The sequence below is a fragment of the Actinoplanes sp. TBRC 11911 genome, from assembly GCF_012933445.1.
Classification (GTDB): Bacteria; Actinomycetota; Actinomycetes; order Mycobacteriales; family Micromonosporaceae; genus Actinoplanes.
In genome coordinates, this window is record NZ_JABBNC010000020.1 from 113772 (window position 1) to 161210 (window position 47439).

Genomic DNA, 47439 nt, shown 5'->3' on the forward strand with positions numbered 1-47439 from the left:
GCCAGCCGTTGCGCCGGAACGCGCGGTAGAGCAGCACCGTCACCAGCAGGATGATCGTCCACCACGCCGGATAGCTGTAGAGCCAGTCGAGCTCCGGCATGTGCTTGAAGTTCATGCCCTCGATGCCGGCGCCGGCCGCCCACACGGTCGCGATGCCGGCCCACGCGGCGATCTTGCGCATGTCGTTGTTCTGATCGACGGTGACCTGGGCCAGCCGTGCCTGCAGGATCGAGTTCAGCAGATCGTCGTAGGAGGCGACCTGCTCGACCGTACGGGTGAGGTGGTCCTGGACGTCCCGGAAGTACCGGCCGATCTTCTTCGGCGTGATCGCGACGATGGTGGCGATCGGCCGCTGCAGCGGGCCCACCGCCCGGCGGAACTCCACCAGCTCCCGCTTCATCTGGTAGACCGCCTGGATCGGGCTCGCGTTCTTGCCGTTGCTGAAGACGCCCTCCTCGATCACCTCGAGATCGGCCTCGACCTGCTCGGCCACCGCGAGGTAGTGGTCCACCACCCGGTCGGTCACCGCGTACGCCACCGCCCAGGGACCCTGTTCGAGCAGGTTGGCCCGCTCGGTCTCCAGATTCGCCCGGACCGAACCGAGCTCGGAAGCGTCCCCGTGCCGCACCGTGATGACGAACTGCTCGCCCACGAAGATCATCATCTGGCCGGTCTCGACCACCTGGGACGTCTCCGTCAGCTCCCGGTGCGGCACGTACCGAGCGGTACGCATGACCAGGAAGTTCACCGACCCGAACTGCTCCAGCTTGGGTCGCTGCTCGGCCTTGACCGCGTCCTCCACGGCCAGCTCGTGCAGCCCGTAGATCTTGGCGACCTCGAACATCTCCTCCTCCGACGGCTCGAACAGGCCGAGCCAGACGAAGGCGTTCTCCTGCTCCGGCGAACAGGCGATCTGCAGCGCCTGGTCGGGGGTGAACGTGCCGGGCAGCCGCTGCCCGTTCGCGTACACGCCGCAGTCGACCACGGCGCTGCCGCCGACCGCCGGACGCACCGAGCCGTCCGGATTGACGCCGGGTGCACCCAGGAAGCGGTTCATCGCCCGCACGGGCGCGGAGAAGGCCCGTGACAAGGGCTTATGCCGGTTCCCGTTACCCGTTTCACGTTCGCTCATTGCAACCTCCCCACACCGGACGACGCGCCCGGTCGAGGCTACTTCACCGAGTGACGGGCCCCGGGTCGGCCGCGGAATCAGCCGCCCGGCGCCGGTCGGACGGTGCTCAGCCGCGAACGTCCGCGATCGCGTCCGCCAGGCGGCGGACACCCTCGTCGATCTGATCGTTGGTGACCGCCGAGTAGGCGAGGCGTACCGAGTGCTTGCCGCCGTCGAGCAGGAAGTCGCTGCCCTTGACGATCGCTACGCCCTTCTTCATCGCGGCCGGGAACAGCTTGTCCACATCCACGTCCGAGGGCAGGTCGACCCAGAGGAAGTACCCGCCGCTCGGCTCGGTGAACGTCGCGCCGGGGATGTGCTTGCGGAGCGACTCGGCGAGCAGCCTGACGCGTTCGGCCAGCGCGGTGCGGACCGTGGCGATCGAGCGGTCGATGTCGCCGGAGACGCAGAACTGGTGCACGATCGCCTCGGAGACCATGCCGGGCGAGATGTACAGGTTGGTGGCCTTTTTCGCGATCGCGTCGATCAGTGCGGCCGGGCCGACCAGGTAGCCCACGCGCACGCCGGGGCACACCGTCTTGGTGAAGCTGGAGGCGTGCACCACCACGTTGTCGGTGTCCATCGAGAGCATCGACGGCAGCGCCTCGCCGCTGAACCGGATGTCCGCGTACGGGTCGTCCTCGAAGATCACGAACTCGTGCTGAACGGCGAGCTCGAGCAGCGCGCGACGCTTCTCCAGCGACAGCCGGGTGCCGGCCGGGTTCTGGTAGTTCGGGATGATGTGCGCCAGCTTGGGGCGAATCCCCGACTCGAGCAGCGCGCGCAGCTCGTCGACGTCGATACCGTCCTCGCGCAGCGTGACCTGGTGCACCTTCGCACCGAGATTCTGCAGGCTCAGCAGCGTACGGTCGTACGTCGGCTTCTCCACGACCACGTCGTCGCCCGGCTTGACCAGGTGGTTGAACAGGAACGCATCCGCCTGGAGCGAGCCGTTGGTGACGATGACCTGGTCGGCGGAGACTTCGTGCTTGTCGGCGATCCACTTGCGCAGCGGGAGGTAGCCGACGGAGGTGCCGTATGCCGTCACGCCGGCGGGGTCGGCGTCGAACGCGCGCGCGGCGGCGGCCTTGAGGCCCTCGACGTCGATGATGTCGAGCGAGGGGGCGCCACGTGCGAAGGAGATGAGCTGCTCAGCGGTCATGCTCATCAGCTTACGAGCCGTCTCTATAGAATCTTCCGACGCCTCGGGTCGTCCGGCCTGTGGGACACACTCCGTTATGCTCGCCGGATCGATCCCCGACGTGCCCCTCGAACAGGAGATCTCTCCATGATCGGTTTGGTCCTCGCCGCCGGTGCCGGCCGTCGGCTGCGCCCCTACACGGACACGCTGCCCAAGGCCCTGGTCCCGGTGGACGGCGAGACCACGATCATGGATATCTCTATTCGTAACTTGGCGGCCGCCGGACTCACGGACGTCACCATCGTCGTGGGTTATTGCGCGAACGCTGTCGAGGAGCGCAAGGCGGCGTTCGAGGACAAGTACGGCGTCAAGATCAGCCTCGTCCATAACGACAAAGCCGAGGAGTGGAACAACGCCTACTCCCTCTGGCTCGCCCGTGACCACTTCGCTCAAGGAGCGTTGATGGTCAATGGCGACACCGTGCACCCGGTGAGCGTCGAGCAGACCCTCCTTGCCGATCGTGGTCCGAGCATTTTGTTGGCCATCGACAATCTGAAGAAGCTTGGTGACGAGGAGATGAAGACCGTCTTCAACGGAGATGGACAACTCACCAAGATTACGAAGCTGATGGAGCCGGCGGACGCCACCGGCGAGTACATCGGCGCCAACATCATCGAGGCCGCGGCCGCGTCCGCGCTGGCTGACGCGTTGAAGGCGACCTGGGAGCGCGATCCCTCCCGCTACTACGAGGACGGCTTCCAGGAGTACGCGAACCGCGGCGGCGAGGTGCGCCCCGCGATGATCGGCCAGGTCGATTGGGTCGAGGTCGACAACCACGAGGACTTGGCCAAGGCGCGGGAGATCGCATGCCGCTACTAGCCCGCACGGTCCAGGCGCCGCTGCACATCCTGGTGCGCCGCGGTGCCATCGCCGACCTCGGCCGCATCCTCGCCGACGGCCGCATCTCGGCCGGCGGTGACGTGGCGGTGGTGGTCGGCCCCGGGCTCGGCGAGCGGGTCGCCCGGCTGATCGGGCCGTCACTGGGCGCGGCCGACCTCTACACGACCAGCGGCGGCACCCTGGACGCCGCGATGGAGCTGGCCGGCAAGCTGCGCGCCCGCCCGTACGACGCGGTGGTCGGCATCGGCGGCGGCACCACTGTGGACACCGCCAAGTACGCGGCCGACCGCTGGGGCCTGCCGATGATCTCGGTGGCCACCAGCCTCGCGAACGACGGCATCGCCTCCCCGGTGGCCAGCCTGATCAACGACGGCATCAAGGGCTCGTACGGCGTGCACATCCCGTTCGGCGTGATCGTCGACCTGGACTTCGTCGAGATCGGGCCGGAACGCGTCAACCGCGGCGGCATCGGCGACGCGATCAGCAACATCAGCGCGCTCGCCGACTGGGAGCTGGCCCGCATGGTGCGCGACGAGCCGTTCGACGGACTCGCCGCGTCGCTGGCCCGGATGGGCGCCGAAGCGGTCCTCACGATGCCCGGTGACCTGAGCGACGACGCCTTCGCGACGGTGCTCGCCGAGGCGTTGATCTCCAGCGGCCTGGCGATGGCGGTGTGCGGCAGCAGCCGGCCGGCCAGCGGCGGCTGCCACGAGATCATGCACGCGATCGACTCGCTGTTCCCCGGCACCGCCTCGCACGGCGAGCTGGCCGGGCTCGGCGCGCTGTTCTGCACGTTCCTGCGCGGCGACGAGCGCCGTTTCGCCCAGATGGGCGAGTGCCTGCTGCGGCACCAGCTGCCCCGGCTGCCGGAGGACGTGGGACTGGACGCCGCGCAGTTCGTGGAGGCCGTCGGTTTCGCGCCGCGGACGCGTCCGGACCGGTACACGATCCTGGAGCACCTCGCGATGTCCCCGGACGACATCCACCGAAAGCTGGACGAGTATGCCGAAGCCCTCGCGAACCTCTGAACCCGATCCCGGTACCGGGTCCGTCTACGCGACCGGGCCGAGCCCGACGGCCGCCGAGTTCTACGCGGTCAACCGGGGTGGCGGGCTCTTCAGCGAGGCGATCAGCCAGCGCATCGGCGCCCGGATCGCGGTCGGCGCGCACAAGCGCCGGCTCGCGCCGTCCGTGCTGACGGTGTTCAACCTCGGTCTCGGCTGCCTGGTCTCGTGCGTGGTCATCGCGGCCGCCGGTCCGGTCGCCGAGGGCCGGGTGTGGGCCTGGCCGATCGGTTTGCTCGCGCTGATCGGGTGGCAGTTGGCGTACGCCTTCGACTGCTCGGATGGTCAGCTGGCGCGCGTCACCCGGCGGGCCAGCGCCGCGGGCGGGCGTCTGGACGTGCTCTGCGACGTGGCCGTGCAGATCTCTCTCGTGGCGGCGCTGGCGGCGACCGCGGCGGCGCAGGTGCCGGACACCCCGGCGTGGTTGCTGGCCGCGTTCGCGGGGACGTGGATGGTCAACCTGGTCACCTCGGTGATGCAGTCCGGCGACCAGGCGTCCAGCATGGTCAAGAGCCGGTCGACGCCGGTGCGGATGGTGAAGCTCGTCCGCGACTACGGTGCGGTGATCGCGCTCGCCGGGGTGGTGCTCACCATCGCGCCACAGTGGACGATCTGGTACATCGGTCTGTTCACTTTGGTCAACGCGGGTTTCCTGGCGGCCAGCGTGATGTTCTCCGCGCGCGAGGCGTTGCGTTAGCCGCCGGTGCGGCGCAGCCCCCGGTCGGCGAACGCGACCAGCCAGGCGAAGCTCTCCTCGGCGTCGTCGTCCCACTGGAAGCCGTTGGCCGCCTGCAGAGTGGCGAAGCCGTGCAGCAGGCTACGTAGCGTACGCAAGGCGTGGTTGAGGTCTTGGGGCGCGATGTCGTAGCCGTGCAGCACCGCGGCCATCGACGTGATCACCCGGGCGCCGGCGACGTCCAGCGGGTCGGCCTGGTCGCCGCCCGGCATGCCGACGGTCGCCGCGTACCGGCCCGGATGCTTGACCACGAAGTCGCGGATCGCCCGGGCCATAGCGCCCAGAGCGTCCGAACCCGACCGGCCCCCGATCGCGTCCCGGACCGCGTCGCCCAGCTCGTTGAGCGCCAGCACGGCGATCCGGCGGTTCAGGTCGGCGAGCCCGTCCACGTGCTTGTAGAGCGACGGGGTGCGGACGCCGAGCCGCTCGGCCACCAGGCCCATGCTCAGCTCGGCGAAGCCCACCTCGTCGGCCACCGCGGCGGCACAGGCCACCACGCTCGCGGCGTCCAGACCCGCCCTAGGCACGCTTGGCCTCCGCGGTCCGGCTCAGGAACGCCAGGATGAGCGCGGACGTCTCGTCCGGGTACTGCGTGTGCGGGTAGTGGCCGGCGCCCTCGATCAGCTCGAGCGTGGCGTCCGGCATCGCGGCGACGATCGCCTCGCCCTCGGCGCGCGGGTCGCCCCAGTCCGGGTCCTGCGAACCCTCGATGATCAAAGCCGGGCAGCGTACGCCGGTGAGATGCGCTCCCGCGTCGGCGGCCGAGGAGGTGCCCATCTTCTGCATGGCCTTCATCTTGGCGGGCTCGCTCATCTCGCGCCGGATGCGGTCCATCTGGGCGTCCCAGTCGGCCGGGCGGCGCCCCGGGTAGGCCACCTCCAGGTAGCTGAGCCAGGCCTTCACGCTGCCCAGCAGGCCGGTGATCAGCAGGCGGGTCATGCCCGCCCGGTAGCGCTTGACGCGCAGGTCGCTCAGCTTGATCGCCTGGTTCCGGGTGAAGGGCGCCAGTTCGACGATGCCGTTGACCAGCTCCGGCTCGGTCGCCGCGACGATAGTGGCGGCGCCACCGGAGATCGACTGCCCGACCAGCACGGCCGGCCCGCCGAGGTGGCGGATCACGGCGGCCAGGTCGCCGGCGATCGCGGTGCGGCTGTACGCCGGCCAGCCGGTGCTGGACTCGCCGCAGCCTCGCAGGTCGACGTTGGCGACCCGGTAGCCGGCCGTGACCAGCTGCGGGACCACGAAGCGGTACGACGCGCGGCTGTCACCCATGCCGTGCGCGAGCACCACGAGCGGCCCCTCGCCGGTCACCTCGTAGGCGATGGTGCCGCCGTCGACGCTCAGGAACTCGGTCATCTCTGCCTCCGTTAGCTAATCGCGTTAGCCAAAAGCTAATCCGATTAGCCAGCCGTGTCAACCGTGAGGCCGCGCCCGCTGGTGTGGCGGGGTGAGGGTGTGGGGAGTGCGGGTGCTCCGGGGGATGGAGGTCCCCACAGCTGGGGTGGCGGAGTCAGGGTGTGGGGAGTGCGGGCGCTTTGGGGGGTGGGGGTCCCCACAGCTGGGGTGGCGGAGTCAGGGTGTGGGGAGTGCGGGCGCTTTGGGGGGTGGGGGTCCCCACAGCTGGGGTGGCGGAGTCAGGGTGTGGGGAGTGCGGGCGCCCCGGGGGGTGGAGGTCCCCACAGCTGGGGTGGCGGAGTCAGGGTGTGGGGAGTGCGGGCGCTCCGGGGGGTGAAGATCCCCACGGCTCGGGTGGCGCGTGGCCGGTGTGGGGAGGGTGGGCGCTCTGGGCGTCGCGGGTTCCCACGGCTTGGGTGGCGGGGTGTGGGTGTGGGAAGCTGCGCCGTGTAGTGAGTGGGCGGGATCACCAGAGAATCGACGGAGCACAGTGGACGCTTGGAAAACGGGGTCGTTACGGCCTTTCGCGCACGAACGTGCCCCGGCCGTTTACCGCCACCACCAGGCCGCGGTCTTTTAGGACACCCAGCGCCTTTCGGGCCGTTCCCCGGGCCACACCGAACGCCGCGGCCAGCTCGTGTTCCGACGGGACGGGCCGGTTGGGGGCCAATTCACCCGAGCTGATCCGGGCCGCGATGAGATCCGCCACCTGGAGGTACAGCGGCGTCATTCCCTCGCGATCGATCACATTGGAAGGTTCCCACTTCGCCCGCCGCGCCACGGTCTCAGGTTGAGGTGTGGTGATGTGTATACAGGCGTGGTGAGGTTCGGTAGCGTGGCCCCTCGCAATGCGGTGACGTGCTGAGCGGCACGGTGCGTTGCTGAAGGGGCAGTTTCGGCCTGGGGCCCCGCGCGCTTCGGGCCGATTCTCCTGCTTACCGCTTGATCATCAAGGCCCGGACGGCAAACCCCCGGTGACTCGGAGATGAAGTCCCGGTGAGGTGCATCACCCGAGCGTGACGGCGTGAGTGTGCGGAGGGCGTGGGATTCGAACCCACGAAGAGTTTCCCCTTACCGGTTTTCAAGACCGGCGCCATCGGCCACTAGGCGAGCCCTCCCGATGTTGCCGTCCCAGTCTGCCAGACGCGCTCCCGGCCCACGCGCATGCCGGTGCGACGTCGGAATCCTCACTTCAGCAAACCGGCGGTTGCGCGTGCAAACTTGTGTCATGCACGCAATCGTTGTCGAAGACGAGAAGCTGGTCTGGCGGGATGTGCCGGACCCGACCGCCGGCCCGGGTGAAGTGGTCATCGAGGTCACCGCCGCCGCGGTCAACCGGGCCGACGTCAGCCAGCGGAAGGGCACGTACGCGCCGCCGCCCGGCGCACCGGAGTATCCGGGGCTGGAGTGCGCAGGCGTGATCAGCGCGGTCGGGGCCGGGGTCGCCGGGCACCACGTCGGCGAGCGGGTGTGCGCGCTGCTGGCCGGCGGCGGCTACGCGGAGCGCGTCGCGGTGCCGGCCGGGCAGCTGCTGCCGGTGCCCACCGGACTCTCCCTGGAGGAGTCGGCCGCGCTGCCCGAGGTCGCGTGCACGGTCTGGTCGAACGTCGTCGACAACGGCCGGCTCCGCAAGGGCGAGACGCTGCTGGTGCACGGCGGTGGCAGCGGCATCGGCACGTTCGCGATCCAGTACGGCAAGGCGCTCGGCGCCACCGTGGTCGCGACCGCTCGCAAGGAGAAGCACGACCGGCTGCACGAGCTCGGCGCGGACCTCGTCATCGATTACGCCACCGAGGATTTCGTCACGGCCACAAAGGACCACACCGGCGACGCCGGGGCGGATGTGGTGCTCGACATCATCGGCGCCAAGTACATGGCACGCAACGTCGACGTCCTCGCCCCGAACGGCCGGATCATGTCGATCGGCACGCTGGGCGGCCGGCATGCCGAGATCGATCTCGTACGCCTCCGGGACAAGCAGGGAGCGCTCTTCTCGACGTCGCTGCGGACGCGCCCGGACGCGGCCAAGGCGCGGATCGTCGAGGGCGTGCGCCGCGACGTGTGGCCGCTCGTGGCGGCCGGTGCGATCAAGCCGATCATCGACACCCGGATGCCCATGTCCGAGGCCGGCGAGGCACATCGGCTGATGGAGTCGAGCCGGCACCTGGGCAAGATCCTGCTGCTGCCCTAGCGCAAGGCCCTAGCAAGGCCGTAGCAAGGCGCTAGCAAGGCCTCAGCAAGCCGTAGCGACGCCGTAACAAGCCCCGGCGACCCGGGTGCCGTGCCGAACGTAGCACCATCGGGTGACACCCCGCCGGGTTTGCGCGAGATCGGTCCGGGGAAGACATTTCCCGGGCCGGGAAAGGCTCCCACCTGGTCATCCACCAACCAATTACGGAAATAGAAATACGCGGATCGACACCTCAAACTCGATTCTTTTCCACGATTGGTCATGGGTGAATGTCTGAAATCGCCCGCGGAACATTCCGGAAGTGTGTTGGCATGGTCGACGGAAATAACGAGTTGTCCGGGTTCCCATTGCCGCGCATTCTCTGGCGGTAGGGCGCGGCCTGCGGTTATGGGCCACGTCGGCGGGATTCGCGCGAGTGCCCCGGGCCGATATCGGAGGCAACACTGCATCGTCCGTCCCCGAGCCGGGCGCTCACCGCCGGTGCTATCGCGCTGGCCGCCATCGCGCCGGCGTTCGACGCTACCGAGCACGCCCAGGCCGTCCCGGCTCCCGATCCCGCCGAAAGAGGCACCAAGGCATCGGCGCTGCAAGCGCCGGCGCTTAGGAAAATCGACCAGAATGTCGCTTTCGGTGACCGCGCCACCATGGCGCAACGCGCCTCCCGGGCCTCCGCCCGGCGCGGCAACCATCTCCGGCGGGCGAGCGAGCTGCGCACCGCCGAGCGCAAGGCCGTACGAAGGGCGGCCCGCGAGGCGACCCGCGCCAGAGCCCGTGAGGCACGCTGGGCCCGCGAGGCCCGCGCCGCGCACCGCGGGGCCACCACCCCACGGCGGGCCACGCGGCACATCATCCGACGGACCCACGTCGTCCGCTCGGTCGTCACCAGACACGCCGTGGTCAAACGGGGCCATCAGGTGGTCCGTGTGGCCAACGGCATGACGGCCGTGATCGCGTACGCGAAATCGCAGGTCGGCCGGCGCTATGTGAGCGGCGGCGAGGGCCGGGGCGGTTTCGACTGCTCGGGTCTGACCAAGCGTGCCTACGCCCAGGCCGGGGTGCGGCTGCCGCATTCGTCACGCGCCCAGGCCGCCCGCGCACGGGTCATCTCGCGGTCCAAAGCACGGCCCGGCGACCTGGTCGTCGGCAGCGGCCACGTGGGCATTTACATGGGCCGCGGCATGATGATCGACGCGGGTAACCACCGGACCGGGGTGGTCTATCGCAAGCTCTACTCGGGGCTGCGAGTGGCGCGTTTCTAGGCCGTGAATGCGAAATCAGCGAACGGAACGGAACACGGCCCACCACGATCAGCAGCGCGGCAGGGTGAGCCGGACGGTCGTCCCCACGTCCGGCTCACTCGACACGTGGATGCTGCCGTGGTGCGCCTCGATGATCGACTTGACGATCGACAGGCCCAGTCCGGGGCCGGGCACCGCCATCACGTCGGCGGCGGCACAGCGGTAGAAGCGGTCGAAGACGTGCGGCAGGTCGTCCGAGTCGATGCCGACCCCGGTGTCCGAGATGATCAGCTCGGCTTCCGGCCCGGTGTCCGAGTCGACGGTGATCTCGCCGCCCGGCTGGGTGAACTTGATCGCGTTGACCACCAGGTGGTTCAGGGCCTGGGCCAGGCGTTTCGCGTCGCCGCGGGCGGGTGCCGGGCGGGCGGTACGGTCCCACAGCGCGACCTTTTTGTGCTCGGCCAGCGGCCGGCACGCCGCGATCACCTGATGGGTCAGGTCCGCGAGGTCCAGCTCGCCCAGGTCAAGCCGCACCACGTCGTCGTTCTGGCGGGCCACCTGGAGCAATTCCTCGATGAGCCGCAGCAGCCGCTCCGAATTGCGGTCCATCACCGACAGGAACCGCCGCGAGGTGTCGCCGTCGAACTCGCCCTCCAGCAGGATCTCCAGATAGCCGCGGATGGTGGACAGCGGCGTGCGCAATTCGTGGCTGACGTTCGCCAGGAACGAGTCCTTCATCCGGTCGAGCTGCCGCAGCCGGTCGGCGATCTCCCCGGCGTGCCGGGCGTAGCGGCGTAGTTCGAGCTGGACCGCCGCGTGCCGGGCCAGGCTGCGCAGCGAACGCCGTTGCGCGCCGCTCAGCTCCCGCGGCACATGATCGACCACGCAGACCGTGCCGACCGAGTGGGTGCCGTCCAGCACGACCGGAGCGCCCGCGTAGAACCGGATCCCGCCGTTCTCGGCGGTCACCACCGGGTTGTCCGCGAATCGGGCGTCCCGCGACGCATCCGGCACCTCGAGCAGGTCGTGGCCATGGATCGCGTACGCGCAGAACGAGAGGTCCCGGGAGGTCTGCGCGATGTCCAGCCCGACCCTTGCCTTGAACCACTGGCGGTCCTCCGCGACCAGGCTGACCAGGCCCATCGGCGTACCGCAGATCTCCGACGCCAGCAGCGCGATGTCGTCGAAATCCTCTTCCGGCGGGGTGTCCAGCACCTGTGTGTCGTGCAGTGCCGCCAGCCTGGCCGGCTCATCGACCGGCAGCGGGGCTCTCATGCCAAGATTTTCGCACCGGCTCCGGTGCCGCGAGGTGGTGTTCCGGGATTCACAGCAGTCGGCACCCGCTCCAAACGGGTGCCGACTTGCTGGGTGATCGCCACCAGGCACGGGGATCTCTGCCGCACGCACCCGGTCGGATGTCAGACAGAAGCATCGCCCCCGGCGGCCGGCCCGCTACGGACGTCATGTGCGTCGCCCCGATCGGGTGAGGCGGGCTCAACAGTTAGGCTCGCGTCGATGGGGGAATCCTCGCAACGTCGCGGAGGACACGATGAGTCTTGACCGTCCCGTAGCCCCGGATCCTTACGATCTTCTCCCGCCGGTTCCGGCCTTCAGCGTGGCCAGCACCGATGTGACCGACGGGCAGCCGCTCGACGATCTGCACGCGCATCCCAGCGTCGGCGGCAAGAATCTCTCGCCGCAGCTTTCCTGGTCGGGTTTCCCGGCGGAGACCCGCGGTTTCACGGTGACCTGCTACGACCCGGACGCTCCGACCGGCAGCGGCTTCTGGCACTGGGTCGTGGTGAACCTGCCGGTCGCCGTCACCGAGCTGGCGCGCGGCGCCGACCCGCTGCCTCTCGACGCGTTCACCGTGCGCACCGACTACGGCGAGCGTGGCTACGGCGGTTCGGCGCCACCGCCCGGCGATCGCCCGCATCGGTACTTCTTCGCGGTGCACGCGATCGACGTGGACCGGCTCGACGTGAGCCCGGAGGCGACTCCCGCCTACGTCGGGTTCAACCTCGCGTTCCACACGCTCGCCCGGGCGGTGATCACCCCGACCTACCAGGTCAGGGCCTGACGGGAAAAGGCCGCCGGGTGCGAACCTGGCGGCCTTTCGCGTACGCCTGTGCTCAGCGGGGCGTGCGAGCCACGACGAACACCGACTGACCGAACGGCGGCTTCACCATGCGCTCGGCGGCCTTGGTCACCGGCAGCACGAGCGAGTCGTACACCTTGACCATCGGGCCTTCCTTCGGCGTGAGCTTGAAGACGCTCGTCGCGCCGTAGTAGCCGATCAGGCCCAGCGCGTTGGCGTAGTGCAGCTTCTCCACGGTGAGGCCGGCCTCGGCCATCGCGGTGCGCATGGACTTCTTCGTGTAGCGCCGGATGTGGCCGGTGGCGATGTCGACCTGGCTCATCGCGAACATGAACGCCGGCACGATCAGGATGATCCGGCCGCCCGGCACGACCAGGTCGGCCATGCTGCGCAGGGCGCCGACGTGGTCCTCGATGTGCTCGAGCACGTTGTAGGAGACGACCGCGCTGAACTCGCCCTGCGCGTCGGCCGCGGGCAGCAGCATCTGACGCACGTCGATGTTCGGATGATCGGCCATGCGCTCCTTGAGCTGCACGAGCCGGTCAGGGTCGGCTTCCGTCGCCGTGAACCGCGGAAGGTGCTCAGCCCACTCGATCGCGTAGTCCCCGAGACCGCTTCCGATCTCGATCGGGTTCTTCCCCAGGTACGGGAGCGCGAGCTCGACGAACCAACGGCGATGGTTCACCGCGGTCGCCAAACCCTCGAGCACTTCGGACTGGATCCGCTGGTCTCCAGTGATGTCTGCCATAAGTAAGGTTCCCTCGTCTTGCCGATCCGAGCTGACAGCGGGACCGGACGAGCTAACCATCCGGGACGCCTAACCGAAAGTTGAGCCGTGGTCGGCCGCTCATTATTTGCCTGATTGAGACATTGGCTTGCTGGGTACACCACTTGGTTGGCCCCGCATGCCGACGCCCCCTAAAACGACGTAGATATCGGCTCGATCACGCATCGGCCGCTCGTCACAACAACGTTACCAACCTCGGTTAGGGTTGCCGCTGCTATGACGATTACGGGTATTGACTCGACTGGCAAGTCGACCGGCGGCAACGTTGTCCCGCCACGACCACAGAGCGACGCCGAAGACCTGGAAGCCCAGCTGCGGACGATCCGCGCGGACGCTGCGCCGAACACGGCCACCCCGGTCATACCCGAAGTCGAGGCGGCCCCTGAGCAGCAACGCGATACCCGGCGGTGGCTTCGCGCCCGGCGCCTGATCAGTTGGCGCGACCTGCTGGCGATCGCGACATTCGTCGCTGTGGCGATCTACATCACCGCACCGTTGTGGGCCAATCTTGATCACCAACTACGCGACGATCCGCAGGACCAAGCTTTCTTTGAGTGGATGTTGGCGCATGGTGCGCGGGTGCTCACGGATGGCGCATATCCGTTCTTCTCGGATCGCATGAATTACCCCGATGGGGTGAACATGATGGCCAACACCTCGGTGTTGGCCGTTTCACTGCCGTTGACGCCGGTGACTCTGCTCTTCGGTCCGCATGTGTCGTTCAACGTATTTCTTACTCTCGCGTTGGCGCTGACCGGCATCTCGTGGTATTTCGTGCTGTCTCGACAGTTCGTACGATCGCGCCTCGCGGCTTGGGTGGGCGCACTGTTCTGCGCGTTCGCGCCCAGCATGGTGGCGCACGCCGGCGGCCATCCGAACATCGTCTCGCAGTTCCTGATCCCCCTGATCATCTGGCGTACGCTGCGGCTTCGCGATGATCGGCGGCCGATGCGCAATGGGCTGATCCTGGCCGGCCTGCTGGTTTGGCAGGCATTCATCAACCTAGAGATCTTGTTCATGACCGCCGTTGGCCTCGGCGTCTTCTGCGTCGTCATGGGGTTGACCCGGCGCAAGCGCAACCCGGGCGAGATCCGAAACTTCCTGCGCGGCTTGGCGGTGGCCGCGGCGGCCGCGGTCACGTTGCTCGCATATCCGCTGTCGGTCCAGTTCTTCGGGCCGCAGTCGTATCACGGGCTGGCGCCGTTCGTGCGCAACTTCGGTGCCGATCTCGCATCGTTCACCGCCTATTCGAGTCGATCCATCGCGGGGAATTCCGTGGTGTCCGACCGGCTGGCGCAGAATCCCGCGGAACAGAACGCATTCTTCGGCTGGGGACTGGTGGTTCTGTTCTTCGGGCTGCTGGTGTGGATGCGGCGCCGGGTGGAGGTGCTGACCCTCGGCGGGGTGGCACTGCTGTTCGCGGCGATGTCGCTCGGACCGCGAATTTACGTCAATGGGATCAACACCGGGATTCCCGGCATCTGGGCCGTACTGCACAGCGTTCCGGTGCTGAACTCGGCGGTGCCGACCCGCTGGGCGATGGCGGTCACCCCGGTCGTCGGCATCCTGCTGGCGATGGGCTGCCAGCGCGCCCGGGAGGTCATGCGAACGTCGTCGTCGGCGCGCGGCCCGGTGCGGGTCGCCACGATCACGGCGGTGGCGATGGCTCTGGTGCCGCTCGTGCCGACCCAGCTCGAGACGTCGCGGATGATCCCGACGCCCGCGTTCGTCACCTTCGGCGACTGGAAGCAGTACGCGGCCGGCGATCACACGATCGTGCCGCTGCCGACGCCGGACTCCAGCTACCCGGACCCGCTGCGGTGGAGCGCGCAGACCGGACTGGACATGCGCATCGCCGGCGCGTACGCGCTGCTGCCGAACCAGAACCCGCTCGACCCGGACGACCGCACCGCCCAGTTCTCGCCGCCGTGGCGCCCGACCAGCGGTCTGATGGCCTCGATCCGGCAGGGCAACCCCACCCCCGAGATCAATAACGTACGGCGTGAGATGACGCTTGCCGACCTGCGCTACTGGCGGGCCGGGGCGATCATCCTGGCCCCGCAGATCCGGGACATCGAGATGATGCAGACGATGACCGAACTGCTCGGCTTCGCGCCGACGTGGAAGGGCGGCGTCTGGGTCTGGGACGTGCGGCACCTGGTCGACGACCCGAACGTGGTGCTGACCGGCCCGGACTACGACAACTGACGGTCGCCCTCGCGGCGCTCGGCCTTCTGCGGCGCCGGCTCGCTCGGCTGCGGCTCCGGCTCGCGGAGCCGGGGCTCGTTCTCCCGGATCGCCCGCCCGATTCGGCGGTCCGGGACGATCCAGAGGATCGCCAGCGCCGCGAAGAAGGCCAGGCCTAGGATCGACCCGAGGTGACCGTCGCGGTCGATCGTCAGCGCGCTGAGCAGCCCGGCGGCGAGGAGCACCACCGAGGCCTTCCCCTTGGCGTCCGAGCCGATGGCGTGCCGCAGCGGCGAATCCGGGCCCTCGCTCCAGATGATCACGCGCTGCAGGACGATGTACGCCACCGCGGCGCCGAGCAGGTTGATGCCGTAGACGGCGACCGGGGTCGGGGCGAGCTTCGACTCGTCCACCCACGCGGTCGTGAACGGGAACAGCGACAGGCTGAACAGCAGGGCGAGATTCGACCACAGGATGCCGCCGTTCACCCGGCGCACCAGGTGGAACAGGTGATGGTGGTTGCTCCAGTAGATGCCGACGTAGACGAAGCTGAGCAGATACGTCAGCAGCCCGACGCCGCTGGTGTGGATCAGCTCGGCGAACGCGTGGCCCGCCGGCACCCGCAGCTCCAGCACCATGATCGTGATGATGATCGCGAACACGCCGTCGCTGAATGCTTCCAGCCTGCTGGTCCTCATCGAACTCCCCTTCCGTCGCGGTCCTGGAGCTAAGGACCGGACGGGCGGGTGAGTTGTGACCGAAGTCTCCACACTGGACAGCCCGGCTGGCCGCGTGAGGAGAGTGAGTGGCGCCTGGCCGGGCGCCGGTGGACGGGACTTTTCGAAAATCCCGTACCGGATGATTATTTGATGCAGCAGCCCCGGCAGACCTTGGGCGTGGGCAGGGTGAAGGCCAGGCAGCAGGTCTTGCGCTGGACGTCGAGCTGGCCCTGGCGGTCGTGCACGAGCTCGGTGAGGTCCTCGACGCCCAGGGCGGCCTGCAGGTCGGCGATGGTCTCGGCGGACGGGCCGGGCAGCGTGTCGGCCGAGCGCAGGACGCCGTAGGCGATGGCGGAGGCGAGCGAGCCGAGCAACAGGCGCTTGCCCAGCCGGACCCGGTCGTGGATCGCGTCGAGCAGCGGGGTGACGGTCTCGTCGAGAAGCGTGCGCCGGAGCTCGTCGAGCAGTGCCGTCTCGTCGGCGACGACCCGGACCTGGGGCAGGCCGGCGATGGCGATCGGATCGCCGGGCAGGACCGCGACCGGGATGTCGTCGCGCAGGCCCAGCGTGAGCAGCGGGCGCGCGGTGCGGAAGTGGACCAGCACGTTCGACGGGCTGAGCAGCGGAACCCGGCGCGACGACGCGTAGGCCAGCACCGCGGGCAGCGCCAGCCAGTAAGTGAACGACTTCCAGGCGAGCGCGGCGGCGGCGTGCGGCTGCGCGTTCCAGCTGCGGCGGGCGGCGTCCAGCATGACGTCGAGATTGTCGGTCGCCAGCGTTGCCGCGGGGATCCAGCCGGTCGGGTCGGAGACCAGCAGATCGGGCGCGAGGCTCGGGATCTCGGTGGTGGTGCCGAACATCGCGCGCAAGGTCGCGATCACCGGGTCCAGAGGCTTGGCGGTCGTGTGCAGCCGGGGATGCTGGAGCGTAGTCACCGAGAGTTATCCCACCGTTGCGCGAGTCGAGTGGTGGATCACCGTGTTCACCTCGTCATACCTCGCCAGCGTCGGGGTCTCTCAAGACGACCCACCGTACAACGTTAAGGCTAGCCTAACCAATCCGGGTACTCGGACGGATACCCCAGGAGAGGGTTACCTAACCCACACCGGCGGCGTTGGGGCTTTCGTCAAGGTATCTGTCGGCTACGCGCTACTAGCACCTTGCGGACACCGGCGGCGGCGACACTTAAATTCTCGTCGCGAAGGGGACATCGATGATGACCACCTCGCCCGTCGAGCGGGCCGCTGACCAATTCGTGACCGCGTTGGCGCACTGGCGGGTCGAGCGCGGGATGAGCAAGAAGCAGCTCGCCGCGCGGATGGGATTCGATCCTTCCTACGTCAGCCACGTCGAAGGACGCCGGCACAAGCCCACCGAGGATTTCGCCCGCCGGGCCGAGGCGGTGCTGAGCGCGGGCGGGGCCATCTGGCAGCGCTTCCAGGAGTACGACGAGCTCCGCCACGCCCGCGGGACCAACGGCATGCACCGCGATCCGCCGGTCCCCGCCCAGTGGCTGCCGCCGGGCACCGGGCTGATCGTCGAGCGCGAGGTCGCCGAGCTGGTCTACGTCGACGGCCGGTACCGCTGTACGGTGCGCCGCTGGCTCTACAACGCGGGCGCCGAGCCGGTCACGCGGTACATGGCGAAGATCGCGGTGGACCGGTACCCGAACGACCCGTCCGGCTCGAATCGGCACCACCGCGAGCACCCGCTCACGTTCGAGGAGATGGACCTCTCGGCGCTGGCCGGCGACGGGGACGCGGTCGAGCGCATGCAATGGCGGGTGAAGCTGGACCGGGACGCCTCCAAGGAGGTGTGGCTGCTCTTCGCCAACGAGCGCGGGCAGTTCCCGCTGTACCCGGGGAAGCGGACCAAGATCGAGTACGCGTATACGGTCGGCGCGGAGAAGTGGGGCCAGTGGTTCCAGCGGGCCGTGCGGCTGCCCACCCGCACGCTGACCGTGCGGCTGAACTTCCCGGTCACCTTCGACCCGCAGGTCTGGGGGGTGGAGACGTCGCTGGCCGCCGAGGTGCCGGTGCGCACCCCACTGGAACGGCACGACGAGAACGACCGGGCGATCTTCGAGTGGACCACCGACGCGCCGCTGCTGAACGCCCGCTACCGCCTCGAGTGGCGGTTCCGCGGGCCGGGCGCGCCGTCGTACACGGAGTTCGCCCCGGTGGCGCGTCTCAACGGGCACGACCGGGCGTCGCGCCGGATGCGGGGCATCGGGATCGTGCAGCGCGGCTCGGATCTCCTGCGCCAGCGGGCGCGGCACTTCCAGCTCCCGCGCGAGGAGCTGGAGGCGCGGGACGCGGTGACGGCGCTGCTGACCTCGCTGGTGCGGTTGGAGGAGCTGCACGACTTCAGCAAGGGCGTGGGCCTGTCGGCCCCCCAGATCGGCCGGTCGGTCGCGGCCGCGGTGGTACGCCCCGCCGAGCGCGCCGCCGAGCCGTTGGTGCTGCTGAACCCCCGTGTCGTCGGGGAGTCCCTGGAACGCGACGAGCAGTACGAGGGGTGCTTGTCCTTCTTCGACTACCGCGGGATCGTGCTGCGGCCGTTGCGGATCGACGTGGAGCACGCCCGCTTCGACGGCACCCGGGTGATCACCTCGTTTGAGCGGGCGATGGCGCGGCTGGTCGGGCACGAGATCGATCACCTGGAGGGCCGGCTGTACGTGGACCGGATGAACGCCGAGTCGAACCTGGTGCCAGTGGCGGTTTACAACCAGACGGGACGGCCCTGGGACTACTGATCGAAGTCCGAAAACGAGTCATACTTTATGCGGATTGAGGGGACTTGGAGCTCGGCCAGCGTCTTAAGCGTGGCCTTGACCATCGGACCCGAACCCGAGACGAAGAAATCGTGCTCGTTCCACGGCCCGTAACGCGCCACCACGTCCGAGATCATGCCCTGCTCACCCGGATAGGTCGGGTCGTCGCTGCACGCGGTGACCACCGACAGCCAGGGATAGCGCGCCGCCAGCCGGTTCAGCTCGGCCAGGTCGTACAGGTCCTCGCGGTTCTTCGCCCCGAAAAAGACATGCACCCAGCGCGTCCGGTTGTAACGGGTCAGCTCCTCCAGCAGCGACTTGATCGGGGCCAGGCCGGTGCCGCCGGCGATGAAGACCGCGTCGCGCGTGGAACGGCGGTCCAGGTTCATGGTGCCCATCGGAGCGGCCAGCCGGATCATGTCGCCCACCTCCAACCGGCGTACCAGGGCGCCGGAGACGTAACCCGCTCCCACGGCGCGGACGTGGAACTCGAGCGTGTTGTCGCGGCGCGGGGCGTTGGCCACCGAATATGTGCGCCAGAGCCGTGGCTGGAACCGCGGGACTTCGAGGCTGAGGTACTGGCCCGCGCGGAACTCCAGCGGCTGCATCGGCTGCACGGTGAAGACCGCGAGGTCCTTGGCGCGGCGTTCGTGCGCCACCACCTCGGCATACCAGTACGGCGGGTTCGCGTCGGCCTCGGCGCCGGCGATCATGCGGGCGGCGATCACCGCGTACGCGTCCGCCCACGCCTGGTCGTACTCGACACTCCACTGCTCACCGGCGTGCGCCCGCATCGCCTCGATCAGCGCGCCGCCCACGACCTCGTAGTGTTCTGGTTCCACGTGGAACTTGCGGTGGTCGCGCCCGAGGCCCTTCAGGTACTCGTCGAACTTCTCCGGATCCTCGAGCGACTGGACCGCGGTGACGATGGCTCCGAGCAGCCGTGATCGCTGCACGTCCATGTGGACCGGGAAGAGATCGCGTAGATCCGGGTGGGACAGGAAGATACGCGCGTAGAAATAGCTGGCGACCTTGTCCTGCTGCTCCTCGACCAGGGTCCAGCTCTCCTTGAGCAAGCGTGCGAGGTCTCCCATGGGGTCAAGCCTTGTCACGGCGGTCGGATAGATGACGCACGAAACGTGCGACTCGTCTCATTCATGCCGTCACGTTTGCCGCTTTTCAACCGTTTACGATCAGCCCTTCGAGGGACTTCTACAGTGGTCGCGTGACACTTGATCGAGCGCCGGGCACCCGCCGGGTCCTCACCACAGAGATCGTCATCGTTCTGCTGTTATCGCTGGGCCAGAGCGCGATCTATGCGGTGGTCTCCCTGATCGCCAAGCTGACGGCCGGCAAACCCCTCTCGCAGCAGGCCGCCGTCCTGAACGCCTCGCAGTCGCCACGGCCGTACCTCGATCTGACCTACCAGCTGCTCGGCATCTTCTTCTCGCTGATCCCGGTGGCGCTGGCGCTCTATCTTCTGTCCCGCGACCGTCTCTCGCCGCGGCGAACACTCGGCCTGACGGCCACACGACCCGGCTTCGACTTGGGTTTCGGTGTGTTGCTGGCCGCCTGCATCGGGATTCCCGGGCTGGGGCTTGTGTACGTCGGGAGGTTGCTCGGCATCAGCGCGCAGATCGTGCCGTCCGCCCTGAATTCGCTGTGGTGGACGGTCCCGGTGCTGATCCTGTCGGCGATCGAGAACGCGATACTGGAAGAGGTGGTCGTCGTCGGCTACCTGATCACCCGGTTGCGGTCGATGAACGTGTCGCTGCCGTGGGTGATCGCGTGCTCGGCGGTGCTGCGCGGGTCCTACCACCTGTACCAGGGGTTCGGCGCGTTCGTGGGGAACGCCGTGCTGGGCGTGATCTTCGCGCTGTTCTTCCTCCGGTTCAAGCGGGTGATGCCGTTGATCGTGGCGCACAGCCTGATCGACACCGTCGCCTTTATCGGATATGACCTGCTAAAGGATCAGTCCTGGCTTTCTTTCCTGCGGTAGTAGGCGTCGGCGCGGGCCGCCGCGCTCGCGGCGGCGTTGGTGCCGGTCAGCAGGGCCGTCAGGAAGGCCGTGCCCGGGAACAGGCGGCCGGCGAGCTTGACCAGGGCCCAGCCGGCGGTCTGGGCGGCAGCGATCCGCACCAGGGTTGATTTGCTGCTGCCGTGCCCGGACCTGATGGCGTCGCGGGCCAGCTCGACCGTCGGGTGGACGCGCGCGATGACCAGGAGGTCGGCGGCCCGGTCCGGGTCGGTGGGGTCGAATCCGTACGCGGCCGCCACGTGCAGGGTCAGCTCGGCCTCGGTGATTCCGGCGCTCGCCAGGATAGCGGCGGGGGCGTAGGAGCCGGCCAGGGCGCTGATGGCGCTGCCGATCGTGCCGACGCGGGTGAATTGGCGTGCGGCCAGGTGAGACAGGGCTTGGTTGGTGGCGTTCGGGTAGGAAGCGCGGGTTTCGGTGGCCCAGTCGCTGGCTCGGTGGCCCAAGGTTTGGACCGCCGCCAGGGCCAGGAGTTCGGGCGCGCGGCCTGGGTTGGCGATGAGGCTCGCCCAGGGGTCGCTTGGGGTTTGTCCCTCGTGTGGGGTGATCTCGGCGAGGGTGGGGGTCAGGGCTTCCGATTTTTCGGTCGTGCGCTTGACGGGGATGTTTGCCTTCGCCGGCCGTTTCGGGGGCTCGGCCTTCTTGGCCGCTGTGGCTGTGTTTGGCGCGGCCTTCCTTGCGGGGGCGGCCTTCGCAGCCTTGGCTGGCGCCGTGGTTGCCGCTTTGGTCTTCCTGCCTACCGGGGTCGGCTGGTCGGCCGAGGTGTTGGCCGCGTTCGGTGCCGGGGTTGCCTTGTCCGCCGGGGTGGCCTTCCGCGCCGGGGTTGTCCCGTTGGCCGAGGCGGGCTGCTGCTTCGGGGCTGCCTTCTTGGCCGGGGGCTTGGTCGCCTTCGTGGCCGGGGGCTCGCTCGCGGTGGGCGCGGGTGCTGCGGTTGTGGGGCGCGGCCGACGCGTACGGGAAGGGGCCTTGGTCTCGTCGGGGTGATTTTCCGCACCCGGAGCCTGGAACGTCACCGCGGGAGCCACCTTCCGAGCCCGTCGGATGCCTCGCTCCGCGGGCTGGTCATCGGTACCAGCATCGGTGGGCGCACTGAACGCGGGCCGGGCAGTGCGCCGCCTTTCAGGCACGTTCTCGTCCATGCCGTGCGAGCCTAGCCGTTGTGGCGATATTTCACCTGTTGGAGCCCACTGCGCCACCTGCGCCGCGCGGCGGGTCGCAACCTCTTTGTGCGGCGCTCGGCAGGTCCGGTATCCTCAACCGTCGGTGGCCCGAGGTCACCGGGGAGACTTCGCCTAGTCTGGTCTATGGCGCCGCACTGCTAATGCGGTTGGGGTTTTAAAGCCCCTCCCGGGTTCGAATCCCGGAGTCTCCGCGTGTGAGGCCGGTGTGTATGCTGGCAAAGCACTGAGCGCCCGTAGCTCAATGGATAGAGCATCTGACTACGGATCAGAAGGTTAGGGGTTCGAGTCCCTTCGGGCGCACTGTAAGAAACCTGGATCCACCTGGAAAACCTGGAACCCGTGCCGACGGGGATCCAGGTTTTTTCGTATGTGGGTCATGTGTGGGTCACGTCTGTGACCCACACTCGGGGCTTCTTGCATCGGTGTTGACCTGGACTTATTGGGTTGATAGCGCCGGATTCGCAAACGGATGACGCGAATCCGGCCTTTTGTGTGCCCGAGTGCAGCCGTACGTCTGATGATCTTGCGTCGGCGTCGCTACTACGGTGTTGCGGTGTTTATGTCCACCATGGACGAATTTCATCGCGTTGGCCTGGCGCGCTGGCGGTCTCCTCGCCAATACACCGGAACGGGGCCACAGCTCCGGGCTTGTCGTAGCCGTCTCCGCCAGCAGGCCCCCGCCGGATGTGCTCGTTGGCAGAGGCATCTGGCTGGGCCATCGACGAGGGGTGCGGGGTACGCCGGCTGTGGGTAGGGCAAACGATGCCGGCCTGGTGTATCGGCGGTGTGCCTGCCGGGCTGAGCAGTCGAAACGCCAGCTCGGCGCGCGTTGCCCGCAGCTGGTAGATGAGCTCCACGGTCGGTGGTACTTCGCGCTCCAGATGCCAGGGCCGGACGAGCGTCGGGTTCGGGTTCGCCGTGGTGGCTTCTCCAGCCGTGCCGACGCGGAGCGTGCCTGCTGGGAGTTCCGGGAGACACCCGGGAACGAGGCGGCGGGGATGTGGACGGTCCGCCGCTGGCTGGAGTTCTGGCTCTCGGTGCAGAAGGATCGAGTGCGGCCCTCGACGATGGTCATGTACGGGGACGCCGTGCGTCTCTACTTGATCCCCGCGCTGGGGCATCACAAGATGCGTAGCCTTCGCCCCCGGGATGCCCAGCGGGCGATGGACAAGATCTCCCGTTCGTTCATCCGCGGCGGCAGGTTGATCTCTCCGGGGAGTCTGAACGGGATTCGAGCCGTGCTCCGCACGGCGCTGGCTGAGGCGCGTCGGCAGGGCGTGATCCATGCCAACCCGGCTCGAGGGTTGCGGCTGCCGTCCGGTGCCCAGCCGCTCGCTGTTGTCTGGGACGACGAGCGCGAGAAGGGGTGGAAGAACACCGGGGCTCGTCCTCGGGTCGCGGTGTGGGATCTCCACCACGTCGGGGGTTTTCTGAGCTCGGTCCAGACCGACCCGCTCTTCGCGTTGTGGTGGCTGGTCGCGTTGCGTGGCCCCCGCAGAGGCGAGGTCGTTGGGCTGCGGTGGGAGGACGTCGACCTCGCGGCGGGTGAGATCACGATCCGCGAGCAGGTCGTCCTCGTTCGTGGTGTGGAGATCGTGGGACCGCCGAAGTCGGCTGGCGGGGTCCGGGTGTTGACGCTCGACAGGTTCAGCGTGGCGCTGCTGTCGGCGTTGTGGCGCGAACAGAAACGACGGTTCGGCTGGGTCAGCCCGAAGGACAGGGTGTTCGTCCACGCGGACGGGCGCCGCCTGCGGCCTGACTGGGTGACGCGCCGGTTCACCAAACTGGTCGACGAACTCGGCCTACCACCGGTGCGGTTCCACGATCTACGGCACGGTGCTGCAGGCATTGGCTCGGCCGCCGGCATGGATCTCAAACAGATCCAGCAGGATCTGGGCCACTCCAACCCATGGACGACGGTCAAGACGTACGCGACCGTGTTCAAGCAGATCGCGACAGCGGCTGTGCAGAAGTCAGCCGATCTGCTTCTGAGCCACGTCAACCTGAGGGCGGATTTGGCGAGCGCCTACCAGGCGTGAATCTGCATGCGGTGGGTGACTATGCACACGGGGAAGCCGGCATGCTCGGTTCGCGTCGAGTCTCCAATAGCGTGATTGCGCGCGCGTCGTTTGGCCACACGGTCAGATGACCCTTCCCAGCCTCGCTCAACGATGCGGCTGCCTCGGTCACCATAAGTGACGACCCAAGGCTAGTGGCATCGCCCCGGACGACACGAATGCCCTTTTTATTGCGGCATGGCAAGTTCCTCCAGTGTCTTGGCGGTGTCGAGCCAAATGTCATTCGGGAGAATCCCGCCGCCGCTTGGCAGCCGGCTCCAACCAAGGTCCTCGCCCAGCCGGCCTCCAGCGACACTCACGGCTTCGACCGCGGCCTGGAGCGCGGTCGGGTCACGCGCTACCTTCGCGGCAATGAGAGGATGCGCGTCGGTCTCCGCTGCGATGTCCCTGGCCAAGCCTTCGGCCACAGGGCTTCGATGGAGTGGCATATGGTCGACGATAAGTATGTGCGGGCGACGAAGCCCGGCGATGTTGGCGAGGGAACCTAGAGCCCGTCCCTTGTCTTCTTCCGCCTCTCTCATTTCGTCGCGCTCCGCGGTGGTGTCGGCGCCGTTTTGCTCGGCCGCCTCGAACTTGGCCTGAGCGGCTGCAGATGCAGCGGTTGTTTCCTTGAGCCGACTCAGCCGGGCCTCGAATCCTGGATGACTGATTAGTGCCGATGCGAGGCGGAGGACCTCGAACGTTTGCCAGGCGTCCTCGATCGGTTCTTCGCCTAGGGCGAGCGCCTCGACGAGCAGGGGGCAAAGGAGTGTGTGGAGCCGGGCACTGCCAATTTCGCTTGTATACACTCTGTCAGCGTCCAACGCCTCGACCAAAGGTTCCTGCTCGTATCTGTAGCGATGAGGGCCTTGAGCTTTGAGTACTCGGGCGAGCAGGTCGTAGCGTTGCGCGGCGACCGCAGCGATTCCTGCTGCGTAGTACAGGAACGTGCCGGCTATTCGTTTGATCGACAGAAGGGCCGTGAGGCCGTTTCCTCGGACCGTTGTTGAAAAGCGTGTCAGCTCGTTGAGCCACCATTCGTCGGTGGTGGGGCTGCCCCAGTAGGCGAGCGTCGCAACAAGCGCGCTGCAGAGCTTGCTCGCCTCCTCGACTCGGCCGAGGATCGCCGCGTAGCCGCCGTACGCGGTGTCGCTCTGGTAGTCGGGTAGCCGGAAGTCGGGAAGGTCGTGCAGTCTGCTGAACTCTCGGTTGAGTCTGTCGTGGAGCCCGATCGCCACCTGCCGCCCCGCAAGCTCGCGCTTCGCCGTCTCGACCGCGACCGCGACAGTCATGGGATGGCGTGAATTGCGGGCCGTTAGGGCGTCGACCGCGTCCGCGAGCTCACCGAACGCCGTGTCGGCAGTCGCCGGCAGCAGCAGTCCACTCTTCCGTATGCGAAGCTCGGTAGCCTCCTGCGTCGGTTGACCCGGCTCGATCCATGTGAGGGTGAAGCGTGACGGGTAGTGTCTGGAGATCGCGTCACGCAGCGCCGGGTCGTACGTGGAGGACCAACCGGCGATGATGAGCCCGTAGTTCTCCAGGATGCGCTGAAGCAGCCGCTCGGTCTCCGGTTGGTAAGCGTTCAACTCGGCGGTCGTGTTCAGCATCGAGGTCGGATTCAGATAGTCCCCGTGCAGGTGAACGATGCAGCAGTCGAGCGTGTGCAACGGAGCCAAGCCTTCAACCTCCGCAGGCGTGGCTACGACCGTGGGCTCGATACCCTCCGCGCGTATCGCCGTTTCCATCAGACGGTCAAAGTTCATGGTCACGATGACCCTGACCGCACCCGTGCGCACCATCCGCGCGATCGCCAGATGCGCGGCTGTCGGGGCCTTTCTTCCCGCCTCGACATCCTCGCTCGTAGGCTCGAAATACGCGCGAAGGAGCCGTTGGCGCTCAAGCTGTGTCGGCGCGAGCCTTTCCAGCAGCGTCTCGTATCGCGGGGCCTGTTTGAATTGCTCCTCGTACCAGACGACCGGGTCGCTGGCATCCGCACCAGACAGTTCTGCGACACGTGAGGTCAGGTCGGTGAGCACGCCCCAGGCGGTGGGTATGCCACTGGGAGCGGAAACTCCCGCGCCGAGCAGGAGCGCGTAGGCCCCGGGCGTCGCCCGTAGCGAAAAGGCGAGAGTCAGAAGGGCATCCTCGTCGCGTATGGATTGTGTCACGACACCACGCTATCTGTGGATCACCTTGTGCCATGGTCGGGGTCGCATCGGAGGGAGGGCCGATAGACCGGCGAATACATTGCGTAATGTGCGATGTCTCCTTCGGCGGAGTCCCGGATCTTCCGCTGAGCGGGTATCCGATCAACGAGGTCTGCGGACCCGGCGAACGCCGACGTTGAGGGCGAGGAGCGGCGACTGGTTTCGCGGCAACACAGCGATCGGTCTCCTCGTCGAGGACCAGGTCAATTTGTGCCGGCGTCGCCGCGGAGGCGTTGCAACTCGCTCCACCCGATGACGCTCGTGTTGACCCATCGATCACGTCTGGCGCCGGTCGCGTGCTCCGCTCGAAGCAACGCGGCATTCTCGGCGTTGCCACTGACCTGTCCGACAGGCGCATCGCGCTCGCTTCGGACCGTGATCGGATCCGGCAACGGCCAATCAGGGTCCAAATCGGGATGCTCAGCAGATTGTGCGTCTGCGACTTCGACTTCGCCGGCGAGATCGGCCTCGTGGACCGAGACGACGATCCCTGACGCTGTATTTGGGTCGACTCTGACCCACCGGATCCGCCACCTCCCGCTTCTTTGCACTCGGCCCAAATACTGCTCGACGGGCGTCATCCAGGCCAAGGCCATCACCGCAGCGTCTGGACGGAGGTACCGCATCGAGCCAGTCTGAACGGCTGAGTTGCTAGCCACAACCGGCCCCTCGGTGTGCTGCTACCTACACTGGCCTGGTTCGACTCGACGACGCGTCTGTTCCAGTGGGATCGTTCCGCATCGTCCTCAATGGCGGCCGATGCGGCGCATGCGCTTCCGGGCAGCCCATTCGCCGGAGTGCGGCAGCGGGCCAGCTGAATGCCCCGTGGTTGGCCACCGTCGGGGTGGTTTCTGTTGTCGGCGTCGCGCCGCAGACTGTGAGCGGGAGGCGAAGCGATGTCAGGTGAGTACGACCCGCTGACTGCTGCTCTAAGCACGGCAGCCGACCAGGACCAGCTAACCGTTGAAATCGGCCTCGACGAGATCGCGAACCTAGTCGGGGTACTCCCGCCGTCCTGCTGGTCGCTGGCGACGTCCGCCGCCGTCATTATTGACGATCACGAACACCCGCCTGACCTGGCCACCAAGGCGGGTCGGCTGCTCGCCGAGAGCGCCGCCAATGTAGACGCCCGGATTAGCGGTGCCACGCGGATCGTGAATCTGGGATGAGCGACCCGATGATCCCGCAGCGGTTTGCGGCGCTGCTTGAGTCTCTCGACGCCTACCGGGTGGCGCGCCACGCGCTGCTGGCTGTTTTAGGTCTGCCGGCGTCGAACCGGGACCCGCTGGCCGAGCTGAGCGAGCACCTGGTGCACGCGCTGCTCGGCGGCGAGCTCGCAGTCAGCCGGGTGCAGGCACACTGGGACCTGACACTGCCTGATGGCGACACGGTGCAGGTGAAGTACCTCGCCAACCCGACCGGCATCTGGGTCAACGAGCACGCGATCCGACGGCATGCCAACGTCCAGCACTACGCGCTGGTGATATTCGAAGCGTTCGCCGTGGTTGGCGTTTTGGTTTTACCCACCGCCAGGCTGCCCGCCTTCCACGCCGCGCTGGGCAAACGACACCCGCGCGGAGAGGACGAACTCCAGTTTACCCAACGCAACTGGCAGACCGTTCGGGCCGATCCGGGTCGATTCCGGGCGCTTGGGATGACGGTCTGGCTGCCGTCACATTCTCCGTGAGCGCAATGCCGCATATGGTGCTAGAGGCCGGGGCGGCTCCTGATCGGCTCGGCGCGTAACGAGTGGACCAGTGGCGTCCGGGCGGCGGGTTCAAGGTCGTCGGCTGGCGTTGAGTACCAGCCGAGCGATTTTCTCGGCTGTTCGGCGTTGGGCAGCTGGCAGCACGTTTGTATAGATTTCGGCGGTGACCGCGATGTTGGCGTGGCCGAGAAGGTCCTGGATTGTCTTGAGGTCGGCGCCCGCGGTATGTGCGAGGCTGGCCGCGCCGTGGCGTAGGTCTTGGAGCCGGACTGGTGGTAGGCCGGTGCGGTCGATGAGCAGACGGAGCCGTTGGGTGTAGTAGCCCGGGTGGAACGGTGCTCCGTCGGGCCGGGTGAACACATAGCCACTGCAAAGGTATGGCTTGCCCGTGTTGTCACGCCGGACGTGGTGTCGCTGCTGGTGCCGCTGATGCTGGCGCAGCAATCGCACGGTGTGCATGTCGAGCGCGACGATTCGACGGCTGGTCGCCGATTTCGGTGGTCCTTCGTGGATGGTGTAGCCGGCGGTGGTGCGTTGCCGGGTGACGGCCAGTTGGGCGTTGTCGAGGTCGACGTCGGTCCACCGGAGTCCTGCGGCTTCACCGCGGCGCAGGCCGCGCAGGGCGAGGAGCCACCAGAAGGCGTAGAGCCCGTCGTGGCGTACGGCATGAAGGAACTCGGCGAGTTGTTCTGGGGTCCAGACCGCGACGACTGGGTGTTCGCCGGTGGCTCGCCATGCGGCGACGCGTGGTTCGGTCCAGACTTCGGCGTGGGGTCGTTCGCGGGCGGGTAGCTCGACTCGGGTGGCCGGGTTGGCCGCGATGACGCCTTCGCGGACGGCGGCGTTGAGTGCTGCTCGCAGTGTCGTGTGTACGTGTTGCAGGGTGCATACCGTGTGGGGCAGCCCGTACCGGTTGGTGGTGTTGCTGATCTCGGCGAACGCGGCGGTGAGCTGTCGGGCGTTGAGTTCCGTGAGGGTCAGGGCGCCGATTCTGGGGATCAGGAATCGTTCGATGTCGTGGGTGTAGTGCGCTTTGGTGGTGGGGCGTATTCGGGTGCGGGTGGATAGCCAGTACCGCAGCCATCGGGTGACGGTCCAGTTGCGCCCGGTGCTTTCCTCTCGTGACATCTCGAGTAGTTCGTCGCGGGCTTGCCGGGCGGCCTGCTCGGAGGTGAAACCACCACGGCGTACGCGTGCTGTCCTCCCCAGCAGGTCGCTGGTTGAGCAGGCGAAGTACCAGCTGCCGTGCCCGGACTCGCCAAGGCGCGGGCAGTGATCACCGGAGCGCCGTCTCGTCGTCTTGTCGATGCATCCGCATCGTTTGAAGATTCTTCCGGTGTCTGTCATGTCGTTTCCCCCGTGTCTGTCGTCCTTCCTCATACGGTTCGCGGCGCGATCGCGGTAGCGCAGGGGTCTAAAAGTGCTTCGCAGCGCGGCGATCGCTGTTTGCCGAGCATAACGCCAGTTCCGCATGCCTGTTCATGGTTCACCAGGGTTCCCCCTCAATCGTCATGGCTCTCCGGCCGGTGGGAGTGTCGGGTTGTGATCGACCATGACGGGCCGACCCCGCTGTACGTGCAGGTGGCAGCCGCCATCGAGGCACGCATCAAGGCGGGCGACCTTCAGCCGGACCGGCCGATCCCATCGGAGAACCAGCTCGTCCAGCAGTACGGAATAGCAAAGGGCACTGCCCGTAAAGTGATCCAACTGCTGCGTGATCGCGGACTCGTCGTGACTGTCGTCGGCCGTGGCACGTACGTCGTCAGTCCAGCTGACGGTCGTGCGCCTGCCGACTAGAGCGCAAGATGGGTCGCTGCCGTTCGCTGACTGTTCGCTGCGCTGGCAACGACGTGGTGATCTACCTGCTGACCGGCCGCCGCTTAACCGTTCGGCCATCGAATTCTGTCAGAGGGTGCCGGTACCCTCTGTCGCGTGGATGTCGCTGCAGGTGATGATTTTCCCGTTTTGGTAGGCGAGACCGGCGAATCGGGTGCGAGCCGACAGCTGGGAGCACCGGGCGCCGACGAAGGCCTTGGCCGTCGTCTCAAGGCGCTCGCCTGCACAGCGCCGCTACACGACCTCGATGGGCGCAAGTCACGTCTTGAGTGGGCAGACGCTGCGACCTATCAGATGGCCGAAGTCGGGTTGCAGGCCATCGATCAGGTGACCATCGCCATGGACTTTGATCACGGTGCGAGCCAGGATCAGGTCGTGCGGCGCCTGCTGCCGTTCATCAGCGCCCAAGCCCCTGGCCGTCAGCACGGAGAGTACGAACACGTGGCTCGCTGGGTCCTGGAGTGCCTGATCAATGTCGGCAGCCTCGACCGTGGATTTCGAGCCGTGTACGGCGTGTTCGGAGCCGACGGCAACTATTGGCGGCGGACGTTCGACTTCAAGCTGCTAATCGAGCTGGTATCACCTGAGGGAGAGGTGTACCTGCGGACTAGCGACGAAGCAATCAACGTACTGGTTGGCGCACTGGACACGGATGTGGAGTCGGCGCAAATCGCAGCGGAGGTGAAGCTGGAGAATCTGATCAAACGCGGCCGGTTGTCTGACGCGCAAGTCGCCGCAGAGCAGGCCCGCTACCGCACGGTGCAATACGCGGAGGTGCTTCGCCGCAAGCTGGAAGCGACCCGCCGAGACGTGCGGGCGGTCGACTGGCTCAACGAGGTGCCCGACTTGATCGCGGAGGCATTGGATCACATCGCGACCCGGTACAAGGCGGAGAACGCGATCCTGGCGACGATTACACAGACGCGTGACGAGGCGGAGGAGCCTGATCGCAAGCGCCGGGCGGCGCGCCTGGTGGAATTGGTCCGCGACTGCATCCGGCGCCATACCCAGCTGCAGGCTCGGTTGCAGACGGCGGGGCAGACATTCCGAGCCGAACAGGATCGCCAGCAGTTCGCCGGACCGCCGCAACGTGCCACCGTGGACCTGTTCGGGCAATTGCTGGTGCCCGTGCTGCGGCTCCCGGTCGCTTCGGCGGGCACTCCGACGGCGGTGTTCTTCCGCGCCGCGACGGGCACTGTCCAGCCCACCGCACCGCGGCTGACGAGCCTGGTCGACATGCTGCTCAGCCCTCCTCGCGAACGAGATCCGCTCGGTGAGCCAGTACCCGAGCCGGAACTGGCTCCGCCCGCCGATCCGGACCGTTTCAGCGGCGACCTGTGGGACCATGCCGATGAGCTGCTGGAGTTGATACGGGATGCCGCGCCGGTTGTCGGGTCTGCTGGCCGAAGCACGATCTATCGACCCCGACCTCCCGCACCTGGTCGCCTTGCGGTCGCTACATGCGGTCAGTCCCGAGATAGGGGTCGCTCTGCGGCAGGGAGATCCGGCCATACTGGTGGCGGTTGACGATGGCACCCCCCTGGATGACCCGAGCTTTGGGGGCGCTGATCTGCTGGTTGGCGTTGCCGCGCTATGCACTGCATCCCCACCAGAATCCATGCGTGAAACAAGTGGAGGATTCGACCACGCGGCACGAGCCGAGCCGGCATGAGCGAAACCATCCAAACCTCTGACGCGGGAGACGCCGCACGGTTGATCGCGCTGGGTCTACGGCCCAAGCAACGGCCTTCTCGTGACCTGATCTACGCCGATCTGGTGCGGCGCTACCGGCAGGATCCCGTTTTCGCCGATCTCGTGGAAGCGGTTGCTGCAGGGCTGGGGCTCGCTGTCCTCGCGGTGACCAACCAGAGCGGTGCGGTCCTGGCTGCGATGAGCGAGTCAGCGTTCGAGGTGAAAGTCGACGAGTATGCCCGGCGGGTCAGCCTGCGCGACCGAAATGTGGAGAAGGTTCTGCACGGCCTAATCCATCTTGCCGTCGCGGCCCTGTGTTTTCCGCGGCCGGACGACCTGGCAGATGACACATACGTTGGTCGCGTGTCGGTGGAGCAAGTCGATCAGGTGGTACGCGAGGCGTGTCGAATGCTTGACGAGGCCGCGGCCGCCACCGAGGAGAACGCTGATCCGCTGCACGAGGCACCTATGTTGGAGCAGGTGTGGCGGGTCTACGCGCGCCGCCCGTCGGCGGCCACGACCAAGGACGGCAGGCTGGCCTCGGACACAACCCGCGGCATGATCACCAAGGCACTGCGGTTCCTCGTCGACCAGGGTTTCCTGCAACCCGCAGGCGAGGAAGGCGGCGGCACCTTCCGCACCACGCCCCGCTACCAGGTCCAAGTCCGGGAACTCGCCGCCGAGCAGGCCTTCGACGAACTACTGGCATTGGGCGTTGTCGCCACCAGTAAGCCCACCGGATCCTTGCAACGTCGCGGACCGGAGGCCGCCGATGTATGAGTTGTCGCGCGTCCGACTGCACTCGATCGGCCCCAAGGGCGCCCGCTACCAAGACGTAACAATCGATCTGCGCGAGGTGGGCCCTGTGCTGGCACGCCCGGTCCAACAGGCCTTGTTTGACACAAGCGGTAGCGCGGGCGTTCTCCGGCGTCCCTCGCCGGCGAGCGTGCTGTTCCTAGAGAACGGCGGCGGCAAGACCGTTCTGATGAAGCTGATCTTCTCCGTCATGCTTCCTGGCCGGCGCAACGTGCTCGGCTCGACCAACACTCGTGTCCTCGAGGACTACGTCCTCGCCGCCGACCTTGCACAGGTCGCCTTGGAGTGGCAGCACACCCGCACTGGCGAAAGGGTTGTGACTGGTAAGGCTTCGGAATGGCGGGGACACACCGTCTCATCCGACCCAAACCGACTCACCGAGCTGTGGTACACGTTCCGTCCCAGCGCCTCGTTCAACCTCGACACCTTGCCGCTGACCGTCGACGGGCGGTTGGTCACCCTCGCCGGTTTCCGCGACCGACTGTCCCAGGCCGGCAAGGCCGAGCCCCGGCTCGGAGCCGCCTACGAGACCACTCAAGGCGAATGGGTCAAGAAGCTGAAAAACTTCGACTTGGACCCCGAGCTGTTCCGCTACCAGCGGGCGATGAACGCCGGGGAGGGCGAAGCCGCCGACGCGTTCACATTTAAGAGCGACGAGGCATTCGTCGACTTCCTGCTCCGGGCGGTCACCGACGAGGAAGACCCACGAGGCCTGGCCGACGTCCTCGCCGGGTATGCCACCAAACTGGCCCAACGCGGCAGCTTGATCGCCGAACGGGACTTCGTCGCAGGCGCCTTGGAACGCCTCACACCTTTGACGCGGGCTGCCGTGGACGCGCGTGCGGCGGCCGACTTGGCGCAAACCGCTCGCCGCGACGCCGAGGCGCTCGTGGCAACGCTGATCGGGCGCCAACGCAACGACGCGCATCACCTGGATCATGCCGGCGTGGAACTCGAGCAAATCAGCAAGACTGAGAACGCGGCGGACCAGGACGTACGCCGGCTCGGTGCGATCGCCCTGGAGCTGCGACGTCTGGTCGCCGGGCTGCGCCTGCAAGCCGCCGAACAAGTCAAAGCGGCACTCGAAGATGAACGTGATCGGATTAAAGATCTCCTGACGGCCTGGCAGGCTACCGGCGCTGCCACCACCTATCGGGAGGCGACGGCCGCCGCCGATACCATCCGCGACCTCGTGGAGGTCCGGCAGGAAGAGGCCCGCCCCGCATTGCGAGCTCGTGACCTCGCGGCTCGCGCATTGGCCAGGGCTTTGCTAGACGTGGCTGCAAACGCCGAGCAGAACCGCGTCGAAGACGAGAAACAAGCGACGACCATCGATGAGCAGGCCGCTGCCGCCGACCAGGCTGGCCAGGAGGCGGTCCGCAAGAACGAACAGGCCAATGCCCAACTGGCCGCCGCGCAGGAGCAGATTGACCAAGCACAGATTGCACTTCGAGCAGCCGCCGACAAAGGCCTATTGACCGCGATAGACCGAGTCGAGCAGGATGCCCGCACTGCACGGCGGCTTGCCGATGAAGCGCAAGCCATCCTTAGCCAGGGCTGGCAGCGGTTGCCGGAGCTGATCCGCGAACGCAAGAGCGCCGAGAAGGAGCTCAACAAGCTGCAGAACGCGCACCGCCACGCGGCCGCAGAGGCTGACCGTCGAGCCCAGAGAGTACAAGACGCGGTACAGCGGACCGATGAGTTGGCCGGCACGCCGCGCCTGGCCGACGTTCTCGGCGCCGACACCGTCGATCTAGACGCCGACGCCGCCACCGCGCTTGAACGGCTGACCGAAGCGATACAGATGACGGACGCTCAGCGGGCAGGTCTGCAGAACGAACAAGCCGCCGACGAACGCGTTCTGAGCGCGTTGGGGGACGGCGGGCTTCTGCCACCCAGCCAACCCGTGACAGCAGCCTTGGTGATTCTCGAAGCCGCCCGTATTACCGCCTGGGCCGGGTGGAGCTATTTGGCCCAGTTGCCCACCGCTGATCGGGACCACGTCCTGCACCGTTACCCGCATCTGATAGACGGGCTGGTCCTGAACAACTCCGACCACCTCGCCGAGGCCCAGCAGTTGCTGACAGAGGCGAGACTGCTGCCTGCCACGATCATCGCCGTCGGCACAACCGCCACGCTGCAACACAGCGATCTGCCGATGCCGACAGGGCTGGAATTCCTGGTGCCGCCTAACCCAGCGTTGTATGACGACGAGGCGGCGGCGCGTGAGCGCGAACATCTGACGACGGCGCACCGGGAACGAGCTGCGCGTATCAGCGAGTTGACGGCCCAGGCGGACGTCGACCGCCAACTGGCCCAACGAATAAGAACCTGGCGCCACGAATACCCAGAAGGCGAGCTGCGCAGACTGGCGCTCACCGATCAAGAGGCCGCCGCGGCGACGGATGCTGCCATGGCCGCGGTCGATACCGGTGAAAAGATCCGAGACATGGCGGCAGCTGCTGAAGAGGAGCTGCAGCAGCGCCTCCCAGCGCTCGACGCCGTAGCGAAGCAGGCTGCGGATGCCGCGGAACAGCTCGCCGACCTGGCGGAGCGGGCAGTGCGGATCCCCGGATGGAGCGACGAGGTTCGCGCCGCACGAGAAACCATGGCCTCGGCCGAGCGGGAACTCGGCGCGGCGACGAGGCAGGCGGGCGATCTGCGCCGCCAAGCCACGACCATTCGCGACCGTGCCGGCGACCACCGACGGATCCGCGACGCCAGCCGTGAGGAACTGGGCCGGCTGCCCGGCGCCGGATCCGTCGACGTCACCGACCCGTTACCGACCGAACTGGTGCCCGAGCTTCGAGAACGCCACCGAACCGCCACCGAGGCGTATCTCAGGGTTGAGGTCGGCGCTGACCTGCTCCGCGAGCTACGCGCCGTGGAGGATAAGGAGGCAGCCGCGCGCGCCGCATGGGAAGCCGTCCCGAGCAACGTACGCACCACCGCACTCGCCCTACTCGCCACGCCGGAGGGAACCGATACGGCCGCCCGCACGGCCGCGACAAGCCGAACCGACCGCGACCTTCAAGAAGTCGGAAGGCGGATCGACCAGGCCGCCACGCATGTCGGCAGTCTCCGCTCCGAGTACAGCAGCTTCATCCCCCAGGAGCGTTCGCTTGACCCGTACGGCAAACCTCACGACATCGAACATGGCGAGGACCTGATCAACCAGGCGAGCGCTGACTACACCGCAGCCCGGCGGACGTACGACAACATCAAAGGCAAACGCGAAGCCCTCGAGCAGAGGATCAACCAGACAAGGCAGGCCGTCGACGCCTTCTCCGCCGTTATCGAGTCCCTTTCCGACGTAGCGGCTCCAACCGTGTTCGACGAAGTGGCTGCCTTCGAGGGCGACGTCGACCTTGCCCGAACTCATCGCAACGAGGTGCGCCAGACCCTGACTGAGGCTGACGGGATGCTTGCGGAGGCCAGCCGGACCGTACGCATGGCAGCCGACGTCCTGGCACAGTACGCGGTCGACCCCGAGTTCGAACACGTAATCAGCCCAGTCCGACGGCAGATCATCGCCGTCGACCGGGAAACTCTGCCAAATCACTCAGCGGACTGGCAGACAGCCCTGGAACCCCGACTGCGTACCCTCGACGACGACCTCACCCAGATCAACGAACACCGTGCCGGCATCATCACCCGCCTGCACGGAATTGTCGACGCAGCGCTCCGCACGCTGCGCCTGGCTCAGCGGCTATCCAAACTGCCTTCCGGCATGGGGGACTGGTCCGGACAGGAGTTTCTACGGATCCGATTCACCGAACCAGACCCGAACGTCCTACGCGAATACCTCGGACACGTCGTCGACGACGCAGCCGACGCCAGCGCAGACAAACAGCGCCGATCCAAAGACGGACTGAGCCTGGTCTTGCAAGGAGTCCACGCGGCGATGCCAAAGGGCGTCGTCGTGGAGATGCTCAAACCCGACGCCGTGCTCCGCACGGAACGCGTCCGGGTCGCCAGCATCAGCGACGTCTTCTCCGGCGGACAACTACTCACCGCCGCGATCATCCTGTACTGCACGATGGCGGCCCTGCGCGCCAACGAACGAGGCGACACCAGCCGCCCCCACGCCGGAGTGCTGTTCCTCGATAACCCCATCGGCCGTGCCTCCGCCGGCTACCTGCTCGAACTGCAACTCGCCGTCGCCCAGACCCTCGGTGTGCAACTGATCTACACCACTGGGCTGTTCGACACCAACGCGTTGTCCGTCTTCCCGCTCGTCGTTCGCCTACGCAACGACGCCGACCTGCGCGCCGGGCTGAAGTACCTGTCCATCGACAGCGAGATGCGCCGACCACTCGAAGAGATCGGCGAACCCGACGGCTCAGGCCGTCTCACCGCAACCCGAGTCTTCCTGCGCCCGACCACGCCGACATGACCAGCGACCAGCGACCCGTCTTGTCCGACCGGGCGTCCCGCCTTCGAATGGCTCTTATCGAATGGCCACGGCGCCGCGTGCCACTCCAGGTCCTTTGGCAGATCCTCGACGGCATCGACCCTGCCACCCGAACCTTCCTGCACCGGCGCCAACTTCTCGCCGACACGCTGGCCGAACTGGCTGCTGCACACGCCATCGACCTACCTGCTCAGGCCTCCTACGACCGCACCGAACTCCCAGCGCTGCCCCGGTTCGTCACTCTCCCAGACCGCACAGCGCCGCTCCAGCAGCCGGCTGCTCCGATCGTCTGGCACCCCGCGCTGTCCTGGGCCGCTGACGCGGCAATCACGACAGCCCAACGGCGAACGCTCGAAAAGATCAACCGATGGCTGTTTACTAGCCGCGGCAATGTAGTGGCACCGCAACGAGAACGGTCGCTCGAGATTCTTGGTGACGAGAAGGCTCTCGACCGTCTCCAGACCACCGGGCTGTTCGGACCTGGTCGGCTCACGCTCGACCTTTTACGCGCTCGACGCGTCACCCCACCGCTCCATACCGCTCACACCGGCGATGGGCCTGTCCTTCTCGTCGTGGAAAACAGCGACACCTTCGACTCGCTACACCGTGTCCTGGACACCCAACCCACACGAGTCGGACTGGTTGCCTGGGGCGCGGGCGGCGCATTCGAGGCATCCGTCCTGTCGATCAGAACGCTCGGCCACTCCGTCAGCGAGATCGCCTACTTCGGCGACCTGGACTATAGAGGCCTTCAAATCCCCAGCAACGCCAATCGACTGTCCGCCGCATACGGTCAACCTTCAGTGCGTCCAGCAGTGGGCCTTTACTCGGCGCTCCAACGAGCCGGGACCTATCAGGACGGACAACCGCCGCTCACCGCCGCGATTGCAACCCAGCTATCGTCGTGGCTCGAACCCCAACACCGTGAATGGGCTGTCACCAGCCTTGTGGGTGGCACCCGAGTCGCGCAGGAGGCTGTAGGCCTGGCCTACATCACGGAAAACGACGACTGGCTGGTCGACCTGGTGTGAAGTGCCCACCGTAGGAACGGAAGATGATCCGGGTTGGCCCGCCCCGAACAGTTGACGTAGCTGTTCTCGGTGGTCGCGCGCGCCGACAGTGGTGAGCGGTTTAGGTGTATCAACCGTGATACGCCGTGCATGTTGAGGACGGGGCCGGCGGAGAGGTGCACTCTCGCCCGGATGACGGTTTAGCTTCGAGTCTGAACGTGCTCAACTGCGCCTGGAACGCGCCGGGCGCGGCAGGGAACGTGGCGGATCGGCGGAATCGATCAGTGCGATGGTTGGCTTGAAGCCCAGCCCGTCGACTCTCCTAGATTCAAGCACAAGGCTGATCCGCGAGAAGAGCGGAAGGCTGGTGATCGATCGACCGCGCCAGTCTCCCAAGAACCCGAATACCACCTCCACGCCGTTGCCGGCAAGCTTCGCGGTATGAACTTGGGCGATTTCAGCTGTCAGGCTGGATGACTCCGAGTTCTTACGCACCATCTCTTCCAGTACGCGTCGGGCAGCGACTGAGCGCCTCAGCAGCTCACAACTATTCGCCGCCTGCAGAAAAAGATGGCTTAAAGTGGAGGACTTGCCCTTCCTCTTCAGATGGATCAGTGCGCCCGACCGTGACACCAGGTCACTCGTTTCGATGCCGGCCTCGTTGTCGAGGCGAATCAGCTTCCTGTCGAGGATGACGAAGCGATCGCTGTCTTCGGACCGTATCTTTTCAATATATTCAGGTTCTGTCTCGCCGCGGTAGGCGGGAAACCTGATCGAAGACATTTCGAGTCGTGCCAACTCGCCGTCGATGCTTTGCACAAACGATTGGTTCACCCGATAGAAGTCACCGTCGTAGGCCAGGTACTGTTCGTCCCCGATGATCATGTCCGCACAGATACAGTCCACAAGCCGGACTCGACCCAATGACTCATGCGCGTCGTCCAGGAAGCGCAGTTCAGCGCTCAACAAGTCAGCCGCATCGTTGCTACGCCTGATCCGGTCAGAGATCATCTCAATCGTAAGATTGACGCGGCTGGCACTGCCCGCGTGCTCGCCCGGGAAGAGGATGAAGCGGATCGGCCGTTCATCCTCAACGTCGAGATCGTCGGGAAGAATGGCGTCCACGGAAGGAGGGACGGGCTGAGCTTGCAGTTGCCGGATCAAATGGTCTTTGACGATACCGGTCACGTCGTCGTTCTCGATGAGCTTGATGTTATCCACCCAAGGCAGCGACTCTACGTAGTCCGCCGCAGACGACAGGCCTAGGAGAGTCGCGGACAGATCGAGCAGCTCCGAGAGGCGGACCAAGTCGGCACCGAACCGGATGCTTCTGCCACCCGTTACGGAGCTCGTGAAGGACGGTGATGTGATGCGGCCCCCGATAGATGCGATCAGATCACTTCGGCGGTCTATGCGAAAACCGTCCAAAGGGATGTCGCGCGCCGCTCGATGTCCAGTCTGCTGAAACCATGGCGCTGTCGTACGATACCCAATATGCCGGAAATGGGGTGAGTCCTTGCCTCGACGCTGACGCGGGATAATCTGCTCCGGCGCCTTTGGTCCAGCGAGCATATTGAGAGCGATTGTCAAACCAAACCGTGGATCCTGCGCCGACCGTCGAATCATTCTGGAGCCGCTGCCGAAACACCACGCGAGCCAGCGCATTCCGTTCCCATTCGATTCATCCACGGTGCACAGCACGACAGCGCCGTAGCTCAAGGGCGGATCTTCGAACGCCAACGCCGTGACTTCTCGGGCCAGGAACTCCTGCCACCGAGGAGCAGATCTCCTGCGGGCAACCAGGACCACAAAAACGTCGCCTGCACGCGCGGCCGACATCACGTCCGCTTCTGCCCAGTTCAACGGGCACCACTCAGCGTCATCAAGGTAGGCGAGCGTTGGCTTCGGGTCTAGGTCAAGGTCGGTGAACGCATCCAGCGGCTCTATCGCACGCTTCAGCAAGAACGCATTGAGGGTCAGCAACGGCAAGCACCCCTAACTAACCGTTCCTCTGCGAGACAACCCAGATGAACGCTCACCGTAACCGCTCGAACACCCTGTGTCTGTCGGGGATTGGCGTTTGAGGCCGCCGACAAATGCTGCGTAAAGGCAGTACGGATGTTCGATGACAGGACTCTTTCCAGCTCGACGACCGGACTGGACGACCTCCCCGAAAGAACAGGATGACGACGGCGCGGCCCCTCAGGGAGTAGCGGCGCTGGCGGCCCGACGTGCGACGGCGAGGACTGTTCGTGCGTCCTCAAGCACCGTGCGGAACTTGTGCCGATCCCCCGTAGCGAGTGCGGTATAAATCTCGACACTTTCGGCTGCGGCGCGAGCCGCGCCGGCCGGGTGACCAACTGGCAGCAGTGCCACAGCAAGGGCGCGCAGTGCCTCAGCTAGGTCTCGTCGGTAGGCACCGGGTTCCTCACCGTCGAGCGCGCGAAGAACCGCGACCGCCTGCTGGGCTTGAGAGACCGCCGGCTCGAATCGGCTGGCCATCCGCAGCGACGCGGACAGGGTTCTCAGAGCAGACCCGAATTGCTGGCGGGCCAGCCGATCGCCGGTGGTTTCCTTCTGGCCGATCGCGACCGCGTTCGTGGCGGCGATGACCGTAGCGCCGTACTGCTGCGCGACGATGAACGTGGCGGCGAGCTTGGTCCCGGCCCGTACCACGAACGGCGCAGCGGCAGGGTCGAACCTGGCGATGAGGTTAAGCCGATATCCAACATGGACGTAGGTGCGCTGCGTCAGGACCGACGGTGCGCAGAGCCGTTTAGAGAGCAGCCCCGTAGTCGACGAGGGGCGGCCTCCGGGGCAAGTTGGAGCAAGCGCCGTGGGCCCAGGCCGGGTGTTGGCCATGAACGACGCTTTGGCCGGTTTCATGTTGCGGCAATGAACCCCTCGCCGCGCGTCAAGCGCTGAAGCGCGGGTACACGGCCTACACTCCCCCTCCGAGCGGCGGAACTGTTTCGCGTCACCTCGTGTCATGTCCCTCGTTGGTGAGGGTGTCCATGCGGCTGGCCGGCGCTGGATCGATGATGACTACCCGGTCCAGCGCTGGAGCACTGACCGGAGGGGGTCGGCATCTCCATCCTGGGAGATCTTGAGGCCGGTGTCGTCGAGCCGTTAATGGCCGTCGTGTATCGAGTAGTCGGTGTGCAGGTTCGGCGTCGTCCCGGCGCGTACTGGGAGCATCGGGCTGACCCTGACCTCGAGGCCGTTGTGACGCACGACTTCGTTGCCGCCCGCTGGCAACGGACCGTCGCAGCGGTCCTGGGGCAGGGCGGCGACGACGTGTCCGTTGAGCGCCTGCTGCACACAATTGTGGAGCGCTGGCTCATCGACAGATTCCGCGAGACCGAACGTGGATCAGTGAGCAGGACGCTGGTCAAGCACCTGAACGGCCACGACCAGTTCAGCAAGGTTCCCGCCGGTCACGCCGGCGCGGGCCGGTGGCGGCTGGCCGGCACGCAGCAGCCGCCCTGGGTCGGCAGCCTGGACGAGCTGGTGACCGCGGCATGGACGGTCCGCGCCGTAGCCGTGCGGTGGACGAGCGACACCCGCCGCGCGCCGATCGCCAGCGCCGCGAATCTGTCCGCGGTGTTGCGGGCGGTGATGGCGGCCGCCGCTGGCAGCGTAAGCGAGCAGCAGCTCGTCGAGGTCATCGTGCGGCGATTCCCCGCCACCTTGTCCACGCCGGTGTCTCCGCCGGGCGTGCTGGACGAGGCGACCGAGCAGGTCGCTGACTCTCAACCGTTGCCCGCCGACCTCTGGCAGGCACGGCAGGACGTTGCCGCGGCCGCGGAGGCTGCTGTCGCGGTGGTGCGGCAACTGACCGGGCATGATCGTCACGTGCTGCGGCTACTCGCGGATGTCGGGTCGGCGGAGGCGGTGCGGCAACTGCAGAAGGAGTTAGGCTGCGGCCGCAGCCGGGCTTACCAGCACCTGGAGCGGGTGCGCGGCCTCGTGCGAGAACTCGCCGGCGCGTTCGACGACGAAGAGCAGGTGGTGCTGGACGTGCTGGCTATGTGCCAGGCCGAGGGCGACGTGTCCGGGACGGTGGACGACGGCGGTGATGAGCCGTCGAATACCAGTGAGGGCCCGGCGAACGCGGAAGGGAGGACGTCGTGACGGACTTGCCTGAGTCTCTGCGGGTGCTGGCCGCTTCCTTGACTGTACCGCCGGCGCTGACTACCGACGGTCTCCGTCAGCGGTTCAGTGACCCGGACGCCCTCGACCCGGCGGCGGGGCAGGTGCGCCGCGCCCAGTGGGGGGAAATATCACTTCTGGTGTTGCTGCTCGGCACCGCGCAAGAGCGGTACTGGCAGGTCGTGCCAGTCTCGATCGACCCGACCGGAGAAGACGAGAGCAGTCTCGTGCTCGCAGCGCAGCGCACTACGTTCTCGGTGGAGGTGACGGTGTGGGCGGGGCTACCGACTCGTCTGCCGACTGGCGTGCTGGGCCGAGTGGTCGACGTCTGGGAAACCGACGTGACGACGTGGTGCGCCGACCCGGGACACTCGGCGCCGCCAGCTGCGCGGCGGGGCCGGTCCGCGATGCCGTACGGGCGCGACGCCGAAGTCCGCGCCGATCTGCAGGACATGCTCGAAACACTGGCCGAGGCTCCACTGGTCCCTGTCCGACGGGCGGCCCCGCTCGACGTGGCCGCCGCTGCGACCGGCGTTGGACTGAATGTGCTGGTCGAGGCGCTCGGGATGGCGGTACCAGCCGTGGTGAAGATCGTCAAAGGCAAGGCGGCGGTCACCGAGGACCAGGCGGAGATCCTGGCACGCCTGTTCGGTGCCGCCACCGGCGACGTGCTGGCGGCGGTGAACGGGCTGCCCGCTGAATTGGCCGTCGAGCTGGAACGGCCGCGGTGGCGGACCGTCTGGCAGACCTGGGCGGCGCAGCTACGCCGGGCGGAAGACACCGTCCGGTTGCAGGTCGGCGCCCGTGTGTTCGCACTCGGGTACCGGCAGACCGGCACGACCGGCTCCCCGGAGTGGGACAGCCGGATAGCGCATTGGCTCGCCGAGCACGACGTCAAGGACATCTCCGGTGGCGCGTAGCCGGTCGCCAGCTGTGGCCGTTCAGGTGCAGGCGATGCTTCGCGTCCTGGACCGGGAGCGCTCCGAGGTCCTTGAGCGGCTGCGCGTCGACGCGCTGACCGAGCTGTCAGGCTGGCCGGACGTCCAGGTCCGGCTCATCGACGAACAGGCTGGCAGCGGCGGTTGCTCGGTGGCGGGCAGCTACGACGACGAGGCACAACCACCGGCGCTGTGCGTGGCCCGGTCCGCATCGCTTCGGCGCCGGCAGTTCACGGCCCTGCACGAACTGGGCCACCATCTGCAGACCAACGACGTCGAATTGGCCACGAGGTTGCTCGGCCTCGACGACGACGGGGTGGACGCCGCCTGTGACGGCTTTGCCGCCCGAGTTCTGCTTCCGGATGACGTGGTGGACGACTGCTTCGCCGGCGGTTCCCCTTCGGCCGGCGATATCGTGCGGTTGTACGAAGCGTCGACTGCGTCGCGGGCAGCGTGCGTGGTACGGGCAGCCGAACACCTGCGCAGTTCAGGCGCGGTCGTGCTTTACGACGCGGCGGGGACCGTCTCGTTCGCGGCCGTCAACGGCGTTTACCCGCCTGCCCAGGGCAGCGACCAGGCGTACACGCCGCTCGTCGCCGCAGCCTTGCAGGACTCGGGGCGGCCCGACGGGGTGGCCGTTACCGTCGAGGCCACCACGATCCGGTACCGCACCCACGACAGCGGCCCGCTGTACGGGCAGGCCGCCTGGTGCGACGGGTACCTCGTCGCCGTGCTCGTCGAACACCACGCTCCGTGGCAGAAGTTCTCCCCGACCCGGACGGCGCGGACGACGAGGAGGCCGGCCTGGGCCGGCTGCGAACTATGCACCGACACGTTCGAAGTCACCGAGACCACCGAGGTCTGCCCGGCGTGCGGGCAACCGCGGTGCCCGGCGGGACATTGCCGGTGCACCCAGAACCGGGAGCGGCGCTGCGACCGTTGCCATCTCACTTGGGCGATCTCGCGGTTCCCCGGCGGCGGCACGACCTGCGCCGACTGTCTCTAACCACCTCGGTCACTGGCCGCGTGGACGATCTCGGCGATAGGACGTCAACCAGGAGTGGAGGATCACCGCGGTCCTCCGGGCACCCCCGGGTGCCGCGCCACCGCGCCGCAGAGCGCAAGGAAGAGGCCCTCCATGGGACACACCGATGATCAACTGGTGGCGGTTCGTGCGCAGATCGATGCCCACGACGCGCCGTTGAAGGAAGCCCGGTTCCGGCTGCAACTGGTCCGCGACATCGTCGAAGGCTTCACCGGAGCGTTGCGGACCTACCGCAGCGGCTCGCTGGCGCACCACACCATGAACCATCCGGTGACCGACGGCGACGGCGGCCTCGTCCTCGACCGCCGCTATTATCCCGGGCTCGGCCCGGAAGGCGGCGGCGAACCTCCGACCGAGGTCTGCGCGCAGCTGTGCGCGCTGCTGGGCCCGGAAGTGCGCCGGACCTACCCGCAGGCACGCTGCTCGACCTCTAAGCGCGGGCCAAAACTGACCTTCGGCGCTCCGATCGAGGACCAGGACCCGACCGTCGACATGGTCGTGGCACTCACCCGGCGCGACGGGGCCGGCCTCTGGATCCCGAACCTGCACACCGACCGGTGGGAAGCCTCGGACCCGGAGGGCCACGTCGAGCTGTTCAACGCCGGCCCCGCGTCGCTGCGCCAGACTCGGCGCAGCGTGATCCGCCTCGCGAAGGCGTGGAACAAGCAGTTCACCGAGCCCGGCATGGCGTCGTTCCACTTGTCCACGTTGGCGTTGGAGTTCGTGGAGCCCGGAGGGAGCGTGGCCCGCGCCCTGCATACCCTGTTCGAGCGTTCCGCTACCCGCCTCGAGCGCGGCCAGGCGACCCCCGACCCGGCCGGTGTGTCGGCCCCGCTGAAACTGCTGCTTGCTCGGGCCACGGTCGCCGCCCGGCTGCGCAAGGCCGCCGACGCCCTCGCCGACGCCCTCGCTCATGACGACGACCCGATTGCCGTCCAGGCGGCGCTGCACAGGGTCTTCTGGAAGTACGTCGAGGACCCGCACAACAACGGCCTGGCCCAGGCCGCCGCATTGCTGCGGTCCCGGCGGCCGGTGTCGACAGCAGCCCTCGGGATCGGCGGGCCGGCAGCAGTTGTCGCCACGACCCGCGCGTACGGCGGCCGGTGACCCGGCTGTCGTGGCGGGAGCCGGTCTGGTTCGCCCGGCCGGCTCACCGGCTGCCGTTCATCGCGGCGCTGACCGCCGCCGCGGTCGGGCCGCGGTGCGTCCGGGCGCCGCGCCCGTACCGCGGCGGCTTCGCGTTGCGATGCACGATCACGCCGCCGGGCATCGGCGCGTGCACCGTGACGATCGTCTTCGGCAAGGGCTCACCGGAGGTGCCCCGCGTGTTCGTCGACGGCCCCACCGACTCGCCGCACCGTTACGTCGACGGCTCGCTGTGCATGTGGTATCCGTACGACCCGCCCGAACGCCGGTGGCAGCGCTCTGACGGCCCCGTCGTGCTGCTCGGGCACATTGCGGCGCACCTAATCCGCGAACACTGGTGGCGCCGGACCGGCGAATGGGCAGGCGACGAAGCGGCGCACCGCACCCAAACGCCCCAGCAGGAGACCCGATGAGCATTCCCACGCCCACCTCGCCACCGATCCTGGAGCAGAGCCCCACTGCGGCGGCATCCGCCTCGACATCGCTGCCGTCGGGCAACGCGGCAACCTTCTCGACGACAGGGACGGCGACTCCACCGCCGGCGGCCGCAACGAGCACACCGCCCCCAGGGTGGCTGGGCCCGGTGCTGGCAGCGTTGGTCAGCGCCGCCGTAGCCCTCTGGCTCGCCGCCGCCACCGCCCGCCGCAAGAGCCGGGAGGACGAACGGTCCCGCCAGCGCGACCTGTTCACCGCTGCATTCCAGGCGTACGCCGACTACCGCGAGATGCCGTACGCCATCCGACGCCGCCGGAACGACGAAGCCGCTGCGGAACGGGTCCGCCTCTCCGAGATCCTCCGCGAGATCCAGGGCCGGCTCACCTACTACGAGACCTGGATCGCCGCCGAATCCGCCACGGTGGGGAGCGCGTACACAGCCCTAGTTTTGAAGGCGCGTGCAGTCGTTGGCGGCGCGATGCGCGAAGCGTGGAACACGCCAGCCATCGCCGAGGACAAGGCGATGAACATCCCCTCGGCCGTCGTGGACCTGTCCTCGCTGGCCGAGCTCCAAGGAGCGTACGTCACGGCTTTCCACGCTCGCCTTGAAATGCTGCTTCCCTGGTGGAAGCAACTCAGCACCCGGCTGATCACCAAGGTTCGGCAGACGTCGCCACCACCCAGCGACCCGGTCTCCGGTCCGCCGAAACCCTTATCTTCATGACCACCGATCGGTATTCCGCTTAGAGCTACCGGCCGCTGGTCAAGATCTGGGCGGGTCGTTGCCCCCGGGGTAGGGGCCGCAGGACCGGGATCTTCACCCGGCTCGAAGCCTACGGATCAGATGTTTTCGATCTTTGCGCCTACGGGCCAGGAGGTTAGGGGTTCGAGCGCCTATGGGCGCGCTTGATCATGAAGGGACCTGAGCTGTGGAACGCGGTTCATGCCTTGCCTATTGTCTGACCTATGTAGAGGCTGGGTGGCGGTCGCACCCGCGCAACGGCGCTGGGAGTGGGCAGCACGCTGGTATGGGGGTCGGCAGTGACCACGATGCTGGAGCACCTGAGCAGATCGTGAGGCATCTTCAGATCCGTGCCGGCGTCGTGGGCCAGGGAGGCGGTGCTGTGCTGGAGGTCGTGCAGCCGGACCGGCGGTAGGCGGCGCGGTTGGTGAGGATCCGGACGCGCCGGTTGCAGGAAATCAGTGGCCGCGCGCTGCGCAGGACTGCTGTAGTTGACGTCCTACCGGCGCAGCAGCACAGAACCCGGAGCTACCTTGCCTTCGCAGCCCCGTCCGATGTCAGCCAACCGCCGGGCAGCAATATCCGGCCAGGTGGCTGAACCCTACCTGGGATCATTGACGCCGCCCGGTGTGATGATCTCAGGTCACGGAGTACATCGTCTTCAAGACCCGACCGGCATTCGCGCGGCCGAGATAGAAGGTCGTCTCCGCGCCCAGATCGCCGACGCCCAGCAGCGGATTCCTGAGCTGCTGTCCGAGATAGCCGACATCACTGCGTCTGCGGATCCTCTCACGCTGTATTCCCAGAGCCAGGTTGTGGCCGATCTGATCAGGTCAGCCCATCCTGGTGCGGCTGGATTCGGTATTGAGGCGCTGACGGAGTTCTACGGCGGGTTGGTCACTGCCATGCCGGAACACGATGTCCTGGACCGGCTGGGTAGGGACTTCGCCCCCAAACTGCTGTACCTTGTCGCCGGTTTGCTGAGGGAGTACGGCACGGCCGAGCACCAGCTCCAGCAGAGCCGGATCATCATGGACCATCAAGAGGATTCGTTAACTCGCGCCCGGCGATTCCTCGAGTTCGAGCACCGGTTTGACCGAATGACAGGTTATCCGGTGCAGCTCCGGCAGATATTCAACGCCGTAGTCGGGTCGCTTGCCGGAAGGTCGATCAAGCAGCTGGGGTACGCGCTCAGCGATGCGCTGACCGCTGCTGACGCGTACCATGCTGTCCTCAAGCAACGAAGCGACGTGATCCGCAGCCAGCTTGGTGTCACCGGCGATGGACTGGTTCTTCCAGATAATCCTGGCGAACGGCTATTGACTCTGTTCGCCAGCCGGGCGCATGTCGCGGCTTCCGTCGCCGCCCCCTTGGAAGACGATCTGCCAGGCCTACTCGCGGAACGGACTGGTCTCCCGCGCGAACGTCTCACCGCGGTACTGAAAGCGTTGGCAACACCCCTAGGCAGCCAGCCCGAGCTACAAACACTCGGTGACACGAATGCGTTGCGGCGCCGCCCGGTCATCGGTCTACCCGATGGCCGATACCTGTGGCCGCGACCCGGAGACTTTTCGCAAGTCGCACTCGACTGGGCAGCGGACGTTTGCCAACTCGACGACGACTTG

Annotated in this window: 39 protein-coding genes and 3 tRNA genes (1 of these 42 cut by a window edge); 26 read left to right on the top strand and 16 right to left on the bottom strand. The window is 67.1% G+C overall.

What is annotated here, in order from left to right; translation table 11 throughout:
- Positions 1-1213 carry the 5' portion of a magnesium and cobalt transport protein CorA gene (locus tag HH310_RS25400; protein WP_396027542.1) on the bottom strand. The gene continues 5 nt to the left of window position 1, outside the view, so only the first 1213 of its 1218 coding nucleotides appear in the window; the start codon lies at positions 1211-1213; its stop codon lies beyond the left edge, outside the window.
- 25 nt (positions 1214-1238) lie between these two features.
- Complete coding sequence (locus HH310_RS25405; RefSeq protein ID WP_169178151.1) at positions 1239-2333, bottom strand: PLP-dependent aminotransferase family protein; 1095 nt, start codon at positions 2331-2333, stop codon at positions 1239-1241.
- 126 nt (positions 2334-2459) lie between these two features.
- Between HH310_RS25405 and HH310_RS25410 the strand changes: the two genes are divergently transcribed.
- From HH310_RS25410 to HH310_RS25420, 3 genes are read left to right on the top strand one after another with little or no spacing between them, the layout of a single operon-like run.
- Positions 2460-3191 (top strand): sugar phosphate nucleotidyltransferase, encoded by a 732-nt coding sequence (locus HH310_RS25410; protein ID WP_169178152.1) that lies wholly within the window; start codon positions 2460-2462, stop codon positions 3189-3191.
- Complete coding sequence (locus tag HH310_RS25415) at positions 3179-4240, top strand: iron-containing alcohol dehydrogenase family protein (RefSeq protein ID WP_169178153.1); 1062 nt, start codon at positions 3179-3181, stop codon at positions 4238-4240. Before HH310_RS25410 ends, HH310_RS25415 begins: the two co-directional genes overlap by 13 nt.
- Entirely contained in the window at positions 4215-4973 is a 759-nt protein-coding gene (locus HH310_RS25420; protein ID WP_169178154.1) for a CDP-alcohol phosphatidyltransferase family protein, read from the top strand. The genes HH310_RS25415 and HH310_RS25420 overlap by 26 nt, the downstream gene beginning before the upstream one ends.
- Here HH310_RS25420 and HH310_RS25425 read toward each other — a convergent pair.
- From HH310_RS25425 to HH310_RS25440, 4 genes are all read right to left on the bottom strand, one after another.
- Positions 4970-5539 (bottom strand): TetR-like C-terminal domain-containing protein, encoded by a 570-nt coding sequence (locus tag HH310_RS25425; RefSeq protein ID WP_312034308.1) that lies wholly within the window; start codon positions 5537-5539, stop codon positions 4970-4972. The two genes, HH310_RS25420 and HH310_RS25425, sit on opposite strands and share 4 nt — an antisense overlap.
- A complete protein-coding gene (locus tag HH310_RS25430) occupies positions 5532-6368 on the bottom strand; it encodes an alpha/beta fold hydrolase (protein ID WP_169178155.1) in 837 nt (278 codons plus the stop codon). Before HH310_RS25430 ends, HH310_RS25425 begins: the two co-directional genes overlap by 8 nt.
- A gap of 553 nt (positions 6369-6921) precedes the next feature.
- Complete coding sequence (locus HH310_RS25435) at positions 6922-7155, bottom strand: GntR family transcriptional regulator (protein ID WP_312034309.1); 234 nt, start codon at positions 7153-7155, stop codon at positions 6922-6924.
- 285 nt (positions 7156-7440) lie between these two features.
- Positions 7441-7525 (bottom strand) — tRNA-Ser (locus HH310_RS25440).
- 110 nt (positions 7526-7635) lie between these two features.
- Between HH310_RS25440 and HH310_RS25445 the strand changes: the two genes are divergently transcribed.
- The gene (locus tag HH310_RS25445; protein WP_169178156.1) at positions 7636-8598 is read left to right on the top strand and encodes an NAD(P)H-quinone oxidoreductase; all 963 of its coding nucleotides are present in this window, start codon (positions 7636-7638) and stop codon (positions 8596-8598) included.
- 644 nt (positions 8599-9242) lie between these two features.
- Positions 9243-9857 (top strand): C40 family peptidase, encoded by a 615-nt coding sequence (locus HH310_RS44075; RefSeq protein ID WP_248294390.1) that lies wholly within the window; start codon positions 9243-9245, stop codon positions 9855-9857.
- A gap of 48 nt (positions 9858-9905) precedes the next feature.
- On the opposite strand, the gene HH310_RS25455 is transcribed toward HH310_RS44075, so the two are convergent.
- The gene (locus tag HH310_RS25455; RefSeq protein WP_169178157.1) at positions 9906-11111 is read right to left on the bottom strand and encodes a cell wall metabolism sensor histidine kinase WalK; all 1206 of its coding nucleotides are present in this window, start codon (positions 11109-11111) and stop codon (positions 9906-9908) included.
- Positions 11112-11385: 274 nt separating this feature from the next.
- Between HH310_RS25455 and HH310_RS25460 the strand changes: the two genes are divergently transcribed.
- Positions 11386-11916: a YbhB/YbcL family Raf kinase inhibitor-like protein gene (locus tag HH310_RS25460; protein WP_169178158.1), complete on the top strand. Its 531-nt coding sequence runs from the start codon at positions 11386-11388 to the stop codon at positions 11914-11916.
- A gap of 52 nt (positions 11917-11968) precedes the next feature.
- Here the strand turns inward: HH310_RS25460 and HH310_RS25465 are convergent, their stop codons facing one another.
- A complete protein-coding gene (locus HH310_RS25465; protein WP_169178159.1) occupies positions 11969-12682 on the bottom strand; it encodes a bifunctional 2-polyprenyl-6-hydroxyphenol methylase/3-demethylubiquinol 3-O-methyltransferase UbiG in 714 nt (237 codons plus the stop codon).
- A 255-nt stretch (positions 12683-12937) separates the two neighbouring features.
- On the opposite strand from HH310_RS25465, the gene HH310_RS25470 reads away from it, so the two are divergent.
- Positions 12938-14929 (top strand): hypothetical protein, encoded by a 1992-nt coding sequence (locus HH310_RS25470; RefSeq protein WP_211192605.1) that lies wholly within the window; start codon positions 12938-12940, stop codon positions 14927-14929.
- Here HH310_RS25470 and HH310_RS25475 read toward each other — a convergent pair.
- Both HH310_RS25475 and HH310_RS25480 read right to left on the bottom strand, forming a co-directional pair.
- Positions 14917-15606, bottom strand: coding sequence for a TMEM175 family protein (locus HH310_RS25475; protein WP_169178160.1), 690 nt, complete (start codon positions 15604-15606; stop codon positions 14917-14919). The two genes, HH310_RS25470 and HH310_RS25475, sit on opposite strands and share 13 nt — an antisense overlap.
- A gap of 164 nt (positions 15607-15770) precedes the next feature.
- The gene (locus tag HH310_RS25480) at positions 15771-16487 is read right to left on the bottom strand and encodes an IucA/IucC family C-terminal-domain containing protein (RefSeq protein ID WP_169178195.1); all 717 of its coding nucleotides are present in this window, start codon (positions 16485-16487) and stop codon (positions 15771-15773) included.
- Positions 16488-16843: 356 nt separating this feature from the next.
- Between HH310_RS25480 and HH310_RS25485 the strand changes: the two genes are divergently transcribed.
- A complete protein-coding gene (locus HH310_RS25485) occupies positions 16844-18382 on the top strand; it encodes a peptide deformylase (RefSeq protein WP_169178196.1) in 1539 nt (512 codons plus the stop codon).
- Here the strand turns inward: HH310_RS25485 and HH310_RS25490 are convergent.
- Positions 18376-19494: a globin domain-containing protein gene (locus tag HH310_RS25490; protein WP_169178161.1), complete on the bottom strand. Its 1119-nt coding sequence runs from the start codon at positions 19492-19494 to the stop codon at positions 18376-18378. The two genes, HH310_RS25485 and HH310_RS25490, sit on opposite strands and share 7 nt — an antisense overlap.
- 131 nt (positions 19495-19625) lie before the next feature.
- Between HH310_RS25490 and HH310_RS25495 the strand changes: the two genes are divergently transcribed.
- A complete protein-coding gene (locus tag HH310_RS25495; protein ID WP_169178162.1) occupies positions 19626-20399 on the top strand; it encodes a CPBP family intramembrane glutamic endopeptidase in 774 nt (257 codons plus the stop codon).
- On the opposite strand, the gene HH310_RS25500 is transcribed toward HH310_RS25495, so the two are convergent.
- Positions 20372-21448, bottom strand: a complete 1077-nt coding sequence (locus HH310_RS25500; RefSeq protein ID WP_169178163.1) for a hypothetical protein — start codon at positions 21446-21448, stop codon at positions 20372-20374. The two genes, HH310_RS25495 and HH310_RS25500, sit on opposite strands and share 28 nt — an antisense overlap.
- A gap of 268 nt (positions 21449-21716) precedes the next feature.
- Between HH310_RS25500 and HH310_RS25505 the strand changes: the two genes are divergently transcribed.
- From HH310_RS25505 to xerC, 3 genes are all read left to right on the top strand, one after another.
- A tRNA-Ser gene (locus HH310_RS25505) sits at positions 21717-21807 on the top strand.
- 36 nt (positions 21808-21843) lie between these two features.
- A tRNA-Arg gene (locus HH310_RS25510) sits at positions 21844-21916 on the top strand.
- A 698-nt stretch (positions 21917-22614) separates the two neighbouring features.
- The gene (gene xerC / locus HH310_RS25515) at positions 22615-23655 is read left to right on the top strand and encodes a tyrosine recombinase XerC (RefSeq protein ID WP_248294391.1); all 1041 of its coding nucleotides are present in this window, start codon (positions 22615-22617) and stop codon (positions 23653-23655) included.
- A 206-nt stretch (positions 23656-23861) separates the two neighbouring features.
- On the opposite strand, the gene HH310_RS25520 is transcribed toward xerC, so the two are convergent.
- A complete protein-coding gene (locus HH310_RS25520; RefSeq protein WP_169178164.1) occupies positions 23862-25841 on the bottom strand; it encodes an SIR2 family protein in 1980 nt (659 codons plus the stop codon).
- A gap of 935 nt (positions 25842-26776) precedes the next feature.
- Between HH310_RS25520 and HH310_RS25525 the strand changes: the two genes are divergently transcribed.
- A complete protein-coding gene (locus tag HH310_RS25525; RefSeq protein WP_169178165.1) occupies positions 26777-27049 on the top strand; it encodes a hypothetical protein in 273 nt (90 codons plus the stop codon).
- A complete protein-coding gene (locus tag HH310_RS25530; RefSeq protein ID WP_169178166.1) occupies positions 27046-27567 on the top strand; it encodes a hypothetical protein in 522 nt (173 codons plus the stop codon). The genes HH310_RS25525 and HH310_RS25530 overlap by 4 nt, the downstream gene beginning before the upstream one ends.
- Positions 27568-27657: 90 nt before the next feature.
- On the opposite strand, the gene HH310_RS25535 is transcribed toward HH310_RS25530, so the two are convergent.
- Complete coding sequence (locus HH310_RS25535; RefSeq protein WP_248294392.1) at positions 27658-29061, bottom strand: tyrosine-type recombinase/integrase; 1404 nt, start codon at positions 29059-29061, stop codon at positions 27658-27660.
- Between the two features lie 69 nt (positions 29062-29130).
- On the opposite strand from HH310_RS25535, the gene HH310_RS25540 reads away from it, so the two are divergent.
- The 5 genes from HH310_RS25540 (at position 29131) to HH310_RS25560 (ending at position 37377) form a co-directional block, all read left to right on the top strand.
- Complete coding sequence (locus HH310_RS25540; RefSeq protein WP_169178167.1) at positions 29131-29385, top strand: GntR family transcriptional regulator; 255 nt, start codon at positions 29131-29133, stop codon at positions 29383-29385.
- A gap of 135 nt (positions 29386-29520) precedes the next feature.
- Complete coding sequence (locus HH310_RS25545; protein ID WP_211192606.1) at positions 29521-30951, top strand: hypothetical protein; 1431 nt, start codon at positions 29521-29523, stop codon at positions 30949-30951.
- Between the two features lie 141 nt (positions 30952-31092).
- On the top strand, positions 31093-31896 hold the full coding sequence (locus HH310_RS25550; protein WP_169178168.1) for a hypothetical protein: 804 nt from the start codon (positions 31093-31095) through the stop codon (positions 31894-31896).
- Positions 31889-36328 (top strand): hypothetical protein, encoded by a 4440-nt coding sequence (locus HH310_RS25555; RefSeq protein WP_169178169.1) that lies wholly within the window; start codon positions 31889-31891, stop codon positions 36326-36328. The genes HH310_RS25550 and HH310_RS25555 overlap by 8 nt, the downstream gene beginning before the upstream one ends.
- Complete coding sequence (locus HH310_RS25560) at positions 36325-37377, top strand: Wadjet anti-phage system protein JetD domain-containing protein (protein WP_169178170.1); 1053 nt, start codon at positions 36325-36327, stop codon at positions 37375-37377. The genes HH310_RS25555 and HH310_RS25560 overlap by 4 nt, the downstream gene beginning before the upstream one ends.
- A 201-nt stretch (positions 37378-37578) precedes the next feature.
- On the opposite strand, the gene HH310_RS25565 is transcribed toward HH310_RS25560, so the two are convergent.
- The gene (locus HH310_RS25565; RefSeq protein WP_169178171.1) at positions 37579-39339 is read right to left on the bottom strand and encodes a DUF6119 family protein; all 1761 of its coding nucleotides are present in this window, start codon (positions 39337-39339) and stop codon (positions 37579-37581) included.
- A gap of 219 nt (positions 39340-39558) precedes the next feature.
- Positions 39559-40218: a hypothetical protein gene (locus HH310_RS25570; protein WP_169178172.1), complete on the bottom strand. Its 660-nt coding sequence runs from the start codon at positions 40216-40218 to the stop codon at positions 39559-39561.
- Between the two features lie 297 nt (positions 40219-40515).
- On the opposite strand from HH310_RS25570, the gene HH310_RS25575 reads away from it, so the two are divergent.
- The 7 genes from HH310_RS25575 to HH310_RS25605 form a co-directional block, all read left to right on the top strand.
- Entirely contained in the window at positions 40516-41490 is a 975-nt protein-coding gene (locus HH310_RS25575; RefSeq protein ID WP_169178173.1) for a hypothetical protein, read from the top strand.
- Complete coding sequence (locus HH310_RS25580) at positions 41487-42428, top strand: hypothetical protein (RefSeq protein ID WP_169178174.1); 942 nt, start codon at positions 41487-41489, stop codon at positions 42426-42428. The genes HH310_RS25575 and HH310_RS25580 overlap by 4 nt, the downstream gene beginning before the upstream one ends.
- Before the next feature lie 34 nt (positions 42429-42462).
- Entirely contained in the window at positions 42463-43452 is a 990-nt protein-coding gene (locus HH310_RS25585; protein WP_169178175.1) for an ImmA/IrrE family metallo-endopeptidase, read from the top strand.
- Positions 43453-43584: 132 nt separating this feature from the next.
- Entirely contained in the window at positions 43585-44598 is a 1014-nt protein-coding gene (locus HH310_RS25590) for a hypothetical protein (RefSeq protein WP_169178176.1), read from the top strand.
- A complete protein-coding gene (locus HH310_RS25595) occupies positions 44595-45050 on the top strand; it encodes a hypothetical protein (RefSeq protein ID WP_169178177.1) in 456 nt (151 codons plus the stop codon). Before HH310_RS25590 ends, HH310_RS25595 begins: the two co-directional genes overlap by 4 nt.
- The gene (locus tag HH310_RS25600; RefSeq protein ID WP_169178178.1) at positions 45047-45796 is read left to right on the top strand and encodes a hypothetical protein; all 750 of its coding nucleotides are present in this window, start codon (positions 45047-45049) and stop codon (positions 45794-45796) included. Before HH310_RS25595 ends, HH310_RS25600 begins: the two co-directional genes overlap by 4 nt.
- Before the next feature lie 608 nt (positions 45797-46404).
- Positions 46405-47439: hypothetical protein (locus HH310_RS25605; protein WP_169178179.1), on the top strand; the 1035-nt coding region annotated here is incomplete at its 3' end.

Coding starts and splice junctions, on each gene's coding strand:
- HH310_RS25405 (WP_169178151.1), bottom strand. CDS start 2,333: ATGACCGCTGAGCAGCTCATCTCCTTCGCACGTGGCGCCCCCTCGCTC.
- HH310_RS25410 (WP_169178152.1), top strand. CDS start 2,460: ATGATCGGTTTGGTCCTCGCCGCCGGTGCCGGCCGTCGGCTGCGCCCC.
- HH310_RS25415 (WP_169178153.1), top strand. CDS start 3,179: ATGCCGCTACTAGCCCGCACGGTCCAGGCGCCGCTGCACATCCTGGTG.
- HH310_RS25420 (WP_169178154.1), top strand. CDS start 4,215: ATGCCGAAGCCCTCGCGAACCTCTGAACCCGATCCCGGTACCGGGTCC.
- HH310_RS25430 (WP_169178155.1), bottom strand. CDS start 6,368: ATGACCGAGTTCCTGAGCGTCGACGGCGGCACCATCGCCTACGAGGTG.
- HH310_RS25445 (WP_169178156.1), top strand. CDS start 7,636: ATGCACGCAATCGTTGTCGAAGACGAGAAGCTGGTCTGGCGGGATGTG.
- HH310_RS44075 (WP_248294390.1), top strand. CDS start 9,243: ATGGCGCAACGCGCCTCCCGGGCCTCCGCCCGGCGCGGCAACCATCTC.
- HH310_RS25455 (WP_169178157.1), bottom strand. CDS start 11,111: ATGAGAGCCCCGCTGCCGGTCGATGAGCCGGCCAGGCTGGCGGCACTG.
- HH310_RS25460 (WP_169178158.1), top strand. CDS start 11,386: ATGAGTCTTGACCGTCCCGTAGCCCCGGATCCTTACGATCTTCTCCCG.
- HH310_RS25465 (WP_169178159.1), bottom strand. CDS start 12,682: ATGGCAGACATCACTGGAGACCAGCGGATCCAGTCCGAAGTGCTCGAG.
- HH310_RS25470 (WP_211192605.1), top strand. CDS start 12,938: ATGACGATTACGGGTATTGACTCGACTGGCAAGTCGACCGGCGGCAAC.
- HH310_RS25475 (WP_169178160.1), bottom strand. CDS start 15,606: ATGAGGACCAGCAGGCTGGAAGCATTCAGCGACGGCGTGTTCGCGATC.
- HH310_RS25480 (WP_169178195.1), bottom strand. CDS start 16,487: ATGTTCGGCACCACCACCGAGATCCCGAGCCTCGCGCCCGATCTGCTG.
- HH310_RS25485 (WP_169178196.1), top strand. CDS start 16,844: ATGACCACCTCGCCCGTCGAGCGGGCCGCTGACCAATTCGTGACCGCG.
- HH310_RS25490 (WP_169178161.1), bottom strand. CDS start 19,494: ATGGGAGACCTCGCACGCTTGCTCAAGGAGAGCTGGACCCTGGTCGAG.
- xerC (WP_248294391.1), top strand. CDS start 22,615: ATGTGGACGGTCCGCCGCTGGCTGGAGTTCTGGCTCTCGGTGCAGAAG.
- HH310_RS25525 (WP_169178165.1), top strand. CDS start 26,777: ATGTCAGGTGAGTACGACCCGCTGACTGCTGCTCTAAGCACGGCAGCC.
- HH310_RS25530 (WP_169178166.1), top strand. CDS start 27,046: ATGAGCGACCCGATGATCCCGCAGCGGTTTGCGGCGCTGCTTGAGTCT.
- HH310_RS25535 (WP_248294392.1), bottom strand. CDS start 29,061: ATGCGGAACTGGCGTTATGCTCGGCAAACAGCGATCGCCGCGCTGCGA.
- HH310_RS25550 (WP_169178168.1), top strand. CDS start 31,093: ATGAGCGAAACCATCCAAACCTCTGACGCGGGAGACGCCGCACGGTTG.
- HH310_RS25555 (WP_169178169.1), top strand. CDS start 31,889: ATGTATGAGTTGTCGCGCGTCCGACTGCACTCGATCGGCCCCAAGGGC.
- HH310_RS25560 (WP_169178170.1), top strand. CDS start 36,325: ATGACCAGCGACCAGCGACCCGTCTTGTCCGACCGGGCGTCCCGCCTT.
- HH310_RS25570 (WP_169178172.1), bottom strand. CDS start 40,218: ATGGCCAACACCCGGCCTGGGCCCACGGCGCTTGCTCCAACTTGCCCC.
- HH310_RS25585 (WP_169178175.1), top strand. CDS start 42,463: ATGCTTCGCGTCCTGGACCGGGAGCGCTCCGAGGTCCTTGAGCGGCTG.
- HH310_RS25590 (WP_169178176.1), top strand. CDS start 43,585: ATGGGACACACCGATGATCAACTGGTGGCGGTTCGTGCGCAGATCGAT.
- HH310_RS25600 (WP_169178178.1), top strand. CDS start 45,047: ATGAGCATTCCCACGCCCACCTCGCCACCGATCCTGGAGCAGAGCCCC.